Origin of the sequence: Phyllobacterium sp. SB3, from assembly GCF_040009165.1 — a bacterium.
In the GTDB taxonomy this organism is placed as follows: domain Bacteria; phylum Pseudomonadota; class Alphaproteobacteria; order Rhizobiales; family Rhizobiaceae; genus Phyllobacterium.
This window is the reverse complement of sequence record NZ_JBDYKI010000001.1, coordinates 922747-978485: the sequence shown is the minus strand read 5'-3', so window position 1 is coordinate 978485 and position 55739 is coordinate 922747. Positions and strand designations below refer to the sequence as shown.

Sequence of the window (55739 nt, the reverse complement as noted above, 5' to 3'; positions counted from 1 at the left end):
CATTTCAAACTCGGAAGCCGGGCGCAGAGCGGGTCTAAGTGAGCGTCGATATGGCAATTATATCAACAACAGGCGCGAACCTGATCTTGCGACTGTTGTTCGCATCGCCACAGTTTTGCAGACGACACCCGACAGATTGTTGTCATTTGGGGAGGATGCGGGCGAGCCGGAGCCGATATCGCGGCAGCGCATTCAGGCTGCAATCAGCGTTCTTTCTCCGGAAGATTTGGAGCGGGTCGCCATCATGGTCGAGGCTTTGGCGGACAAACGCCACACCAGCCCGGAGTGAATATCAAAGCTTATTGCAGTAACGAAGTGCGTGGTTCGACGGGGCTCACCATGAGGAAGGTTTGCTGTTTGCACGAGCCGCGCTGCGTTATGCTGACGGGAGGCTAACGTGCGGCTTACCACCTTCCTCATGGTGAGCCCCGTCGAACCACGCACAACATCACTGCCATCAAGAAAATCAGCGGCGGGTCATCTCACGGGCAATGCGGCTGAAATCCGCCTGCTTAATGCCGATATCGGCACGGTCTGCGGCGCTCATGCTGTTAAGCAAAGCCAGCGCATTGCGATAATCCGCATCATTACGGCGACGCCCGCGTGTGGCAAAATCAAAGATAAAACTCATGACCTGATCCTATGGCGATGTTTGGTTGGCCATAGGATATGCGCAGAGAGCCGGATATTGCAGTGCAATATTGGAATGGCAGGTATGTGCACCATTAGGGCTTTCTGAACTACAGTTCAAAAGGCCGAAGCCCACTCTTCCTGCTCGACTGTCAGAGGCTTGATCCCCGGCGTGGCAGGTTCGGGGCGTTGCGGGTCGACAATGACCGGCGCGGGTGCAGGGCGCGGCGTACTGGTGGTGCAGGCTGAGGCGCTGCACAGCACAAGCCCGCAGAGAAGAAATCCGGATAAAAAGCGCAGGGAATTATGCGCGAGCAAAGCGTCACGCAAGGGGCGCGGATAGCGGCGAGCCGCTATCCGGCTTTTTCTAATGCAGCGTGTTCCCGGCAAAGCGGTTCCACCATCAGCCACAGTATTAGTTGTCGCTCATCTTCAGCGCCTGAATGAAGGCTTCCTGCGGAATTTCGACTTTGCCGAACTGCCGCATACGCTTTTTGCCTTCCTTCTGCTTTTCCAGAAGCTTGCGCTTGCGCGAGACGTCGCCGCCATAGCACTTTGCCGTCACGTCCTTGCGCAGGGCCGAGATGGTTTCGCGCGCGATCACCGTGCCGCCAATGGCTGCCTGAATGGGAATCTTGAACATGTGCTTGGGGATGAGGTCCTTGAGCTTTTCGCAAAGGTCACGCCCGCGCTTTTCGGCGGCGGCGCGGTGAACCATCATCGACAACGCGTCCACAGGCTCGCCATTCACCAGCACCGACATCTTGACCAGATTGCCCTCGCGGTAATCCGACAGATGATAATCGAACGAGGCGTAGCCCTGGCTGATCGACTTCAGGCGGTCGTAGAAATCGAACACGACTTCATTGAGCGGCAGGTCGTAGGTGACCATGGCGCGCTTGCCGACATAGTTCAGATCGATCTGGATGCCGCGGCGGTCCTGACAAAGTTTGAGGATCGATCCGAGATAATCATCGGGGGTGAGGATGGTTGCCCTGATCCATGGCTCCTCGATGGTGGCGATCTTCATCACTTCCGGCATATCGGCAGGGTTGTGCAGCTCGATCTGGCGACCATCGGTCATGTTGAGCTTGTAGACAACGCTTGGCGCGGTGGCGATGAGATCAAGGTTGAACTCGCGCTCCAGCCGTTCCTGAATAATCTCCAGATGCAGCAGCCCGAGGAAGCCGCAACGGAAGCCGAAGCCCAGCGCGGCAGAGCTTTCCATCTCGAACGAGAACGACGCATCGTTGAGGCGCAGTCGGCCCATGGCAGCGCGCAAATCTTCGAAATCCGCCGCATCCACGGGGAAGAGGCCGCAGAACACCACAGGCTGCGCAGGCTTGAAGCCGGGCAGGATGCTATCGGTCGGACGCTTGTCCTCGGTGATGGTGTCGCCAACGCGCGTGTCAGCCACTTCCTTGATCGAAGCGGTGATGAAACCGAACTCGCCGGGTCCCAGCTCATCGACAGCCAGCATCTTCGGCGTGAACACACCAGTACGCTCGACCGGATATTTCGCGCCGGTGCCCATCATGCGGATGGTCTGGCCCTTTTTGAGCACGCCATCGATGATGCGCACGAGCACGATGACGCCGAGATAGGAATCATACCAGCTATCGACCAGCATGGCCTTCAGCGGCTTGGTGCGGTCACCCTCACGCGGGGGCGGCAGTTGCTTGACGATGGCTTCCAACACATCCGGAATGCCAAGGCCGGTCTTGGCCGAAATCAACACGGCCTCGCTGGCATCGATGCCGATGACATCTTCCACCTGCTCACGGATACGCTCCGGCTCGGCGGCAGGAAGATCGACCTTGTTCAGCACCACGACGATTTCGTGGTTGTTGTCGATGGCCTGATAGACATTGGCCAGCGTCTGCGCCTCGACGCCCTGCGAGGCATCGACCACCAGCAGCGAACCTTCACAGGCCGAAAGCGACCGCGACACTTCATAGGCAAAGTCGACATGGCCGGGCGTGTCGATCAGGTTGAGAACATAGGTCTCGCCATCATTGGCCTTGTAGTGCAGCCGGACAGTCTGCGCCTTGATGGTGATGCCGCGCTCGCGCTCGATATCCATCGAGTCGAGCACCTGCTCCTTCATGTCGCGAAGCTCCAGCCCACCCGTCGATTGGATCAGACGGTCGGCAAGAGTGGATTTGCCATGGTCGATATGCGCGACGATGGAGAAATTACGGATGTGATCTAGTGGAGTGCTCATGCGCGCCACATAGAGCATTTTCGGGCGATTTGGAAGGGCGACGGCAGAGCTGCGCAATATTCGTCGCGAATAATTTTACCCGGGTATATTGACGAGATAGTTTTATCCGGGTAAATCCACGCCCAAGTTTGAACGATGGATGGAAATTATGGACAAAGTAACCGCCTTTCAGGGCAACAGGAAAATCATCAGCGGAACGCAGGCCGAGGTGGCGCTGGCGGTCAAGCGGCTGGAGGATAATGGCGCGGCGATCCTCATATTCGACGATGTGACGGGCAGGCAGACCGAATTCGATCTGCGCGGCAGCGATGCGGAAATCTTGGCGCGGCTGGACAACAGTGAACCCCGCAAGCCGGGCCGCCCCAAGCTTGGCGTTACGGCACGCGAGGTGACATTGCTGCCGCGGCACTGGGACTGGCTGGCGGCACAGCCGGGTGGCGCTTCCGTTACGCTGCGCAAACTTGTGGATACCGCCCGCACAGCCAGCGGCGGACGCGAGCAGAAACGGCAGGCGCAGGAAAGCACCGACCGCTTCATGCTGGCAATGGCGGGTAACCAGCCGCATTACGAAGAAGCAACGCGCGCGCTCTATGCGGGAAACTACCAGCGCTTTGTCGAGCTTACACAAGACTGGCCGCAGGATATCCGCGACCATGCCCGGCATTTGAGTGAGCCGGCGTTCGATTGGCCGGATTAAACCCCGATCTTGCCACCACCTTTTTTGGTGATCGCGACAACGGCCGGACGAACAGGCATATCGTCCTTGAAATCCGGCCAGCGGGTCGACAGGTCTTCGTAGTAAGATGGACGGCCGAAGCCTTCCCAATCCTCACCGCCATCGCCCGGATGCTGAACCGCGACCATCATCGTTGCCATATCCGGTAACATTAGAGGGCCGCACATTTCAGCACCAACCGGCACACGATAGAAAAGTTTGGATGTCGCGCGGGCAGCGCCTTCCGTGTCCACGGCCCAAAGCCCGTCTGTGCGGCCCGTCTCCTTAGGCGAATTGCCATCAGTCGATACCCACAGGCGTCCGTCGGCATCCACCGCACAATTGTCCGGCATGCCGAACCAGCCATTCTTGGTCGTTTCGGTGGAGAAGGACGCGCCGACATCCGCAACGGAGGGATCACCGCATTTCAATAGTATTTCCCATTTGCCTTTGGTCGCAGCAAAATTGCCGTCTTCCTCAGCAATTTCGACAATATGCCCAAACGCATTTTTTGCGCGCGGATTTGCTGCATCAACCTGATCGTCGTTGCGCTTGGTGTTGTTGGTCAGCATGACATAGACCTTACCGTTTACCGGATTGGGACCAATATCCTCAGGACGGTCCATCTTGGTTGCACCAAGAAGATCACCCGCACGGCGAGTTTCGATCAGCACATCAGCCTGACTGTTGAAACCATTGGCTTCGGTCAAAGGGCCTTGTCCGAAGACAACCGGCAGCCATTCGATTGTTCCGTCAACATCGAATTTCGCAACATACAACGTGCCTTCATCAAGAAGATCGAGATTTGCAGCGCGATCATCCGGATTGAATGCACCGGCGGTTACAAACTTATAGACGTAATCGAAACGCTCATCATCGCCGAGGTAGAAGACGACGCGACCATCCTTGGCAACGATTGAATCCGCACCTTCATGCTTAAACCGGCCAAGTGCAGTGCGCTTCTTGGGAATGGAGTTGGGATCGTTCACATCAATTTCGACTACCCAGCCAAACCGGTTGGCCTCGTTCGGATCTTTGGAAAGATCGAAGCGGTCGTGGAAATTACCCCAGTCATACACGCCTTCCGGGATACCCATGCGCTTGTAATTTGCAGCTTCCTTGCTGTCTTCAGGGAGTTTGCCGAGGAAATAACCGTGAATGTTTTCTTCGCCGGAAACATAAGTACCCCAAGGGGTAACGCCGCCCGAGCAATTATTGATCATGCCGAAGACTTTGGTTCCTGAACTGTCGGCATTTGTCTTGACACGTTCATGACCGGCAACGGGGCCGGACAACTGCATTTCCGTATTGGCAGTGATGCGGCGATTGAGCTTGCCGTCCTTGATGACCTGCCACTTGCCTTCGACCTTCCTGATTTCCACAACGCTGCCGCCATGCGCAGCCATTTCGATGTCGACACGTTTCTTGTCGGCCGGTGCAACTTCGATCTTGCCGTCCGCAACTTTTACGATGTCGGGGAACATCAAATGTTCATTTGTGTATTCGTGGTTGACGACCAGAAGCCCATGTTCGGACGAGCCGTCTATCGGAATGTAACCGACATAATCATTATTATAGCCAAACTGCTTTGCCTGAGCCTCCGGTGTCTGGTTTCGCGGATCAAACTCTGGCGAATCTGCGAAAATCCCATCGCCCCAACGCAGAAGTACATCTGCATCATATCCTGCGGCCACATGATGCTTTTCATCAATGCCAACTTCTACTTCTTCAAAGCTGAAGGCGGATTTGGTGTCAGCGCGTGCATCGTCCGCCAGCATCAGTGCCATTGGGCTAACGGTGGCAGCGATAGCGGAGACCGCAAGTGAGCCTTTCAGAAAGCCACGGCGCGAGAAACGCGCTGCAATGAGTTCACCCATTGTAGGATTGTCAGTCGGGTTGTGGCCCGGACCTTCGTTCTCTTCAAGCTGGCTGGTTCTGAAAACGGGAGTTTGATCGTTCATGGCGTGACCTCTGGCTATCTGGCTGGGTTGCGGATTAGAACCGTTCCAGAATGGCTAGAAGTTCAGCGTAACAAACTGATGACAAAAATGCAGCTTTTACGCACCTGCGTCGAAGGTCTAAGTGGTCGCGATCAACTTGCAGTAAGAGTCCAGATCGACATTGCCACCTGATAGAACCACAGCGACCGTCTTACCCTCGATATCGACTTCGCCGGAATCCAGAGCAGCGAGGCCGACTGAGCCGCCGGGCTCGACTACCAATTTCAGATAGTTGGCCGCTGCACGCATGGCGCCGCGAACAGCACTGTCTGAGACAGCGATACCACCAGCAAGATTTTGCCTGTTGATCGGAAATGTCAGATCGCCGGGTTGAACGGTCAGGATTGCATCGCAGATAGAACGATATCCGGTCTCGTTGCTGAGGATGTGCCCTGCAACCAGGGAACGGCGCAGATCATCAAAGTTCTCCGGTTCCACACCCCAGATGCGCGTTTGCGGGGAACGGGACTTTACACCAATCGAGACACCACTGATGAGACCGCCGCCGCCGCTCGGAACGAAAACGTCGTCGAGCACTATGCCCCGCTCCTCGGCCTCGTCGGCAAGTTCGAGGCCAATCGTGCCCTGCCCCGCAATGATCGACGGGTCATCGTAAGGCGGCACCAGAACCATGCCACGCTCTTCGATAAAAGGCGCAGCTATCACGTCACGACTCTCCGTATAACGGTCGAAGAAGACCACTTCCGCACCATAGGCCCGCGTATTGTCGATTTTTATCTGCGGTGCATCCTTAGGCATGACGATAACTGCCTTGATACCGAAAATTCTGGCTGAACTTGCGACGCCCTGCGCATGATTGCCTGACGAAAACGCCACGATACCGCGCTTGCGCTCCTCCGCCGTAAACTGACTGATGCGATTATAGGCACCGCGAAATTTGAATGATCCGGTTCGCTGCAGGCATTCCGGCTTGAAAAGAATCCGCGCTTTGTAGCGGTCGTTGAGGACCTCTGATTCCACCAGCCGCGTCGGCACAAGTTGTCCCGACAGCCTGCTCGCAGCCGCCTCTATATCGGCGATGCCGACGGCAAAATCCTGATGATCCATAGGACCTCTCCTGTAAAACCAGATAGGCGATGGATAGCACTCTACAGTGCTGCAGGCACCCCAATCATTGTCATCATATCAATCGGACTTCGCCAAGGATTCAGCTCTCTTTTCCAAAAACTCCGGTAGCTCTGCAATTGAACCAAGGATGGCATCACTGAGATGTGCAAGATCATCCAATGTGCTATTGCCGGACAACACACCGATAGCGAGACCGGCACCTGCGGCATGTGCCATTTCCAGATCGTGCGAATTATCCCCGACCATGGCAATTGTCTCGACCAGCAGGCCCGTCTTTGACGCAAAGAGATGAAGTTGATCTGCGTGGGGTTTTGCACGGGCTACGGAGTCATAACCAATGATCACAGTGAACAGGGACGAAAGCCCCAGCGCCTCAGCCGTGGCGCGTGCACCAGCCTCTGAGTCATTGGTCGCAATGCCGAGGATGAATCCCTTTGCGACAAGCGCCTCAAGCGTTGCATGCAATCCATCTATTCCAATGGCACGGCGGGAACCTTCCTGCACGGTATAATCATCATAATCACGGATGCGCTGACGCTTTTCCTCCAGCGTCAGTTCAGGATGCCAAAGATCGACAACATCATGAATCGTTCCCGCGGCCACGACCGACCCGCCCCGGAATTTCTGCATCTCCCAATCATATCCCCCGGCTTCGACCAAAGCCTTTGCTTTGGTTTCATCGCCCTTGGCGGCCATGTTTGCCAGCTCAAGGGTAATGCCGAACCAGGTTTTGTTGAAGTCGACCAGCGTTCCGTCCTTGTCGAACAGAATGCCGCGTATCTCGCCAGACTGCGTTGTCCGCATCAGGATTCCAATGATCCCGGCTTGGCATTTTCGGAGCGCCGGCTGCCAAGCAATTTAAGGAGGTCATCACCACGGCGGGTATAACGATGCCCGCGGCGGGTTAGAATCCTGCCCGCTTGCGGAGCTGTCAGCGTTACATCACCCGAGGAATCGCCGGGTATCGTCACAACGGTAACGAGCTTATCGCCAGCTTTCACTTCTGCACCGATATCGACGTGGAAGAGGATCATGCCACCCTGCGGAGCGCGGATCATCTCGACATTTTCAAGTGGCGTAACAGGGCCATTGAAGTCTATCGCCAACGTTACATTTTCATCGACGATCACACCACGATGAACGAGGAACTTATAGAGGCCTTCCGCGTCCGCCTTCCCCGTGTCGATGTTGACATCACCAAGACCGCGGAATTCCACAGTAGTGACGGCCCGTGCCTTCTGCTCAGCTTTTGGCAGTTGCAGCACGGGGTGCGCACAGGCCTCCTCAAATGCTGCATCGGCTGTGCTGTCCCATGAAAGAATAGCCGTTGAGCCAAGAGCCGATGCCAGATCGTACATTTCCGGCAGGAACGCCTGATGAATGTAGAGATAGCTTTCGCTTTCATCATCGCAGTGCAGATCGAGAACGATCTCGTGCGGCAGTGCCAGACGCAGAAGCTGGGCTTTCAACCGTTCAGCGAGCGCTTTTGGTGCATCTGTCGCAGGCAATGACGAAGTGTCAAAATTTTCCAGCAACGGGAATGAGCGGTTGAAGTTCGTGCTGGAAAAAAACTCGAAACGACCAAGGTGCTGATGTGCGATCCATTGTGCGGAGCCTATTGGATTGGCCTGCGGAACGACCGTAATATTTCCTGCTATACGACCGTCATTCGCAGCTTTCTCCAGCATTGGAACAAGAAAATGCAATGCCGCCTGACCGGGCAATTCCGAACCGTGAAGGGAGGATTGCAGATAGGCACTCTTTGCCCGGCTATCTTTGCCCTCAAAGCGTAGCACGCGCAATTCGATGCTGTTGCCGGGCACATCCCCGGCAAACTGGATTATCTCGGTCTTCATCGTACTCTTCCCAGTTGTTTGCTGCTTTTTATGTCAGTCTATCGTTATTTTTCGCGACGCTTGCGCAGGTGCGCGACAAGTCCTTGTGTGGACGCGTCCTTGTCCTTCGCACTTGTCTCGCCGGAGACAACGGGAAGCAACTCGGTGGCCAGTTCCTTGCCAAGTTCGACACCCCATTGATCGAATGCATTGATCCCGTAGAGCTGCGCTTCAACGAAAACGCGATGTTCATAGAGCGCAATCAGACGGCCAAGCGCGTATGGATCAAGCTTGTCGTGGATGATCGTGATTGAGGGACGATTGCCGGTGAAAACACGATGCGGCGCAATGCGATTGACTTCCGATTTCGGCAGGTCCTTGGCACTCAACTGCTCCCTCGCTTCTTCCAGCGTCCGACCCCTCATAAGGGCTTCGGATTGCGCAAGGCAATTTGCAAGCAGCATCTGGTGCTGGTTATCAAGTTCAGGTTCGTGGCCATTGGCAGCAACGATAAATTCTACAGGGATGGTATCCGTACCCTGATGCAGCAGTTGGAAGAAGGCGTGCTGGCCATTGGTGCCGGGTTCGCCCCAGACAACCGGCCCTGTCGGACCTGAAACCGGCTTGCCATCAATGGTGACGCCCTTGCCGTTGGATTCCATATCCAACTGCTGAAGATAGGCCGGTAGACGCGCCAGACGCTGATCATAGGGGATGACAGCGCGGCTGGTATAACCCGAAATCGCACGGTGCCAGTAGCCAACAAGGCCAAGCATCATTGGCAGGTTTTTGGAAAGTGCCGCCTTGCGGAAATGCTCGTCCATCGCATGGGCACCGTCGAGGAAACGGCCAAAATCATCCGGGCCGATAGCGATCATGAGCGGCAGGCCGATGGCGGACCAGATTGAGTAGCGCCCGCCAACCCAATCCCAGAAGCCGAAAATACGGTCTGCGGGAATACCGAATGCATCGACCTTTTCCAGAGCGGTTGAGACTGCTGCGAAATGCTTGCCGACGGCTTTCTCGCCCAACGCGTCCGCTATCCATTTGCGGGCTGCCTTGGCGTTGGTAATTGTTTCGATCGTTGTGAACGTCTTGGAAGCAATGATGAATAGGGTTGTCGCCGGATCAAGCCGCGCTAAAGTATCGGCGATATCCGCGCCATCCACATTGGAAACGAAATGCGCTTTCGGCCCGTCTTGATATGGCGAGAGAGCCAATGTTGCCATGGCTGGCCCAAGGTCTGACCCACCAATACCTATGTTGACAATATCGGTAATCGGTTTGTTCTTTGCGCCTTTGATTTCACCGGAGCGAATCCCGTTTGCAAAAACCGCCATTCGGTCAAGCACATCCTTGATACCCGGCATGATGTCCTGTCCATCTACCTTGACCGGCTTGCCGGAGCGGTTTCGCAGGGCAACGTGAAGAACAGCGCGGCCTTCGGTATTATTGATAGGCTCTCCGGCAAACATGGCAGCACGGCGCCCCTCAACATTGGCGGCTTTGGCAAGATCGGCAAGCAGTGCAAGGGTTTCATCGTTGACAAGGCATTTGGACCAATCAAGCAACAGATCGTCCAGGCTCAAGGAGTAGCGTGAGTAACGCTTTTTATCCTCGGCAAAAGCTTCCCGCATATTCTTGGGTGCGCTGCTTTTCCAATGGGCTTTCAATGCCTGAATCGAACGCTTGATGCTGTTCGCTTGCTCTGACGCCATAGTCTGTCTCCTGAAATGATGGTCTCGTGAAAAATGTGGAGCGAACCTGCCACTAGAATGGCTTTAGTTCAATTGACCAAAGGTGGAATATCTTGGCTTTCCGCGATAAGTGATTGCTATGCGCAAAATGCGGCGATGTATCAGGAGATGCCAAATATGGATTTGACGGGTGAAGAACGGATTGCCGCACCGCGAGCGATTGTCTGGAACGCCCTCAATGATCCCGAAATATTGAAGACGTGCATTCCCGGTTGTGAACAACTGGATTGGGTGAGCGACACTGAGCTTGAAGCAACGCTTGCTGTTCGTCTTGGCGTTGTCAAACCGCGCTTCAGCGGCGCCATCTATCTGAGCAACCTCAATCCGCCCTTTTCCTACACCATAAGCTGCGAGGGCAAAGGTAGCATTGCCGGCATTGCCAAGGGCGGCGCCGATGTTTCACTCGTCGAAGATGGAAACGAGACGCGCCTGATCTACAAAGTGAACGCGGATGTCGGCGGCAAGGTCGCGAAGTTGGGCAGCCGCCTGATATCCTCAACCGCAAGCAAGATAGCTACCCGGTTTTTTGAAAAGCTCAACGAAGCGGTTTCACGCGCATAACTACCATGCTGTCGTAATTTCCACAGCTCATGGCGGAAAGCCGTTTGGGTTAGGATCGGCTAAGCCGGATATCCTGACGGCGCGTAATTTTGCGCCGGACAGCTTTGCATGCGTAGTTATGATTTCATCATCGTAGGGTCTGGATCGGCTGGCTCCGTTGTTGCGAACCACCTTTCCGAAAACGGGCGGTATTCAGTGCTCGTGCTTGAGGCCGGTGGGTCGGACCGGCGGTTTTTCATTACGATGCCGCTCGGCTATGGCAAAACATTCTACGACAAATCCGTAAACTGGATGTATCGCGCCGAACCGGATGCAGGCCTTGGCGGCAATGCTGATTACTGGCCGCGCGGTAAGGTGCTTGGTGGATCTAGTTCGATCAACGCCATGGTTTATATACGCGGTGCTGCCGAAGATTTTGATGACTGGCGCGACGCAGGTAACCCGGGTTGGGGTTATTCGGACCTTGTGCCTATTTTCCGCTCGCTGGAAGATCACGATGGTCCGGCAACCAGCCTTGGCAAGGGCGGCCCGCTTCGCATCACTGATTGTTCAAAACTTTTCCACCCACTGGCAAACAGGCTGATCGCTGCGGCACAGGAGGCAGGGCTCGCATACAACCCTGACTTTAACGGCGCAACGCAGGAAGGCGTGGGGCCGTTTCAACTGACCACAAACAACGGTCGGCGAATGTCGGCGGCAAAAGCCTTCCTGCGGCCTGCAATGAAGCGCTCGAATGTTACAGTACTGACTGGAGCAATGGTGCGCCGGATCATTTTTGAAGGCACGCGGGCTGTCGGCGTTGAATTCAACCGCAGGGGAAAGACGGAAACTGTCACTGCCGGACGCGAGATCATACTATGCGGCGGTTCAGTCAATACTCCGCAACTCCTTGAGCTTTCGGGCATTGGGGACAGGGATCGGCTCCGCAGCCTTGGAATTGATGTCGTGCATGGCAACTCCAACGTCGGCGAGAACCTCTCGGATCATCTCGGCATAAATTATACATATCGTGCAAACATTCCGTCGCTCAATCAGGTGTTGCGTCCATGGTGGGGAAAAGCCTTGGCGGGCATTGAATACCTGCTGCTGCGAACTGGCCCTCTATCAATCAGCATGAATCAGGGTGGTGGCTTTTTCCGCACTGACCCATCACGGACACGTGCCAATATGCAGCTCTATTTTCAGGCATTCTCAACGCTTGTACCCAAAAACGGCGAACGTCCCATCCTCACTCCGGACCCTTGGCCGGGATTTTCAATCGGTCTATCCAATTGCCGTCCGACCAGCAGGGGCTCGATCCACATTCGCTCCCGCAACGCACATGATGCACCGAGAATAATAGCCAATGCGTTTTCCACGGAACATGACGTTGCAGAAATGCTGGATGCGGTGAAATTCCTGCGGAAAATTGCGACCACTACAACCATGTCGAAGCTTATCGAGGAAGAACTTCTGCCGGGGCCAGACTGCGCAAGTGACGAAAACCTGATCCAAGATTTCCGCAAGCGAAGCGGCACGGTTTATCATCCTGTTTCAACGTGCCGAATGGGACCTGATGCGTCACGATCGGTCGTGGACCCACGGCTCAGGGTTCACGGCATAAAGGGTTTACGTGTTGTCGATTGCTCGATATTCCCGAACATTGTTTCCGGCAATACGAACGCCGCCGCAATGATGGTTGGGGCCAAAGGTGCGCAGATAATTCTGGAAGATCATAGTTAGATTATTTATTCGCATAATCATTGTACGTGGTTCGCCAACTTATTTATCCATAACGCGCTTCCATCATATCAATATCACGCACCATCTTGCTGGCGATTGTACTTTCAAGCCGCCGCGCGCGTACAAGGCGGTAAATCTCCTGCCGTTCTGCTTTGAGCGCGGTAATGCGCAATCGCTTCTCAATTTCCTCACTGAGAATCGTCAATTCGCGTTCCTCACCAAGATGCATGCGTCCATCAATACGCTTGCGGTAGAGTTCCATGATCCGCGTTGCAACGTCCGTGAAAATATCTGCATCCGCACGTCCTTCGGCCAGATCATGCTGGGCTTTCTCAATGGCCATGATCGCTGCCTCAGCCGCCGCAATACGCGCGTAATCTTCTTCCTTCTGATGCGAATCCTCTGCGGGAAGGTCTATGTTCTTCAGCAGTTTCGGCAGACAAATACTCGCCATCACCAATGAAAGGATGATTACGCCAGCCGCCAGAAAAATCACCAGATCACGAGCTGGAAAGAGAGTTCCATCATTCATGAACAGTGGCAATGTCAGAATACCGGCAAGGGTAATCGCACCGCGAACGCCAGCGAAAGACATTGTGGCCACCAATTGCCAGCTTGGCCTGACAACCGTCTGCTGACCGTCCGAACGGCGCGAGAGTGCAAAGCGCCATGAGGCCCACACCCACAGAAAGCGCAACCCAACCAGAGCGGCATATATGACGATAACGTAAACCGGCAACCACCAGTAACTGGAACCGCTTGCGTGAACATTTTTCACAGCACCCCAGAATATGCTTGGAAGCTGCTCGCCCAGCAGAACGAAGATCGCACCATTGGCAGCAAACTGCGCTGTGTCCCATACTGCGGTACGCCTTACCCGCGTTACCGCGAGTGACTGGCTGGAATTTTCCGCATAGCTCATGGTGATGCCTGCGGCGACCGCTGCGAGGATGCCCGATGCATGCACATGCTCAGCGAGGAGATACGCACCGAATGGTATGAGCAGGCTGATAAGTATCTGCGAACCGCTCTCTTCACCAAGCCGCCTTGTGAGAAACGCCTTACCTCGCGTGACTCCAATCGTAACGCCAATGCCTATGGCGATGCCCGCAAAGGCTAACCACAGGAAGGTGAAAAATGCGGCTGAAAAGGAAAAAGCGCCGGTCAACATGGCTGCTACAGCAAAGCGCATGCAAACCAGACCGGACGCATCATTGAGAAGAGATTCCCCTTCGAGAATGTGCATCATGCGGGACGGTATGGGTACACGAGCCGCAATCGCGGAAACCGCAATTGGATCTGTTGGCGACACGATGGCTGCCAATGCGAAGGCAACAGGCAATGGTATGGATGGTATCATCCAGTGAACGAAGAAGCCCACACCCAGAACAGTAAAGATAACCAATCCCAGCGCCATCTCGAGAATGATGCCTTTGTCCCGAAACAGGCCTTCTTTCGGAATACGCCAGCCATCGAGAAACAGCAGAGGCGGCAGGAACAATAGAAAGAAAATATCAGGATCAAGTTCAACGCGAATACTGGCAACAGAAGCAATGGCCGCACCGAGACCAATCTGCACCAGCGGCAGTGGCACAGGTAAAGGCAGCACACGCACGATACTATCACTGACGACAACCGCCAGAAGCATCAACAGGACAATGGTGATCGTTTCCACGGCGAATCCAGTTTCAATCTATTATTTAAGATGGAGGAAGTGCGGGTGCTTTGTCGAGGTGAACCTTGGCAACTTTGTGCCAAGATGTAGCCAAATGAATGAATTGAGGCGTTAAGTTAAAACTATCGTGAACAACGTTTTTACGTTTACGTTAATGTAACTACTTGCAAGACTTATCCTCTCGCCATAGGAGATATTGTTGAGTAGCATGGCGTAGGGGAAATGAGGCCAAGCTAATAGCTAACTGGGAGGTTAATGTGGCTAAACAGACAAGTCCGGCAACGAAATCAAAAAATGCAGCACAAAAGACTGTAACTGAAAAACCAGTAAAGGCTGCGAAGCCTACCGGAAATGTCAAAGAAGCTGCCGCCAGCAGCCAGACAGCATCATCAGCCAGGAAAGCCGCTATAGCACCCAAGGCGTCAGTTAAAACCAAGCAATCCGTAAAACCTGCGACGGCGGCTGTAAAAGCAGAGAAGCCAGCAGCCAGGAAACCGGTGGCGGTTGCAAAGGCCAGCACCGCCGCAAAAGCTGCGCCGTCCGAAAAGATTGCAGCAAAGACTCCTGCAACCAAAAAACTCCCAAACGCCAAGGCTGCACCGGCCGTTGCGGCAAAGCCAAGTACAGCTCCAAAGGCGACCGCCAAGCCTGCCGCTAAAACGGCACCCATCGCAAGCACCAAGCCGATAGCCAAATCGGTAAAGGCAGAGACACCAGTGTCGAAAAAGCCTGCTGCTTTGGCCAAGCCAAAAGCGGTAGCCAAAGCCGCCCCGGCCAGCAAAGTCTCGGCAAAGGCTCCGGCTCCCAAGAAGACCGCTGCAAGTGCGGCTGTTCCCGCCAAATCAGCAGCAAAGCCAAAGGCGCAAGCCAAGCCATCGGTAAAGACTGACGCTGCCGCAAACAAGACTACCGGAAAGCCGGTCATGCCGACTCCAAAAATGTGGGTAAAACATTATCCGAATAATATGCCGGCCGACATTCCTGATTTACCTAATGAATCGCTTGGCGCTTTTTTCGACGAAGCGTTCAAAAAGTTCAGCGCCAAACCTGCATTTGATTGCATGGGCAAAAGCATGAATTATGGGGAACTCGACAAGTATTCCCACTCTATAGCTGCCTGGCTGCAATCCCGCGGACTGGTCAAAGGTGACCGCGTCGCGATCATGATGCCCAATGTGCTGCAATATCCGATTGTGATTGCAGCGGTTTTGAGAGCCGGTCTGATCGTCGTCAACGTCAACCCCCTCTACACACCGCGCGAGCTTGAATATCAGCTCAAGGATAGTGGTGCGAAGGCAATTTTTGTTCTTGAGAACTTTGCAGCAACGCTGCAAAAAGTTGTTACAAAGACCTCGGTGCAGCACGTCGTCGTGACCGCCATGGGCGACATGATGGGGCTAAAGGGTCATCTGGTAAACCTAGTTGTAAGGCGGGTAAAGAAGATGGTCCCCGCCTGGTCATTGCCGGGCTACATACCCTTCAAGACGGCGCTGGCGAAGGGCGCTTCCCTGTCCTTCAAGCCTGTTGACGTCAAACGTTCCGACGTTGCATTCCTGCAATATACGGGAGGCACAACGGGCGTTTCCAAGGGTGCCACACTGACCCATAGCAACATTCTGTCCAACATTGAACAAATGAGCATGTGGTGTGATGTAGGCTTCCGGCTGAAAGGCCGACCGGACAGCATTGTCTATGTCTGTGCACTGCCGCTCTATCATATATTCGCGCTGACCGTGAACGCGATGATCGGCATCAAGCAGGGTGGCCTCAATATCCTCATTCCCAACCCGCGTGACATTCCGGCCTTCGTTAAAACTCTGCAGAAGCACAAGTTTCACTTCTTTCCCGGACTGAGCACATTGTTCAACGGTCTGATGAATAATGAAGAGTTCCGCAAACTGGATTTCAAGGAATTGCGGATGTCCTTCAGTGGGGGCATGGCCATGCAAAAGCCTGTCGCAGACCGCTGGAAAGAACTGACCGGCAGCCTGATGATTGAGGGTTATGGTCTGTCCGAGACGTCACCTGTCGCATCTGCAAACCCGCTTGATGCAACTGAATTTTCCGGCACAATTGGTATGCCTATGCCGTCAACGGATTTTTCCATCCGCGATGATGACGGCAAGGAATTGCCTTTGCTGGAAGTTGGCGAAATCTGCATTCGCGGACCGCAGATCATGGCTGGATACTGGAATCGTCCTGACGAGACTGCCAAGGTCATGACCTCGGATGGGTTTTTCCGTTCCGGTGACATGGGCTACATGGATGAACGCGGATATACGAAGATTGTTGACCGCAAGAAAGATATGATCCTCGTCTCCGGCTTCAATGTTTATCCGAACGAGATTGAAGAAGTGGCCATGGAGCATCCAGGTATTGCCGAAGCCGCTGCCGTGGCGATTGCCAATGAGCATTCCGGTGAAGCTGTTAAACTTTTCATCGTGCGCAAGGACAAAACTTTGACCGAAGAGGCTGTGAAGGCTTTTTGTGCAGAACGCCTGACCAACTACAAGCGTCCTCGTGTCGTTGAGTTCCGGGATGAATTGCCGAAAAGCAATGTTGGGAAAATCCTGCGGCGTGAATTACGCGATTTATAAAAGCAAAGGGAGGGTTCTAACCCTCCCTTTTCATTTCAGATAGGTTGCCCCACATCGATGCGATTACCGTCGTGGTCTTCAAAGACGAATGCCCTGAGGCCGTAGTCCTTGTCTTTCAATCCCTTGATAATGCGCAGGCCCTCGCTCTGGCAGATCGCATGAAGTGCATCGACATTGTCTACGATCATGTGCGCCACGTTGAACGGGGGTGGATCATAATCTTTTTGCAAGCTGAGATGCAGTTCAGCAGCCTCCCGCTTCAGGATCATGAATCCTACAGGATTGCCGTTTTCGAACGTTTTGGTGAAGCCAAATGCGCGCGTATAGAAATCATGCGCACGGACCATGTCTTTGACGGGAAGCATGGCGGCAATTCGTCCAAAGTGGATGACATTTTCATCGTTCATCTCATAACCTCAATTATTGGAAGCACATCCTGCCGCACCGCACGGTGGCGATACGATGGTTGTACTTACGTTAAAGATCATGAGACGGTGCCCACGCATTTTCTATAATAGTAACCGACGCAGCTGAAAAGGATGCTTAGGCCACCTTGTCGCGCACCTGATAATCCTTGATCGCAGCAAATCGGATTGCCTTCCAACGCTCTGCTTCATAGGAAAGTGAGAAGGTATTCTGCGCCAGAAACACCGGATCATTATCAAGGTCATGGGCGATATCGGCACGGTGACCATTGATAAACCGCTGCAGTTCCGCAGGATCATCGGCAGAAATCCAGCGCGCAACGGTGAACCGCGCAGGCTCGAACCCAACCGGCAAAGTGTACTCCACCTTAAGACGTTCAGTCAGAACATCGATCTGCAGCGCACCTACGACGCCAACGATTGCAGGCGAGCCATCATCCGGCAGGAAGAGCTGAACCACGCCCTCTTCTGCCATCTGCTGAAGCGCTTCGCGTAGCTTCTTGGCTTTCATGGCATCGTCCAGCCGCACGCGGCGGAGAATTTCCGGCGCGAAGTTCGGAACACCGCGGAAGAGCAGATCTTCACCTTCAGTAAGCGTATCTCCGATGCGCAGCGTGCCATGGTTGGGGATGCCCACCACATCACCAGCCCAGGCTTCATCGGCGATCTGCCGGCTACGAGCAAAGAAGAATTGCGGCGCAGAAAGACCCATTGGCTTGCCGGTGCGCACGAGCTTTGCCTTCATGCCACGCGATAGTTTCCCCGAGCAGACCCGCAGAAAGGCGATACGGTCACGATGGTTCGGGTCCATGTTCGCCTGAATCTTGAAGACGAACCCGGTCATCTTGTCTTCCGTTGCCTCGACCCTGCGGGTGTCCGCATCCTGTGCACGCGGGCTGGGGCCAAAATCACAGAAAGCTTCGATCAGGTCGCGCACGCCATAATTACGTAATGCCGAACCGAAATAGACGGGTGTCAGATGCCCTTCGCGAAATGCCTGCAAATCAAATGGATTGCATGCATCGCGTGCCAGCGTCACTTCATCAATCCATGCCTGACGTTCGTTTTCAGGCAAAAGTCCGGAAGCGCCTGACGCTTCAGGACCATTCACAGGACGCGGTGTTTCTTCAGAGTCGCGCTGACGCACCGTATTGTTCTGGAGATTATATGTTCCGGCAAAGCTTTTCCCCCTGCCGATTGGCCAGGTGATCGGTGCCGTGTCCAAGGCAAGCTTCTGCTCGATTTCATCAAGAATGTCGTAAGGGTCGCGGCTTTCGCGGTCCATCTTGTTGATGAAAGTCACAATCGGGATATCGCGCATGCGGCAGACTTCGAAAAGCTTCAGCGTACGCGCTTCAATACCCTTGGCGGCATCGATCACCATCACAGCGCTATCCACCGCGGTGAGTGTACGATAGGTATCATCCGCAAAGTCTTCGTGACCCGGCGTATCAAGCAGGTTGAATATGCAATCCTTGTACTCGAAAGTCATGACCGAGGTGACAACAGAAATACCGCGATCCCGCTCGATGTTCATCCAGTCAGAACGCGTCTGGATGCGATCTTTCTTCGCCTTGACTTCACCCGCAAGCTGGATTGCACCGCCGAACAGCAGCAGCTTTTCGGTCAAAGTAGTTTTACCGGCGTCAGGATGCGCAATAATCGCGAACGTACGGCGCTTGGAAACGGGATGATCGGCAGAGGACATAAAGGATAGCTCGACTAAGGGAAAGGTTGGGGCCTTCTATCAGCCCCAGCCTTTCCCGTCGACCATCAATTCCAAAGGGTCAGGCGCTTTCCAGTGTGGGTGCGGATTCTTCGGTGACCATGAATGGTTCGATAGTGATGCGCTTTGTGTCTTTCACGGTCACAAAGCTGTTTGGCGGAACCGGCATCCAGTTTCCTGCCTCACCGTCCAGCGGCTCCGACACAACACACAGTCCCGCATTTGGGGCAAGCGTTGCCGTATAAAGCGAGGGAGCAAAGCGATCCGTGGCGTAGCGGACCGCATAGAGCCGGTGGCCATCGGAGAAGGCCGCCGTCAGCCGAATAAACGCTGGAACACCTATACGTGCGGCTTCGCTTTTGATCGTGTTTACCGCTTCAACGAGCGCCCGGGCGGGATCGTGGTCAAGCCCATGTTGCAACATGAGCAGGAATATCAGTTCGGAATCCGTTGAACCAAGCTTTTGCGCGTAAATTGCATCGTCCAATCGGGATTCCAGACCCCGGCGCAACCTGTCAAAATGGCCGATCTGACCGTTGTGCATGAAGCTCCATTTGCCAGAGACGAATGGATGACAATTCATGCGGCTGGTGACGCCGCCCGTCGAGGCACGAACATGTGCCAAAAATAGATGCGACCTGATCTGGCGGGACAGGCTCCGCAAATTCTGATCGGACCATGCGGGAAGTATGTCGCGGTATAGTCCCGGCTCTTCGCGCGCGCCATACCACGCCACGCCAAAACCATCGCCGTTGGTGCGGGTTTTGGCTTCGTGCGCATCATGACTTTGCGCAATCAGCGAGTGGCAGGGTGAGGCTATGACATCTTCAAGAAAAAGTTCAGGTCCGATATAGGCAGCCCAACGGCACATGAATCACCCGATTTTGATCACATAATATGCAACTATAGCCTGTCATCGCATTCTTGCGAATCGCCAGTATGCGGCTGGGATAATAGCAGATTGTGTGCAAACAATGGATACAGCGTATCTTGTCAGTTGACGGTACCGGCCGTCTGGTGAAAAAGGTCTCTTCATGTCACAGAAAACCGATTCCACTCGCCCGAAAAATCCCGCACTCGGCTTGGTCCGTCTTGATCATGCAAAAGGGCTGGAACTGCCGTCCTACGAAACGCCCGGCTCAGCCGGTATGGATCTTCGTGCGGCTGTTCCTGAAGACAGACCATTGCTATTGCTCCCCAGCAAACGCGCATTGGTGCCCAGCGGATTGATCTTTGAAATTCCGGCCGGGTTCGAGGCGCAAATCCGCCCGCGCTCCGGACTGGCGCTTAAAAATGGGATTACCTGCCTCAACACGCCAGGAACAATTGATTCTGACTACCGCGGCGAGGTAAAAGTAATCCTCATCAATCTGAGTGAGGATGATTTCTATGTCGAACGTGGCATGCGTATTGCTCAGGTCGTTCTCGCACCCGTGGTTCAGCTGGACGTTGAAGAGCGGCAGCACGCAAGTGAAACGTCCCGCGGAGCCGGCGGATTTGGTTCAACGGGAACGGCTTAGGAAGTCAATAAACTGACTGGGAGGTTATCATGGACAATGGCAGAACATTTCGCCTGCTGCATCAGGGACCAGATGTACTGCTCATGCCTAATCCATGGGACCCCGGTACAACTAAGTTTCTAGCGTCTCTCGGCTTTAAAGCCATGGCAACGAGCAGTGCAGGCTTTGCCTTTTCCCGCGGGCTTGCGGATGGCGCCATTACATTTGACGTGATGATGCAGCATTGCCGCGACCTCGTTGCCGCTACTGATCTTCCGGTTTCGGGTGATCTGGAAAAAGGCAAAGGTGATAGTGCTGACAGTGCTGCCGAGACTATCTTCGCTGCTGAAGCAGCTGGGTTGGCGGGCTGCTCAATCGAAGATTTTTCCGGCGACCCAAGTCAACCGATCTATGAATTTTCCCATGCCGTGGAACGGGTTGCCGCAGCGGCAGAAGCAGCCCGCGCCCTGAAGCGGGACTTTGTCTTTACTGCGCGTGCTGAAAACTTCTTGCATGGCCGGAATGATCTGGACGATACCATCAAGCGATTGCAGGCTTTCGAGAAGGCTGGCGCAGACGTGCTTTTCGCCCTTGGCATCTCAGATCGCGAGAGCATCGCAACCATATGTCAATCCGTTTCAAAGCCTGTCAGTGTTCTGGCACCTGCCCCGCTAAGTGTAAGCGAATTGGCTGAAATTGGTGTGAGGCGAATTTCTCTTGGGCCAAGGCTAACCACAGTAGCATTCAGTGCCATTCACGATGCCGCCCGGCAGGTACTCGACAAAGGCACCTTCGATTTTGGCACGACGGGCGTGACTTTTGGCAATCTGCAACAGCTTTTTTCGCAGAATGCAACCAAGGAAGACTGACGCATGGCTCGTCCCGATCTGGTGATTTTCGACTGCGACGGGGTGCTCGTCGATACCGAAACTGTCGGCAATCACCATCTGGTGAAAATGCTTGGAGGGGCTGGTTTTCAAACCACCTTCGCCGAGTTGCGCAGTACGTACACCGGCATGCCCATGCGGGCAGTTCAGGAAAAGGTGGAGGCGCAGGGATATTCTCTTGGCGATGATTTTGTCGAACGGTGGTACAAGGCTATTCCCGTAATTTTCGAGAATGTCGAAGCCATTCCCCATATCGGAGAAGTGATTTCGGCTGTTCAGAATGCGAAGCTCGCCTATTGCGTTGCTTCCTCCGCCAATGTCGAAAAGATGCACATTACGCTCGGCAAAACTGGCCTTATCGATCATTTCGGCAAGGTCCTTTACAGTGCCTCGATGGTTGCCCGGGGCAAGCCGTTTCCCGATCTTTTTCTCTATGCAGCCAAAGAGATGGGTTACGCTCCCAGCCAAGCCGTTGTGGTCGAAGATAGCGTGGCGGGCACAAAGGCTGGCGTTGCGGCAGGCATGCGCGTCTTCTCCTATTGCGGCGATGAACATGCCGACCACGAAGGCTTGAGTGCCGCAGGTGGTATACTCTTTGATGACATGCGAAAACTGCCTGTTTTGCTGGAAATTGCCTGATGAGTAATCCATTGAAAGTGGTCGATATGCACACCGGGGGCGAGCCTCTGCGTATCATCACTGATGGATATCCAAAACTCCCCAAGGGTACGATACTCAGCAAACGCGCATATGTGCGCGACCGGCTCGATCACTTGCGAAAAATATTGATGTTCGAGCCACGCGGCCATTTTGATATGTACGGCGCGCTATTGGTAGATACTGATCTTCCTGACGCCGATCTCGCTGTGCTGTTCATGCATAATGAGGGCTATTCCACCATGTGCGGCCACGCAATCATTGCACTTGGCCGCTATGCTGTTGACTATGGGCTGGTGGCCAAGGTTGAACCGGTCACAACAGTTCGTATCGAGTGCCCCTGCGGCATGGTCGTCGCTTCCGTAGAAGTGCGGGACGGAAAATCCGGCAACGTTTCTTTCGAAAGTGTTCCTGCTTTCCTTTTTGCGAAAGACGAGACCGTTGATGTTCCGGGTTTCGGCAAAATCCGCTTTGATGTGGCCTATGGCGGTGCTTTCTACGCACTTGCCGATTGCCATCAGTTTGGTCTGGAATTCGGGCGTGACACAGCCACGGCTTTCAAGCACGCAGCGACAGCTCTGAGTGATGCCGTAAAGGAAACGATCCCGCTTGATCACCCCGATCACAAGGATTTGGCTTTTCTCTACGGCTCCATTCTCACTGATGGCTCCGACGACTGGAATGAAGCTCCCACGAAGAATGTCTGCATCTTCGCCGACGCCCAGCTCGACCGCTCTCCAACCGGCTCTGGCGTCACTGCCAGACTTGCGGCAATGCACGCCAAGGGCCAGATTGCAGAAGGCACCGCCCGGATTTTTGAGAGTATTGTCGGCTCGCGCTTTGCCGGGTTTGTCGAAACCACTACAAAGACTGGCAAATTTGACGCGATTACCGCCCGCGTCTCCGGCCACGCGTACTATAGCGGAAAGGCTGAATTCATCATTGAAGATGATGATCCGCTGGGCGCCGGATTTCTCCTGACTTAATCCTGTACTGTTCCAAAAAACTACTCAATAAAAAACACTAAACCATATGGTTGACCATTCTGATCTGTCATGATACTAAACCATATGGTTGAATTTCAGGCACCTCATCTCGATGCCGTATTCCATGCACTTTCCGACCCTACGCGGCGGGCGATGTTGCATCGGCTTATGGTTGGCGAACACTCCATCAGCGATCTGGCAACGCCCTTTCAGATGTCGCTGGCGGGCGCATCGAAACACATAAGGGTCCTTGAGACTGCGGGCCTCGTCCGACGGCGTATAGAGGGCAGAAGTCATATATGCCAGCTCCAAGCGGCCAGACTTGCCGAGGCACAGCGGTGGCTGAGTACCTATGAGAAATTCTGGAACACACGGCTTGATGATCTTGAAGCAATTCTTCGTGAGGAAGACACCACCCAAACACCATCAGGCCCCAAGAAAGTAGGAGGATGAAATGAATGAGTATGCTGGAAACAATAGTCTCGGTGTTGTTACGGCACCTCTGACGGTTCGCATCGAACGTCTCCTACCCGGTCCTGTCGAGCGTATCTGGGCCTATCTGACCGAGTCTGAAAAGCGTCGCAAATGGCTGGCAAAGGGCCCTATCGCCTCGTTCGTCGGTGGGGACGTCGAGCTTACCTTCCATCATTCGGAGCTGTCGGAAGATCCGACGCCCGCCGAGTATCGGAAGTATGAGGGGCATATAAATAAGGGGAAAGTCACACGCTACGAACCACCCCATATCTTGAGTTACACGTGGCCTGATGGGGAGAACGAACCATCGGAAGTGATGTTTGAGCTTACCGCTGTCGGGGCCGATACGCAGTTGGTCATTACCCATACGCGGCTTGCCAGCACGAACTCCATGGTCAGTGTGGCAACTGGCTGGCACACGCATCTGGCTGCCCTGATTGCACATCTGGAGGGGCGGCAGGTCAAGGATTTCTGGGCAGATCACAAGCGTCTTGAGCCGGAATACCGTCAGATTATGGGTAACTGAACGTACCAACGATTGGAGAGAACATCATGAGACCTTCTTACCAGGGAAGTCATAATATCGCGATGAAGGTTCCCCCGCATCAATACGAGGCAACCGTTGCATTCTACAGGGACATTATCGGCCTGAAGCCACTGACCAACCACCTGCCCTATGTCGGCTTCCATTTTGGCTCAAACCAGCTTTGGATCGATAAGGCACCCGGCCTGAGTCAATCCGAGCTTTGGCTGGAAATCGCCGCAGATAATGTGCAATCCGCAGCGCGGCATCTTGCGGATGAAGGAATTGCGCGTTGCGACGAGATTGAAGAACTACCGGAGGGTCATAAGGATTTCTGGATCACCAGCCCTAACCAGATCATCCATCACATATCGCAAAAAGGCGAAGGCTGGTAATCAGCGTTCAAACAACCGTTCATGGAGCCAGACAGGCTCTCCGGTATAAGTGGTTTCCGCAATCTTGCGGAAGCCATTTTTTTCGGCAATCCGGCGTGAGGCAATATTCTCCGGCGATATGATGCAGCGGGTGCTATCCGCCTTGAAGAACCCTGTGCCCCACTCAAGCATTCTGCCTAGCGCCTCATTGCCATAACCTCTGCCATGAACTGCTTCCGACAAGACCCAACCCATTTCCGGTGTATCGCCGAAGGGCGGTTCAATGTCTCGGTTGAAATTTGCAAAACCCACATCGCCGATATAGTGGCCGGTGGCTTTTTCTTCCAAAGCCCAGAAACCATAACCAATGGCGTGCCACATGCCGATATATTGAAGCAGGCGGCCCCATGATCTCTCCCGTGTAGATGGCTGTCCGGAAATATATTGATAGACTACCGGCTGGGTCCATACTTCATGCAACGCCTCGAAGTCATCCTCGCGATGTCCGCGCAGGATCAGGCGTTCGGTTTCAAGAACAGGAATAGATGTTTTTGATGCGCTCAAGATTCATCCCAATGCTTAGAGGCGTTTGACCAGAACATCGTTTGCATGACGTTCACTTTCAAGCTCAAAATCAACAGTGCCAATCCTTTGAAATAGCTTGCTCTCGTAAAATCGGTAAGCCGTCAAATTCTGCTGATTTACCAGAAGCCAGACTTGGTGCTGATCGCGTGACGTGCACGACTCCACTGCTTTATTAAGCAATGCGCTGCCAACCCCGCGACCGGCAAAGTGCTCTTGCACGTAAAGTGTTTCTATCTCTGGTTGCGCGATACTGCGAATGGGGCATATCGCTTCGAAATCCAACCGGATATAGCCCACAAGATGATCCGCAACTTCCGCCACAATGAGTTGCTTTTGTTCGTTTGCTATTTCCTGTGCAAAGCGATCGGCAGTGAACTCGGTTAGTACATAGCGCGAGAATACATCCCGGATACCGACCTTGGCGTAGGTATGCAGCCAGACTTGTATCGAAAGCGCGGCAATGTTTTGAGCATCCGATATCCGCGCTTCGCGAATGACAATATTCATGCTTCAAGCGCCTGCAAGGCTGCGGCAATCTTATTTGCCAACCGTTCTGCAACTTCGTCCTTGGTCATGTCAGGCCACTCTTCCACTCCGGCATGGGTAACGATGCGAACTGCGTTCCGGTCGCCGCCCATAACCCCTTTTGTATGGCTAACATCATTGGCAACGATCCAGTCGGCACCTTTCTTGTCGAGCTTTTTTCTGGCATTGGCCAGCAGGTCTTGAGTTTCCGCTGCAAAGCCAATCACCAACCGAGGACGCAATTTGCTGTGCCCTACCCCAGCCAGAATATCCGGATTCTCGACCATTTGCAGCGCAGGTGCTTTTTCACCAGGCTGCTTCTTGATTTTCTCACCTGCCTCATTTGCATATCGCCAATCCGCAACCGCTGCGACCATGACGGCGGCATCTGCCGGTAATAGCTGCTCAATCGCATCGCGCATCTCGCGTGCAGATTCGACACGAATGACATCAACACCCTCAGGGTCGGGAATTGTAACCGGACCCGAAACCAGCCGCACCGTCGCACCCAGTCTGGCAAGAGCTGCGGCAATCGCATGTCCCTGCTTGCCGGAAGAGCGATTGGCGATATAGCGAACCGGATCAATCTGCTCATGCGTTGGACCAGATGTCATAATAATGGTCCGGCCGACAAGCGGTTTGGGTCTGTGATCCAGTTGCTTTTCTACCGCAGCAACGATCTCCAACGGCTCCGCCATGCGCCCAGCACCGCTCTCACCGCTTTCCGCCATCTCGCCCTTATTGGGCCCAATGAAGTGGATGCCGTCCTTTTCCAGCGTGGCACGATTGCGTTTGGTGGCTGCGTGATTCCACATTTTCGGATTCATGGCCGGAGCGATTAGCACCGGTTTGTCGGTTGCCAAAAGAACAGCGCTGGCAAGATCATTGGCGAGACCATTTGCCATTTTTGCCATCAGGTCTGCGGTTGCTGGGGCAACAACGATCAAATCCGCCTCACGCGAAAGACGGATATGGCCGACATCATGTTCGTCTTCCCGCGAAAAAAGCTCGGTAAATACTTTATCAGCAGCAAGTGCGCCCACGGCCAGAGGCGTCACGAACTCTTCGGCTGCCTTGGTGAGGATCGGCCGGACATGCGCACCGCGCTCCCGAAGTCTCCTGATAAGATCAAGACATTTATAGGCTGCAATACCACCGCCAATAATCAGAAGAATATGCCGTCCCGCAAGCGATCCCGAAGTAGTCATAACTGCGGCTGCCGCAGTCACTGGGTTTGGTGACTCACTGTTGAGTTCTCCGAGGACAAGACGAACTTCCTCTTCCATTGAGCGACCGTTTAAAGCCGCGCGAAGGCGAAGCTTTTCCTTGATCGCATCATCCAGATTGCGGATAGTAATACTGGCCATTTGATTGCACTCCAGCGAAAAATGACCGCAGTTATGCAATCATTGCAATCAATATACGGCATACTCTGCTAGGATAAAAGCTGATACGTTATAATAACAAAGCAAATTGCAATCACCCAGAGCGCTATTCGACCGGATCGCGTGTGCCGTGCCTCAGCCTTGCCAATCGCATAGGCCGTCTGATCGTCAAACCGAAGACCCTTTTCTGCCATGCGATCCAACTCAAGTGAAAGCCTGTCAGCGCGCGCTACGAGATCAGGAGCCTGCCGTGCCAGATGCAACAACGACATTGCACCTTCGCGGGCATCCACCAGAATACCTTGAGGTCCGAGATTGCGTCTTATCCAGTCACCAACAACGGGTTCGGACGCTTTCCACATATTGAAATGCGGATCAAGCGTACGCGAGACTCCTTCGACGACGACCATCGTCTTCTGAAGCATCACCAGTTCCGGACGCGTCTCCATATCGAAAAGTTCGGTGACCTCGAACAGCAGCGTTAGCAGCTTGGCCATGGAAATGGTTTCAGCAGGCTGGCCGTGAATCGGTTCGCCTATCGCGCGGATCGCTTGGGCAAAACTCGCCACATCATGATGGTGCGGCACATAGCCCGCCTCGAAATGAACCTCGGCAACCCGCACATAGTCGCGGGTGATGAACCCATAGAGAATCTCGGCAAGGAAACGGCGTTCTTTCTTGCCAAGACGCCCGGTGATGCCGAAATCTACCGCAACGATATTCCCATCGGCGTCAACGAACAGATTACCGGGATGCATATCCGCGTGAAAGAAGCCATCGCGCAGGGTATGGCGCAGGAAGGACTGGATCAAAGTCTCGGCAAGCTTGATGAGATTATGGCCGGCAGCACGCAGCCCCTCAATGTCCGACATTTTGACGCCATCAATCCATTCAAGCGTCAGCACATCGCGGCCAGTACGCTCCCAATCGACCGTGGGAACCCGGAAACCCGGATCGTCTTTGGTGTTTTCGCCAATTTCAGACAGAGCGGCCGCTTCGAGACGCAAATCCATCTCAATGCGCGTTGTCTGTGCCAGAGTGCGTGTAACTTCAACAGGGCGCAGACGACGGCTTGCAGGGACATAGCGCTCCTGCCAACGCGCGACCAGAAAGAAACTCTCAAGATCGTTATTGAAACGCTGGCGCACGCCCGGCCGAACAACTTTGACAGCGACTTTCTTCGGTCCATCCTCGCTTTTGATGAAGGCCGGATGCACCTGAGCAATGGATGCAGCAGCTATCGGCGCATCGACACTTAAATAGAGATCATCAACAGTCCGCCCCAGCGAACCCTCAATCGCACGAAGCGATGCTTCCATTGGAAAATAATCGAGCTGGTCCTGCAACAAGGCGAGATCGTCAGCCACTTCCGTTCCAACAACATCCGGGCGCGTCGCCAGGAATTGACCGAGCTTGACGTAAGACGGACCAAGCTTGTTGATCGCGCGCGACATGCGCTCCGAACGGCGGGCTGTCATGGCACGGCGACGGGCCAGAAGACCGGCAATTTTGTGCCCGAAAGCGGGGAGGCCGCGCAAACCTTCGGCTGGAAGTGCGGCTATCACGCCCTCACGCGTCAATATCCACCCTGCCCGCATCAGGCGAAATGTTGCTGCAAAGCTACTCATTCACAAATCACAACTTCCAGCCGGAATGCAGCGCCGCAATACCGCCCGTGAAGTTCCGCCAGCTGACCCGCTCAAACCCTGCCTTGCGGATCATGTCGGCAAAATCGGACTGACGCGGGAATTTCCGGATGGATTCAACCAGATATTGATAGCTGTCAGCGTCTCCCGTCACTGCTTTGCCAATCTTTGGAATCGCATTAAACGACCAGGCATCATACAGCTTATCCAGAACAGGCAACTCAACCTCGGAAAACTCAAGGCAAAGGAAACGCCCGCCCGGCTTCAGAACGCGATATGCCTCGGACAGTGCGCGATCAATATGGGGCACATTGCGAATACCGAATGCGATTGTGTAGGCATCGAACCGATTGTCTTCAAATGGCAGCTCTTCGGCATTAGCCTCGACAAATTCCGTATTTTCCGAAAGCCCCTTTTTGGCTGCGCGATCCCGGCCAACACCAAGCATCGAGCCATTAATATCCAGAACAGTCGCATGGGCATTGCGATTGGACGCCTCGACGATCTTGAATGCAACATCGCCGGTCCCCCCGGCAACGTCCAGCACCTTCCAGTTGGCCGTTCTGGATGGTGAGAGCCATGCGATCATCGAGTCCTTCCAGACCCTATGGAGGCCGCCCGACATCAGATCGTTCATGACGTCATAGCGTTTGGCTACCCGATGAAATACGTCATTAACGCGGGTCTGTTTTTCGCCATCACCCACATCCTGAAAGCCAAAGGATGTCTCCATGCCGCCCTGTGCACCGGTGCGTTGCTGGTTCATTTTATTACCTGCCTGTCTAATTCGCCGGAACCATAGAATATTGAAACGCAGAAGGCTATCACCTGTTGCGCGACAAAACTGTGCGTGCACGTCACGCACTCTTTGCGATCACGCCCTTCAGCAGATAAGGTTGGGCAAATTAAGTTTAAAGGAATTCCCATGGGCGTGACGATCGTTTCCCACCCGCTTGTCCAGCACAAGCTTACCATCATGCGCGACAAGGACACTTCGACGGCAGGCTTTCGCCGGCTACTGAAGGAAATATCCCTGTTGCTATGCTACGAGGTGACCCGCGATCTGCAACTGACAAACATCACAATACAGACGCCATTGGTCGAAATGGAGTCTCCTGTCATTGAGGGCAAGAAGCTGGTATTTGCTTCGATCCTTCGTGCAGGCAATGGTTTGCTGGAAGGCATGCTGGATCTGGTGCCGGCAGCACGCGTCGCGCATATCGGGCTTTATCGCGATCACGACACGCTGCAGCCGGTGGAATATTACTTCAAGGCACCCGAAGATATCGTCAACCGCCTGATCATCGTCGTCGATCCGATGCTTGCCACGGCCAATTCGGCTATCGCCGCAATCCAGAAACTCAAGGATAGGGGCGCGAGCAACATTCGCTTTCTCTGCCTTTTGGCGGCACCTGAAGGCATCAAGCGTTTTACCGAAGCCCATCCGGATGTGCCCGTTTTCACGGCGTCTATCGACAGCCATTTGAACGAAAAAGGCTATATTGTTCCAGGTCTAGGAGATGCGGGCGACCGTATGTACGGCACGAAGTAATCAGGTTCCGATCCGGCGCAGAATCGGATTTGCCGTTCGTGGTTTATTGTCGGCAAATTCATAGGCCTTTTCGATGGCGATAGCGGCCCCGACCGCATCGCTCTTTGTGCGTGCATGGACAAGCGCTATCGGTTCGCCTTTTTCCATTCTTGCGCCTATGGGCTGCAAAGCGGTGATACCAACAGCATGATCGACGGTATCTTGCGGTCTTGTGCGGCCACCGCCCAGCGCCACCACTGCTATACCTATGGCGCGGGTGTCTATCGTCGACACGTAACCTGTCTGTGGCGCCCTTACTTCCAGCTTGACGGGAGCCTCAGGTAAATACTGGTCAGCCTTTTCAACGAAATTAGTTGGGCCGCCCAAAGCGGCAACCATACGGCCGAAAACTTCGGCAGCCTTACCGCTGTTCAAAGCCTCACGGGTCTTTTCCAGTGCTGCTTTCTGGTTTGGTACAATTTTTGCGGACAATAACATCTCCGCGACAAGTGCCAGCGTAACACTCTCAAGCCGGACATCACGACGATCACCCGTCAGGAAATCAACAGCATTTTTAACTTCAACCGCGTTGCCAGCAGCCTGAGCAAGTGGCTCGTTCATATCCGTCAGGAGTGCTGTGGTCGGCAGGCCAGCACCATTTGCCACTTCTACAATGCTGGTTGCCAAGGCAACTGCATCGCGGCTTTTGGCCATGAATGCACCATTTCCCGACTTCACATCGAGAACCAGCGCATTTAATCCGGCCGAGAGTTTCTTTGACAGGATTGATGCGGTTATGAGGGGTATGGATTCTACTGTCGCCGTAACATCGCGAATGGAATAAAACCTCTTGTCGGCAGGGGCAAGATTAGCCGTCTGACCGATAATGGCGCATCCAACATCGCGTACAACTTTACGAAACAGAGCATTATCCGGCTGGCTGATATAGCCCGGGATTGAATCCATTTTGTCCAGCGTACCGCCGGTATGACCAAGCCCCCGACCCGATATCATTGGAACATAGGCTCCGCAGGCAACAGCAAGCGGTGCCAGCATCAGGGAAACATTATCACCAACACCACCCGTCGAGTGCTTGTCGACTACAGGGCCAGGCAAATCCGACCAATCCAGAACGTCGCCCGAGTCGCGCATCGCGAGTGTCAATGCCACTGCTTCGTCGCGCTTCATGCCATTGAAAAATACAGCCATGGCAAATGCCGCAACCTGACCGTCCGTAATGGCGCCTGAGCTTATGGCATTTACAAAGTCAGTAATGCTGGCTGCGCTCAGCGTCTCGCCATCACGCTTACGCCGGATGATTTCTTGCGGCAGCAGCATTGGCTATCCTATGTCCTGAATCAGCGAACGGATAATTTTCTGTAGCCGCGTCCCACCTTGCGGAGCCACATCCTTGGTTTCCTCGTGTGACAGCTCAGCACCGGTCATTCCCGCTCCGAAATTCGTGATTACGGAGCAGGCCGCCACGCGCAACCCATAAAACCTTGCGAGAATGACTTCCGGAACCGTCGACATTCCCACTGCATCGGCACCCAATGTCCGGGCCATGCGAATTTCAGCCGGTGTCTCAAAGGATGGGCCTGAAAACCACATGTAAACACCTTGTGCCAATTTCTCGCCTGCCTCCCCTGCAGCTACGATCAGGGCATCTTTTAATTGCTGATCGTAAGCGGTTGTCATACCGACAAAGCGTTTGTCCGATGGCTCGCCTATTAGCGGGTTCAAGCCTGAGTAGTTGATATGATCATCAATCAGCATAACACTACCGGGAGCCAGATCGTGACGAACGGAGCCCGCCGCATTGGTCAGGATAAGCGTCTCGACGCCTATCTCGGCAAGCGCCGCGATGACGGGACGCATAACCGAAGCATCGCCCTTTTCGTAGTAATGGGCCCGCCCCGCCAGTATTAAAACCGGCTTGCCTGAAAGGTACCCCGCAACGATTTCCCCAGCATGACCCGACACGCCGCTATGTGGAAATCCGGGCAATTCGGAATAAGGTATATGGATTGGATTCTCGACCGCATCAACGAGCGAGCCAAGACCGGACCCAAGCACCAAAGCCACGCGCGGAGCTAGCCCATTAAGTTTCTTGATAAGAGTACTGGTGGCTGGCGCGATCATGCAGCACCCTTACCGAGCACTTCCGCCTCGAATCCAAAGGGAAATAGCTCTTTCATTGTGAGTGTCTGGACAATGCCGTCATTGTCACAAAGATGCAGCAACGCATCCGGACCGGCAAACTCCGCCAATCGTTGCCGACAGCCTCCACAGGGTGTGCATTTTGCCTTCTTTTCCGCTACCACGGCAATCTCGGCAATCGTGCCACCGCCACCCATGACGAAGTGCGAAAGTGCCGTCGTTTCAGCGCACCAGCCTTCCGGGTAGGAAACAACTTCGATATTGCACCCGGAATAGATGCGCCCGTCACTCGTTCGAATTGCCGCTCCAACAGGAAACTGTGAGTAGGGCGAATGAGTCTTCTGCATAGCCGCGAAGGCTGCATCAAACAGATCTGTACTCATAACTTATCTTTCCTTGACGTAGGCTACGCCACCGGCCTTTGGCGGTATCGCTTTACCAATGAAACCGGCAAGCAGAATGATCGTGAGGATATAGGGTAGCGCCTGCATAAGCTGCACAGGGACTTCGCCAATCAGCGGTAGAGTTTGGCCCTGAAGACGAATGCCTAGAGCATCAAGGAATCCGAACAGCAGGCAAGCATACATTGCCTGTACCGGCCGCCACTTTGCGAAGATCAGGGCGGCGAGCGCGATGTAGCCCTTGCCTGCTGTCATGTCTTTAACGAATCCAGCGCCTTGGGCAGTGGCAAGATAGGCACCGGCAACGCCACACAGAATGCCGCAGCATATGACAGCACGATATCGCAACCACGGCACCGAAATACCTGCTGTATCGACAGCAGCCGGATTTTCACCAACCGCCCGCAAACGCAGCCCGAAACGCGTGCGGTAGAGCACCCACCATGTGAACGGCACCAGCAGGAAGGCCAGATAGACAAGAATTGAATGGCCGGAAATCAGCTCGAAGTAGATCGGTCCGATAATGGGAATCTCACGCAGAGTTTCCGCACCCGGTAGGTTGATCGCATTGAACCGCGCGGTGTTGGGAAGCGATGGCGTTCGCCCGCCCTGATGAAACCACGCTTGTCCGAGAATGACTGTTGTTCCCGCTGCAATAAAGTTAATCGCAACGCCGGAGACGATCTGATTGCCCCTGTGTGTAATGGACGCAAAGCCATGTACAAGACCCAGTGCCACCGACACGGCGATTGCTGCGAGCAGACCAAGACTGGCAGAGCCGTACCATGTGGCCACAGCGCCTGCCGCAAAAGCTCCGGCCAGCATTTTGCCTTCAAGGCCAATATCAAATATACCGGCGCGCTCTGAGTAAAGACCGGCCAGACATGCCAGCAATAAGGGTGCCGACAGGCGGATCGTTGAATCGAACAGTTGGAGAATTGTGATGAAGCTGTCCATTACTGGCTTCCTCCAGCAAGAGCGTGCGCTGTACCATCCTTTTTTCGGGTAAGGCTGTGGAATAAGCGCTGCAGTGTCGGTCGGAACATATGCTCAAGCGCCCCCGCAAACAGGATCACCAAACCCTGAATAATCACGATCATATCGCGCGAGATGTTCGGCATATCGAAAGCGATTTCAGCACCGCCCTGATAGAGCATGCCAAAAAGAATCGCTGCGAGCACAATGCCAACCGGATGTGATCTCCCCATAAGCGCGACAGCAATGCCGACGAAACCCGCGCCAGCAACAAAATCGAGCTGTAAACGATGCTGCGCGCCCATAATCGGATTTAGTGCCATCATGCCTGCTAGTGCACCTGAAATCATCATGGTGATTATGATAATGCGCAACTCGCTAATGCCCGCATATCGTGCTGCCTTGGGGCTGAATCCCATTGTGCGGATTTCATAACCGAGCTTTGTTCGCCAGATCAGCACCCAGACCAAAAACGCTGCTACCAGAGCAATAAGAAAGCTCAGATTAAGCGGGGCAGACCGCATGTTCAGCCCCACCGAATTCAACAACCATCCAAGGCTAGGCAATTGTCCGCCGGCACCAAAGACGCGAGTTTCCGGCGACTGGATATTCATCGGCTTGAGAATTTGCACCACGATATAAACCATGATGCTTGCTGCGATGAAATTGAACATAATCGTAGTAATAACGACATGCGATCCGCGCCGCGCCTGCAACCAGGCAGGAATGAGCGCCCACAAGGCACCAGCTATGCCCGATGCGATAATCGCCAGCGGAAAGACTACCCACCAAGGCAAAGTATCGCCAAGCCCAAGGCCGATAAACGCGACACCGAGGCCCCCAATATAAGCCTGCCCTTCGCCGCCAATGTTGAAAAGACCGCAATGGAAAGCCACAGCGACGCATAGACCGGTGAAAATGAAATTGGTTGCATAGTAGAGCGTGTAGCCGACACCATCGCCAGAACCAAAAGCGCCTTTGACCATTAGAACAGCTGCTTCAATCGGACTTTCGCCAACGAGAAGCACGACTAGCCCTGCCACAAAGAAAGCCACTATGAGATTAATCAGTGGAAGAAGGCCGTAATCCGCCCAAGCGGGTAGTTTTGCAAAAGGTTGGCTCATGGCAAATTTCCGATAATATCTGCGGATGTCGTGATGCGGGCATATTCGCCTTCAAGTACGGAGAGTGCCAAAGCATGCACATCCTCGGCAGCCCATCGTTTTCCGCGATAATCCTCGCGATCAATGCTTGCGACGGCATCTTCCGGAATAATAACTTCAAATCCCAGCCCTGCTGCCATTCGAACCGTTGCATCAACGGAGTTTTCAAGAAGTACTCCTGTCACAACAAGACTGCGAACCTGCAGTTCGTCGAGGACATCCATGAGATCGGTCCCGATGAAAGCACTGTTCGTGCGCTTGTCTACGACCGGCTCCCCAATTTGGGGCGCAACTTCTTGCTTGAAATCATTTCCATCAGTGCCGGGGCGGTAAGGCGATACCGGATCAGTTGAATCATGGCGGATGTGAACAACTGGCAAACGGCGTTCACGCCACGCCGATAACAATTCGGCTATCCGCGCCTCTGCTTCGGGTTGGCCTCTGCGACCCCATTTTGGATCATCAATAGCATTCTGCACGTCTATAATAATGAGCGCCTGCGTGGTCATTGAGCCGCCTCTAACTGCTCGACACCAGCCATGAGACAACCGAGTTCGCCTTCATCCGCTTCAGCGTCCCGCTCACCGACGATGCGGCCAGCGAACATGACGAGGATGCGATCAGAAAGGGAGCGGATTTCATCAAGTTCCACGGATACGAGCAAGACGGCCTTACCTGCATCACGCATTTCAATAATACGTTTGTGAATAAACTCGATTGCACCAACATCGACGCCGCGCGTTGGCTGTCCGATGATCAGGACGCCCGGATCACGTTCGATTTCACGCGCGAGCACAATCTTCTGCTGATTGCCGCCTGAGAAGTTGGCGGTTTTCAGATCGGGGTCACTCGGACGGATATCGTATTTCTCAATCTTCTTGCGCGCATCGGCCTTGATAGCATCGATATCAAGGAACGGCCCTTTGAGATAAAGGGGATCGTCATGATACCCCAGGATGGAGTTTTCATACTCTTCAAATGCCAGAACCAGACCCATATGGTGGCGATCTTCCGGCACATGGGCTAATCCGCGATCACGCAACTCCCCCGGGTCAGCGGCGCCAGTGATGTCGATGAGTTGCCCATCAAGCAGGACGCGTCCAGACACGGCCGCGCGAATTCCGGCGATTGTTTCGATCAGCTGCGATTGCCCATTGCCTGCAACCCCGGCAATACCAACGATTTCACCTGCGCGCACGCTGAACGAGGCATTGTCCACCATGACCACACCGCGACTGTCGCGCACAGTCAGATTTTCTACAGAAAGCTTGACTTCGCCGGGCTGGGCCTCGCCTTTTTGTACGCGTAGCAACACACGCCTGCCAACCATGAGTTCCGCCAGTTCTTCTACAGAGGTTTCACTGGTCTTGCGTGTTGCGACAACTGAACCTTGGCGCATAACCGATACATTGTCGGTTGCAGCCATGATCTCTCGCAACTTGTGTGTGATGAGAATGATCGTTTTGCCTTGGTCGCGCAATTGTTCCAGAATCCGGAACAGATGATCCGCTTCTGGCGGCGTCAAAACGCCGGTAGGCTCATCAAGAACCAAAATTTCGGCACCCCGATAAAGCGCCTTGAGAATCTCCACCCGCTGTTGCAACCCAACCGGTAATTCTTCAATCAGCGCGTCGGGATCGACATCGAGTTCATATTCCTGCTCAAGGCGCTTCAATTCAGCGCGAGCTTTGGCAATGCCATTTTTCAGAAGAGGTGCACCTTCGACGCCAAGCATGACATTTTCGAGCACTGTGAAGTTTTCAACGAGCATGAAGTGCTGATGCACCATTCCGATACCCAACCCTATTGCGGCATTGGGATCGCTGATCTTCGTCGTCTTGCCGTTGATGCGTATTTCACCGCTGTCAGCCTGATAGAATCCGTAAAGGATCGACATCAGAGTCGATTTTCCAGCACCGTTTTCACCAATAATTCCGTGGATCGTGCCTTTTTCTATCGAAAGATGGATGTCGCGATTTGCGTGTACAGTGCCAAAACGCTTGTCAACGCCAATAAGTTCGATTGCAGCTGCGCTCATATCCCCATCCGCTGTTGATCAGCTTTTGTTGTTTTTCGAAGCTTAGGACCCTAACACGGGAATTTTTTCTTTCCAGTCAAGAAAAGCAACATTCAACAGCCGCTATCATCTCTTCATGCCTTGACGCAATGGGTATCAACTTGTTCAAATATCAAAGCTCGGGATAGAAAAGAGCAAACGGAGACTGGTATGACAGCTCAAAGCAGTGACCGCCTTACAGGGCTCGAAATTCTTGTGACCGAGCAAGAGAAAACCATTGATGAGCTTTCCGGCCAACTTGCGGAACAATGGAAGGTTCTGGAGACCATGCGGCGCAAGCTCGACGCTTTGACCGACCGTTTTCTTGTACTGGAAGAGCAGACCGCCGCCGATATCCCCGTAACCAAACCACCCCATTATTAGATGATTACAAAAGTAGAGCTCCTCGAGCATCACCCTGAACTCGTGCCCTTATGCGCGCGATGGAATTATGAGGCTTGGGGACGCGATGGCGGTCGAAGCAGGGAGGAAATAATCGAAGGATTTCTTGGCTTCCTTGATCCCAATAGCCACCAGAAAGCCCTCGTAGGGTTTGTTTCGGGCCTACCAGTCGGCCTGTCATTGTTGATCGACAATGAACTTGAGAGCCACCCTCATCTGAAGCCTTGGCTTGCAAGCCTCTACGTCACGCCTGAAATGCGGTTGATCGGCGTCGGTAAAGCGATGGTCGAGGCAACCGAACAGGCTGCAATGCAGCAAGGCCATAAGCAGCTTTATCTCTATACGGGAGAGACAGGATATTATGAGCGCATGGGCTGGCAAAAATTCGAAGAGCTGCGTGACGAAAATGCTGGAATGTGGATTTTGCAGAAATCATTAAAAAAGCCGCCGGTCATGTAACCGACGGCTTTTACCTATGTATGCAGATTATTTATAGGGGCAGGCATTGTCCGAAAAATAGCTGTGGACCTTGACCTTACCCGAGATGATATCGGCCTTGGCAGCCTCGACGGCTTTCTTGACATCATCTGTTATCAGCGTGGCATTGTTGTCGTCGACAGCGTAATCAACACCGCCATCCTTGACACCAAGATAGCTGACGCCTGCGGTGAACTTGCCGTCGGCACCATCCTTGAATGCGTTGTACGTTGCAACATCAACCCGCTTGAGCATTGACGTCAACACCTTGCCCGGATGCAATCCGTTCTGATTGGAGTCAACGCCGATGCTGAGCTTATCCGCATCTGCTGCGGCCTGAAGAACGCCAATACCAGTGCCGCCTGCTGCTGCGAAAATGACGTCAGAGCCCTGGTCCATCTGGGACTTTGCAATTTCGCCGCCCTTGGACGGGTCATTCCAGGCAGCAGGTGTATCACCAGTCATGTTCTGGATGACTTTGGCATCCGCATTTGTAGCTTTCACACCGCCAACATATCCGCAAGCAAAATTGCGGATCAGGGGAACGTCCATCCCACCAATGAAGCTGACCGTGCCTGTCTTGGAAGACTTGGCTGCGATAACGCCAACCAGATAAGAACCTTCATTGTCATTGAATATGACCGAGCGAACATTCGGCTGTTTAACTTCGGCGTCGATAATGACGAATTTGGTGTCGGGGAATTCCCCGGAGACCTTTTCGATTGCGGCAGCAGCGGAAAAGCCTGCGATAACGATCGGCGAATTGCCATCCGATGCAAACTTACGCAACGCCTGTTCACGCTGCGCTTCGTTCTGAATTTCAAACTCACGATACTTCACACCGGAATCGGCTGTATATTTTTCAGCACCGTTGAATGCAGCTTCGTTGAATGATTTATCGAACTTGCCGCCAAGATCATAAATCAGCGCAGGCTTGTCGTCTGCAGCGTTAGCTGCGCCAAGCGATATCAGGGGCAATGCCGTAGCAGCCAGAAAACCAAAAACAATACGCTTCATTTGATAGCAACCCTCTGGATTTTGTTTGAAGACACAGCTTTCTGCCGTGACTTGGACCATTGCAGCAAGGCATTCAACCCGCCGCACCGATCTCAATCTTGCACGCTATCAAGCAAAATTCACGCGGAATTTTGCCAGCTGATCAAAAAACGGCTGGAAAATCCCTAAACCGATCAACCGGCGACCTTTAGACCTGTTATGGGACAGGAAACACCTGTTCCACGTAGCCCGCAATAACCATCCGGATTTTTGGCAAGATATTGCTGATGGTAATCTTCCGCATAATAGAATGTAGGTGCTTCTATAATCTCGGTGGTTATTGTTCCACGGTTTGCTGCGGCAAGCGCTTTCTGATAGGCGTCGCGACTTGTTTCAGCGGCAGCCTGCTGCTCTGGCGTAAAAGTATATATACCTGAGCGATATGTTGTTCCGACATCATTTCCCTGCCGCATACCTTGCGTTGGATCGTGCTCTTCCCAAAACAACGTCAACAGCTCTTCGTAAGAGACAACAGCAGGATCGAAAACGACCAATACCACCTCATTGTGTCCTGTACGACCGGTGCAAGTTTCCTGATAGGTCGGGTTCGGGGTAATTCCGCCAGCATAGCCTACTGCAGTAAGATAAACACCTGGAACCTGCCAGAACAGCCGTTCCACACCCCAAAAGCATCCCATTCCGAACATCGCGGTCTGCATATTATCGGGCCATGGCCCCTTTAACGGTAGACCGCTGACAAAGTGGGTTTCCGCAGTTGGAAGCGGCGAACTACGCCCGGGAAGCGCCTGTTCTGCCGTTGGCATTTCGGATTTCCTGCTCAGCATACTGAATATCGACATTGCGTTCCCTCCGGATAAATGGGCATTGGCGATGCTTTAACGGGCCGCGAACCTGCCTGCCCGGTCCGAACGTCTGTAACCTATCGCATATAACAACAGGGCAAGCAGCGCGAAGACGATGACCGTAGGCGCTTCCAGTACCCAAAGCATCAGCGGGTCCCAGAATATGCCATATAGATGGGTTCTGATGCTGGTTTCCACAAGTGCAAGTGAATTGGCCGCGACCGATTGCCAGCTGTCTTTGAGCGAAGTTATGACCAGATTGGATTCGCCCACGGATCTGGCTGCATCCAGCACAGCGGCAATGATAGCGAAGCTAAGACAGATATAGGCCAAGAGCCTGCAAGTGAACCGTAACAACATTCTTCTCCAAGATCTGCGCAGTTCATTCGACTCTAAAGAATTTGAACCGCTTATTATCTATCCTCTAATGCAAAACCCGGGAAACCGGAATCGCTTTCTGGAGACGGGTACGACCTTGTTTAATTGGAGATGGAAGCGCGAGTGATGGGGCGCAAGGAGCTTCCGACACAATATGGAGTAGCTAAGCTACTGTAAATAAATGTTAAAATGGATATACGGGCATGAAATGAAAATATGTTGAATTAGGAGTTGAAGAAGTGCTTGTTCTGGCTATAGTGCGCGCCGCACGGGTAGCTGCCGACTAACCATCGCAGAGCACTGTGCCTATTACCGAAGATTGAGTGGCCGACGGTTGACGGTGCTCTTGCAGCCGGGCTCCCCGATTGCAAATAATTGACCCGATCGGCCACATGCCGACGTATTGCGGAGAGGTGGCCGAGTGGTTGAAGGCGCACGCCTGGAAAGTGTGTTTACGTTAATAGCGTAACGCGGGTTCGAATCCCGCTCTCTCCGCCAGACGCTTACATGACATCCGCCCGGTCCGTGTTGCAAGACTTCCCGCAGATTAGCCATGCGATTTTATCGCCTTAAGGAAGAGGGAACTCACAACTCCCCGGTTGGGAGGATATTTCCTACCTCAGAACCAACGACAACTTACATTTGCTGAGTTCATCAGGGAAAATACCTATTCCAAGCCCTTTCCAACGTACGCATCCAAATGCTCGATGCCATGGTATGATATGTCATTAATCTTGCCTGTGTGGGATGACCTACTCCTCATATGAAACGAATATTTTCTCCAAACCAGAAGGACCGTTTGCAAACAAAAATTTATACTTTGCTGGCGGAAATTATCGAGTTGGGGCAGTTGTTTGTTTTTAAAATACCAGATTAGATTTGCAGCAATAGTTTGATTTTGAATTTAACCTTCAATTTAACAGTAATAATGGAAATGTGCGAGAGCAGTTTTCATTACTGTTACGAATATTGGCAGTGGTTCGACGGCGCAACAGGGGTGTAATATGTCTGTAACGGCTATACCATCTAACATCGTGAATACATCTAAGGAACCGGTCTCCTCAAATTTTGAATCAAATCTGAATGCTGCAAAGGCCAGTCAAATTCTCGTGGATTACTTGAAGCAGAATGGGCAGTCAGCGATCAATAAAGACGGGCTAGGCCAGTTGGCAAAAAATACCCAAAATACACCGCCCACTGTTTCAGCCGCTGCAGACTACATGTTGAAGCACAACGATGTTTATACGGCAATCGAGACTCACGATGTCGCTGGAGCTGATGGGCTTTCTGGCGTTTGGAACTTTGAGTGGGCAGCTAAAGGCGGTCTTTCTGGCAGCTCCGCTGACGCCATTGCCGCTATGACCGATGCATTTGATTTAGCGATAACCAAGTCCGCGGAAATCACCAAGGTGACCACCGAAAAGAAAATCGGATTGGATGCGAGTAAGCAGCGGGCAAATGCCTAACCTTGAATAGAGTTGAGCGTCTTCGGCAGAAGGCGCGACAGCTATTCTTGATTATCTTTGAATTTGCCCATTCCGGTGGGGGCGATAATAGCTAAAGATTTGGGACGACGATCGCTCGCCTGAGCGCTTGTCGTCTTCGGTCGCTATTTCAAGCCATTTGCTACCCGCTGCGAATGTTCCTCCGGGATAAAAATATCTGCTTCGATTGCAGCTTCCACGAAAATTAACCGGGCGGTTTCGACCGACACAAGCCCCGATTGAGCTTCGTAGCAAGCAACGCGCGCCTCCAAGTGTAGAGGTGACTTTTTTCTGGGCCATCCCGAAAGCAGGAAGGCCTCTGCCTCGCCTATTGAAGATATGGTTTCCATTCTCCCGATCTGGCTGTTTTTCAAAGTGATGGACTGAAATACATGATTTACCATTCGGGCCTCGATCACCTTGGCAAGGGGGATTTATCTTGGCACGGGTGCCAAAACTGATCTGTTTCTCTGATTATCTACTTGCCTGTCGTTGCCCTTACGCCCGTGAGCGTGACGCGATAGTGACGCGATAAATTGCCAAGGCACGCGAGCAGGAGGGTGCGTTTTGGACTATACGTGTTTTGTGAGTGCCGATTGTTATCGTGAATAACGATTATAGCTCGGACGCAATATGACTTTTTACGATGTCTTTCCAAGTGCACACAAATGCACCGCATTCAGGGCAGTGAATTGGTGCAAGATCTTCCGCTTCCTTGGCAAGGAACAACTGCAAAGTATCGCACTCTGTACATTTCAATGGAGGAGTGAGTGCCAATAAGGAGCTGACTTCCTCATGGGCGGATGGCAGATGTCCATGCTGCTCAACAAGCGTCGGAGCAAAGTATTCGTTCAGGCTATGCAGACTTTTATGAGTTGCCATGATCACCCCTTCACCGCACCAGCTGTCAGACCGGACACGATTTTTCGTTGGAACATCAAAACCAGAATGAGAAGCGGAAGCGTTACCGTGACTGATGCAGCCATTACCTGACCGAATGGATACTCGTAACGGCTGCTTCCCGTGAGCAATCCCATGGCGACAGGAACGGTACGGTTCTCATCGGTGAGAATGAACGTCAGGGCAAACAGAAATTCATTCCATGAAAGAATGAAGGCAAGCAGGCCAGTGCTTGCAATGGCTGGGCCCATAAGAGGAAGGAGTACATGCGTGAGTATTCTCAGCCGGGAACAGCCATCAATCAGCGCAGCTTCTTCCAATTCCTGCGGCAGGTCGCGAATGAAGCTTGTCAGAACCCACGTCGTAAAGGGCAACACCAACAGGAGATAGGAGAAGACGAGCGCGGTAGGCCGGTTATAGAAACCGAGCCAACCAATTACCTCGAACATACCTGACAAAACCACGACCTGAGGGAACACTGAAATCATCAGAACACAGATCAGAACTGTGCGGGAAAACCGAAAATGCATCCGGCCTAGCGCGTAGGCAGCAAGGATGCTGATTACGAGGGAGATCAGGCTGCTGGTCAACGCGACAAACGCTGAATTGACGATTGCACCGATGAAGATCGGGTTATGATACAGGGTGACGTAATTACTGAAATCCAGTGACGGCAGCAGGCTGAAAGAATAAAGGTCTTCACGTGTCTTGGTCGAGGAAATAATTGCCCAATAATAGGGGAATAACATATAGGCGAGCACCAGCAACACACCCGCATAAAGTGAGGCGCGTTTGGCCAAACGCAGCTTGCGGTAAGTGCTGTTGGAATAATGTTTTGATCCTTGCGCCATCGGCTAACCCGTATTCCGGTCAAGCCGAAGGATGCTCACCAAAGTGATCGTAATCAGGCCTATTATAAGAAATACCCAAGTTGACGCAGCAGAACCTACGCCCAGATCCTGAAAACTGATCAATTGATCCCGCGCGTAGATCGACATGGTCATTGCCTTCTCATTGTTCGCGGCAAGGACATAGCTCAGATCGAACATGCGCAGCGCATCGAGCGTCCGGAAAAGAACCGCCACCCCAATGGCGGGTGTAGCAAGCGGCAAGGTGATCGACCAAAGACGTTTCCACGCAGGCACTCCTGAAACCTCTGCAGCCTCATAGATTTCTTCCGGTATCAACTGCAGACCGGCGAGAATAAGCAAAACCATAAAAGGCGTTGTGACCCACACGTCTATGAAGATGACCGTGCCAAGGATAAGCGACGGATCGGCTGTCCACGCGATGCCTTTATCAAGGAAGCCCAACCAGATCAGCGCTTTATTGATAAGGCCGAATTGGTCATTGAACATCCACTCCCAAATCTTCGCGGATACGACCATCGGCATGGCCCACGGAACCAGTATAGCCGCCCGTACCAAGCCGCGTCCGGCGAAGGCACGATGCAGCAGCAAGGCAATCGCGAAACCAAGCAGCGTCTCCAAAGCGACAGAGACAAGGGTGAAAACAAGCGTATTGCGTACAGCGCCCCAGAAAATGGAATCTTCCAAAACGGTCACAAAATTCTGAAAGCCGACAAAACTATAATCTGAAGGATTGTCGAGAAAGGCATCCGTGAAAGAGAAATAGATGTTCCGTGCCAGCGGCCATGCGGCAACAGCCGTAAGTGCCAGCAGGAGCGGCAAGAGAAAAACCCACGCTATGGTTGTTTCCCTGTTCTTCACCGGCTTATTCCAACAATTGCTGGTTCCAGAGTTGATCTTGTTTCGATGCGCTGATCTTTATCATTGAAAAGATAGATATCCTCTGGCTTCCATCTCAATCCAATTCTGGAGCCAGAAGCATATGCTGGAATGACCCCTCCGGAGCGCACCGTCCAGATCGTATCTTCGCTCAAACGGATATACGCGATCTGTTCGTAACCAAGGTCTTCGACGCGTTCGAATATCCCTTTTATGCAGCCACTTTTATCCGGAGATACAATTTCCAGTGCCTCTGGGCGGAGACCCAACGTAGTGGGCTTCTGCGCGCGCAACTGATCAATGCTCAACTCAAACCCATCCGGGCCTGTTATCACGCGCCCGCGTTCATCGCTTCTGGCGGGCGCAAAGTTCATGCGCGGACTACCGAGGAAGCCTGCAACGAACTTGTTTGCCGGGTGATCATAAAGTTCGCGTGGCGTGCCAACCTGTTCGATGCGTCCGTGATTGAGAATAACTATCCGATCCGCAAGCGTCATTGCCTCGGTCTGATCATGGGTAACATAGATCATCGTCGCGCCGACTTCAGTATGCAGTTTGGCGATTTCGAAACGCATCTCCATCCGCAAGTCAGCATCAAGATTGGAAAGCGGCTCATCAAAGAGGAATAGTTTGGGCTGGCTTACCAAAGCCCGTCCAATAGCGACACGCTGACGCTGGCCACCTGAAAGTTGCTTTGGCTTACGGTCAAGAAGATGGCCGATTTTCAGCATATCGGCCACCTTCGCCAGACGCCGCCCAATCTCAGCCTTTGTCATTCGCGCTGTTTCAAGCGCGAAGCTGATGTTTCTGGCCACGTTCATATGAGGATAAAGTGCATAAGATTGAAAAACGAACGCAACCCCCCGCTTGGACGCCGGTACGTCTGTCACTTCTTCCCCATCGATTGATACAATTCCCTGCGAGACCGGAACCAATCCTGCGATAACGCGCAGCAGGGTTGATTTTCCGCAACCAGATGGCCCCACGAAAACCACGAATTCTCCGTCCTCAACATCGAGGTCAATCGAGCGGAGCACATCAAATGCTCCAAAGCTTTTGCTGACTTCTTTCAATGTGACGGAGGCCATTATGTTGCCCTTGGCTAATCTGTAATTCGCAATGCATGAACTTTGGCTATCGAAGGAATTGCCTGCGGTATTATCCGCAGGCAATTAATTTCAGTTGGCTTTCACGTCGCGTTTCAGTCTCTTTTCCAGCTGTGCAACTTCTTCTGCGACGTCGCTGGTGCCGGAAATTATGTCATGGACCGCGCGATAGAAGGTACGGGAAATCCTGTTATAGTTTTTCCCGGTCGCAGCTGACGGGCGGGCAACAGATTCTTCGAAAGCTGCTTTAGCCATAGGCAGGAATGGTATCTTGGCGAGTACGTCAGCGTCAGTATAGAGCGCCTCGACCGTTGGGTTATATCCACCCTTTATCGCCCGCATCTTCTGGTCCTCAAGACCCACCATATACCTCAATAGTTCGGCGGCCTTTTCCTGCTTTGTCGAGTATTTCGAAACGGCGAGATATGCTGTACCAAGCGTACCACTCGATTTCTGCCCCTCCGCACCGATCGGCAATGCAGAAACACCTACCTTATCGACCAGCTTGCCACCCTGTGCCTGGGATGTTCCCCAGACGTAAGGCCAATTGCGGTGGAACACGGCATTGCCGCTTTCAAAGAGTGCGCGAGAGCTCTCTTCGTCATAGTTGAGAACACCCTTTGGAGAGATCGTATCTATCCAGCCCCGCGCCCGCGTGAGTGCCGCGACAGTTGCCGGATTGTTTATTGTCACCTCTCCTTTGTCGGAAAGAATTGTACCGCCACCGCCTGCCGCGATCCATTCCACAGCATCGCATGTCAGTCCTTCGTAGCTACGGCCTTGCCAGGCGTAACCCCACATATCAGCATTGCCAGCCTTGCGCTCACCATCCTGAATTTCCTTGGCGGTCGCGGTGAGTTCATCCCAGGTCTTCGGTGCCTGCTTGCCATATTTTTCCAGCAGATCCTTTCGATAGAACATCAGCCCGGTATCAATGTAGAAGGGCATGGCAACAAGCTTGTTGTCTATATGTGCGGCGTCTGTTGCCGATGCAAAATGAGCCTTTACCTCAGTCTCAGGAACAAACGACGCAAGGTCAGAGAAGTGGTCCTTCATCATGCCCAGCCAAATCACATCCACATAGAGCAGGTCGACGTCCGAAGACTTGGAAGCAAACAATTGCTGATAGATCGGAATGGCATCATCAAGATTTTGCGGAGTACGATTGATCTTGACTTCGTTGCCGGAAGATTTGGCCCATTTCTGAGCCCCCTCTTCACATAGCTCATAATCCGTGGCCGAGCAGAACATCGAAATCGTTTCTGCCTTGGCTGGCAGAGCCGCAGCAACTGTCAAAAGAGCGAGGCCTGCGAGCAGTTTAAGTTTGTATCCCATGTTCGTTCCCTATTTTTCTTGATTGATTGGAGTCATCACCCGGCAGCGCTTCGCCGCCGGTATCGGTCAAGATCGGAAAGATATGGCAGGTTCCTGCCACCATATCCCGTCACTGCAAGCGAGCCGCAAATCACGGCTACTTCCAAAGCCGACACAAAGTCCGGCTCGTGCAGCAGGCCATGAACAAAACCTGCATTGAAAGAATCTCCAGCCCCCGTTGTGTCAAAAACATCGACTGCCAAGGCTGGCAACCGGTAGACACGGCCATTGTCGCTGGCGATAACACCTTCTGCGCCGCGCTTGATCACAACGGTTTTGCAATACTGTGCAAGCACCCCAAGCGCGGCTTCGATATCAGCTTCGCCGGTCAGCGCCTTGGCTTCTGTTTCGTTGGGTAGGAAGACATCGATCCGCTGCAAAGCGTCAATCAGGCCAGGTGCCGACAAATCCATTTCAATATGCTGGCAATCGGAACAGATCTTAATGCCGAGGTTGCGTGCCGCGCCGATAAGCGCGGTGCGTTCATCATCAAGAGAGAAGCCCTGCAGCAGAAGCACACCCGGTCGTATCCGTTCCAGATCAGCCGGCGTCGGACTCGGATCACGATCTTCGCTGTAACTGATAAATCCGCGATCATCGGTAAACGAAAAAGCCGAACTCAGTCGCCGCCATGGCTTATCCAAATGGATAAACAGTCCATCGTCGATGTTCTCTTTCCGGGCTTCGTCAATGATCATGCGACTGAAGATGTCGTTACCGAAAGCACACCACCAACCCGCATTTGTGCCAAGACGTGTCAGTGCCAAGGCCGTCGAAAATGCAGCCCCCGGCACCCAGTCAAACTCCTGAGCCCAAAGATCTGCACCCATTTTGGGGATATCCGGCAAACCACGAAAAACGAGATCGAAATAATATTCGCCGACGACCATCACTTCATAGCCTGATCGCGTGGATAGGGTCATTTCCATACTCCGGCATATTGCGCATGAGCGGCAAGATACTCGTCGACCAATGGAACTGCACGGGAATACGACAGCACGAGCGGATGGGCCATCAGGGCTTCAACGGCAATATCACGGCTTCGCTCGCGGATCGCCCTTACCGCCAACCTTTCATACTGCTTCACGCTTTGGATAAGTTGAAGTTGCGGCTCCGGCATCTTTCCGATGCTCAACGGGCGAATGCCTTCCTTGTCAACGACACAGCTTACTTCCACAACATCGTCAAAACGCAGACCCTCGATTGATCCCTCATTGCGAACGTTGAGGCCACTGTAGCAGGGCTTTCCGGTTTGCAGCGCATCAACCAGATTAAGCGCAACGCCGGCATAGCCCTCACCTTCTTCCGAGTTAGCCTCGTGGCTTCCCGTGTCTGTCAGACTGTCCGCTTCTTCCATGCTTGGAGCATCTTCAAGCGCATAGTGCATATAGGTTGAGCTACGCCGGCGCTCGTAAGCGTAATAACGATTGAGCGCCTCTTCTGCATTCTTATCAAGGTCGATTGCCCCAAGCGTCTCTATCAATGTCCGATTAAGGTCCTTGACTTCTTCGCCGCGAGTGCGGGCATCGGAATTCAATGCGGCCACAGCCTTTTCAGCGTAGTAGTAGTAATAGAGATATTCATTGATCCAGTTCCGCTGCCTGCGGATAATCTCTGGATCAAACATTCGCTGGGATGTCGCCTTCAAAAACCGATCGTCATCCAGCAGGGGTTGCAAAACTTCTTTGCCGTTTATCGTTGCACTTCTTGTGAATGACAGATGATTAAGTCCAGCCACTTCTGCACGAACATCATTTTGAGGAACCTTGAACCACTTTGCCAAAGCCTCCTGTGCTCCGTTAGCACCATCACAAATGCCAATCGTGCGATGAAATCCTTCATCCTGCAGAGCTTGGGCAACAAGACCAGCCGGATTGGTGAAGTTAAAAAGCCATGCATCTGGACTGACTTTCTTCAAAAGCTTCGCATATTCCAGAATTGCCGGAATACTGCGCAGCGCCATGGCAAATCCGCCAGGTCCGGTTGTTTCCTGTCCCAGCACACCATGCGAGAGAGCAATCCGCTCGTCCTTGATCCGGCCATCCTCATCACCAGGACGTACAGTCGTAACAACGTAATCTGCACCCTCCAACGCTTTTTCCGCATTGGTAGTCATAGAGATTTTAACGGGTGATTGCGTGCGGCGACCCAATTCCTGACTGATCCGCCCGAATAATTCGAGCTTGTTCTCATTAATATCCTGCAGGCAAATTTCCTTCAGCCCGCTCTGCTCTGCCCGGCGAAGTGCCGACCCTACAAACAACGGCGCTCTTACCCCACCGCCGCCAACCAAAGTCAACTTCATGAATTGCTCCAATGCTCTCGCTATGCTATAGCTACTGGTCATAACCAGTTATGTCAACATGATTGAAGCAACTTGTATGCAATAGCCTCGACAAGCGACGTAACAATCTGCCAGATAGCTCCGGCACAAAAACGGGTGAAGATTCAAGATGAACGAAACACACTGGACAGGCCAGATGAATCCGGTTGATCGAAACCATCCCGACCCGCTCTATGTCCAGCTACGAACTGTTCTGAAAAATATGATCGAAAGCGGGAAACTCTCGGTCAATGACAAACTGCCATCCGAACGCGAGTTGGTAGCGTTGTATGGCGTGAGCCGGATTACAGTCCGGCAAGCAGTCAAGGATCTCGAGAATCTCGGCTTTCTACAAACCCGCGCTGGCAAGGGTATTTACGTTACCGAACCTCAACCGACCTATGAGATCGAGATTGTACGAAGCTTTACCGAGACGGCCGAGGCCAATAACCGTAAGCCGGGAATGAAGTTACTCGCCGCAGACATTATTCGAGGCGACGCGGACATTACACGCCCTCTTGGGCTTCCTTCAGGCTCAAACGTTGTATTTATCGAGCGGCTGCGCTTTCTGGATAATTTGCCGGTAGTCGTTCAGCGTGACTGGTTTGATGAAGCCCTGACACCCGGCATTCTGGATATTGATTGGAGCACTGGAAACAGGTCGCTCTATGCCGAGTTCAAGGAACGCTATGGCGTCATTCCAGCGCGTGGCCAGTCAACGCTGAGTGCAAGACTTGCGACAGAGCCAGAAGCCGGGTTCCTGCAACTTGATCTCCCCGCGGCTGTACTTACCCTTGATCAGATCGCTTACGACAGTGAGTATCGCCCGGTGAATGTCAGTTCGATGGCATATCACCCTGTTCGCTATCCATTGTCATTGACGCAATCCCGCAGGCGTAGCTGATTTCCGGACTTATGACTGACCACTTTCATTAAGGTATCTCCCATGACCGTTGCTCATTCTCCCTGGCTGATCGTTGGTCAAGAATTGGCAGAAGTCCTATCGCGAATAGATCCGAAATCCTTTGACCGGCTGGCACAGGTTTTTGAGGACACGGAACGCCGCTGGTTCTTTGGCGGGCAAGGCCGCTCCGGCCTGTCTGCGCAAATGGCTGCAATGCGCTTCATGCATATTGGGCGCAAAGTTCATTTCGTGGGTGAAGCCTCTGCCCCGTCGATACGCAAAAACGACGGGCTACTAATTCTCTCGGCTTCCGGCCAAACACCGGTGAGTTTGAATTTTGCCCGGATAGCCAAGTCCGAAGGGGCGATCGTTCTTGCGCTCACCGGGCAAGCAAAAAGTCCCCTGGCTGCGATTGCAGACGTCACACTGCACATACCCGTAGAAGCAACTGTCCAGTTTGGAGGAAGCCTTTTCGAACAGTGCAGCCTGATTGTTCTCGATAGTCTGATATTGAGGCTTACAGTTGGAATGCCGGACGCACACAAAACCATGCAGCACCGGCACACCAACCTCCAATGAAATCCTCGTTCAGAAGGTGCGAATTATTCGCGTAACATCCTTGTCGAATTTGCCTATGACCTCCTGCGCAGCGTCACGCTCCTTACGCAGTTCCCCGAGACGATCTTCCTCCTGACCCATCTGTGCAAGATACCTGCTCTGAAGGTCGCCATTCGGTACAGCGCGCAGATTTTCGCGGGTACGATCCTGAGACTCGGCAACCTGATCATATTGCCTTTGAATATTTTCCAGCGCTTCTTGCGCCTCGACCTGTTTCATCCGGGCTTCAGAGAGTTCTTTAAGCTTTCCTTTTACTTCTGGATCTTCGGCGGCATCAGCCCAGCTTGTAATCATTTGGGGGGCGGCATCCGATAACGCGAATTCTTCAGCTTGGGTCTGCTCACTGATTGTTTCGACAGTTCGTGTCTCACCTGCTTTCAAGGCCACGCGAACACGATCATGCGTGAGTGTTGAATCGCCGGTATTCTCAGCCTTGAATGTCCAACCCGGGCGTTTCTGCTGTTCAATCAGCACGGTTCGATCACCATCCGCAGCGCCATTTACCGTGAATATCGTCACGTCCCGCAGCAGTGTTTTTGCGTGGATGATTCCATCGGTTACTTTAATCGAGGTAATCATCCTCTGGGGTTTTGCCTCAGTACCCACGGAAACTTTCTGATCAAGCGCGAAACTGGCAGCCCGTTTTTCACCGGACGGCATTCCTGCTATCTGGGCGTCTCCGACATATCCGGACTTGCCATCATATACGGTCAATATGCCCTGCGGGAAACTCGAACCACTGTCATTTTCGAGCATAACCGAAGCGGTAGGATGCTCACCGCTGCGACCTACCTGATAAACGGAAACCATCTCAGCTTTCACGTCTTTGTCTATCAAAGGAACAGAGATCGTCTCCCCGTTCTTCAAATCAAACTGGCCCGGAAGGGTAAAGTTTGACGTAACCTCCTGCTCGTCAACGGACGTTTCCTGCGAGGCAGGCGCCATCTCTATCGGTCTTTGTGCCTGCTGCATCTCCATTGCCGGAGCCGGAGCGGCATAACCCGCTGCCGCATCCTGTTCCGATACAAGCTTTTGCCTGCGTGATGCACTTAGACTTGCAATTGCGGGATTCTTCGCAGATGTATCGACGACAAGCTCGGTCCGATCTTTCCAGTAACGCCTGTGCAGCGCCTGTTTCAGCGTTACGGGTTTTCCCGAAGAAAGCACGATAGAAACATCGTTCCAGTCTTCACCGGAAGCATTCTCGAATATAGCCCAAGCCTGCAGCCGCGCAGTACCATTTTCACCTGTCACCATCCGGTAACTGGTTTTCCAGATTGGCGCCGAAACAACGTATGAAATATCGACTGTTCGGGTGCCCTGCCCATCCAACTCGATCTTGATCGTACGCGAGCCATCTACCGTGGCCTTGCCGGCAACCAGCGTGGCGTCTGCGATCTTGTCGTTCAGAACCTTGTCTAAAATTTCAATTGATATGGAGTTATCGAGAGGGATCGTTGCAATTTCCCGCTTGGCTGTCAGCAACAAAAGTACGGCATTTTGTGCGCCATTGGCACCGTTTTGATACTCAACACCAAGGATGCTGCCTTCTACCTCGCGCGCGCCAGAAACGCGAATACCAGTGCCTTTCACCGCATTCAGCAGCCGGGGAAGCGAGTTCAGATCATCGACAGTAAAGGGCAGTGTGCGAAAAGTCTCTTCAAGCGGGCTGGGTCCTGCCAGAGACAGGTTCTTAACCTTGCCATTGGCATCCCTGATAATGAGGCTCTTCAGGATATCATCGACCTGATCCAAGGGAACGTTGATCGTGATCTCGCTATTGTCACCGACATTGGCAGAGCGAACAATTTCAGACAGGCCACCTGAAGACAGTGTGACGGATTTCACAGTTCCGTTCACGGCCGCCAAGGCAGTAGAGCAAATCAATGGAAAAAGCAGAACCGGCAGAAGGTGACGTTTGAATGCCATAGACAATTCTCCCCAATGTTGTCGAAGTGACAATCACGCCTATTCGGGAAAGATGAAGAATTTAAGATTTGGCTGGACTAGTAACAGTCTCCCCCATTCTCTCGGCAGCACGGGCTGCAAAAGATTCCGACCCTGCATCCTCTACAGGAAGGAAAATACTGCAGATGAAGCTTATGCCAGCGATGAAGATGAACAGGCCTGCAAGCGGTGCCCACTGAACACCATAGGCATGAACAAGCCATACGCCGATAACAGGAGTAAGGCCGCTGAAGATCGCACCACTGAGCGACGAGCACAGCGAAATGCCCGTATAACGCAAATGAACCGGAAACGCTCGTGTGAGGAACGGCGCCATGACCGCATAATGGGCAGCGAGGAATACTGTCGCAACCAGAATTGCGATATAGATGTTTGTCAGATTGCCGGTGATTATAAGCATCATCATCGGTACAGCGAAGAGCAATGCTGCTCCGGACATCGCGACCAGAAGGAAGCGCTCACCAAACCGGGTGGCAATGTATGAACCAGCAGGAAATGCGAAGAGTTCGACTACGCCAACCCAGGAAACCAGCTCAAGCATATCCGAGCGATTGATTCCGAGCGATGTTGTCGTGAATGTCATCATCAGCGTTGTGATGAAATAGAAGCCAGCAACACCCAGCAGACAAAGCCCCATGCCAAGTAAAAGGGGTTTCTTTTTTGTCAGGAAAATTTCCTTGGCCGGGATGACGTTTTGAACAGACTTCTCCTTCAGCCGCTCTTCGAGCTCAGGGCTCTCGTTGATACCTGCGCGAATGATGAAAGCAAAGATGATCAGTATGCCGCTAAGCAGGAACGGGATTCGCCAGCCCCAGCTCAGGAAGTCCTCTTGTGGCAGGTCCGAAACCGTGCGGAAGGCGAGTGTTGCGAGAATTAATCCGATTGGGCTGCCGTACTGCGGTGCGGAGGCGAGAAATGTGCGCCAGCGTGGCGGAGCATGTTCGGCTGCAATCAATACTGCCCCGCCCCATTCGCCCCCAACAGCAACGCCCTGTACCAAGCGCAACAGAACCAGCATGACAGCTGCCGAAACGCCTATGGAATGATAGCTCGGCAGAACACCGATCAGAACTGTTGCGGCACCCATCAGGAGAAGTGTGATAATCAACGATTTCTTACGACCCACCTTGTCACCAAAATGGCCAAACAGAAGCGCACCAAACGGCCGGGCAACAAACCCGATGGCGAATGTGCCAAGAGAGGCAAGAACGCCCATCACAGGGTCTTCAGAGGCAAAGAAAACATCACCGAAAACCAGAGCTGCAGCCGTTCCATAAATATAGAAATCGTACCACTCGATCATGGTGCCTACGAAGGCTCCTACTGCGGCCCGGATTGGCTGACGCTTTGCTGCGATCTGATTCATCTGTTTTTCCCCGATGAGGCGGTACAGCGACCGCTACAACTAAATTGCCCGATTAGCCTGATAGGCGGCCATAAAACGTGGTGCCGCTTCCGACACAGCGCTCAGCGAATAGCCACCTTCTTGCACAATTACAGTAGGCAGGCTGACAGCCCCCCAGATCGCCCCTATCTCAGCATAGGCGTCCGTTGTTACTGCGAGTTTTGAAAGTGGATCTTCGTGGTGAGCATCCCACCCGGCAGAAATGACAAGTGCCGTCGCACCGTGCTCTGCTACGGCTGCCGCAAGCTTTCGATTGGCTTCAATGAAAGCGTCATCACCGCTACCTTCGGCCAATGGCAGATTAAGGTTTGCACCGAGACCGGCACCAGCACCCGTTTCATCGGCATAGCCGCTATAATGCGGATAATAATTCGACGGATCAGTATGAGTTGAACCGAAAAAAACATCGTTCCGCGTGTAGAATATCGCCTGCGTTCCATCACCATGATGCGTATCGAAATCGATAATTGCGACGCGCTCATGTTGCTTACGTAAGTGCTGCGCGATGATCGCAGCATTGTTGAAATAGCAGAATCCAGCCGCACGGTCTGCATAAGCATGATGACCCGGAGGACGGCAGAGCGCAAAGGCCGCCTTCTCCCCGCTCAATAAAGTATTTGCGGCGGAAATCGCGGTTTGGACAGACGCATAAGCCGATGCATAGGTACTTTCCATCATCGCGCAGGAAAGCCCGTTAATGTACCAGCCAGCTTGCCCGAGTACGCCGATCGGCCTTGGCCTCGGACGGGCGGTATAATCCTGTCCGGCGCCCTGATATGCATTTACATTGGGTAGAACCTCAGGACCATGGTTTGGCAACTGCATGAAACGGTCATATGCCGTTCGCAAAAATTCGACATAGTGATCGGCATGAACAGCGAGGATGGGATCAAGGCCTGCGTCGCCAGTTGCTTCTTCTGACAATCCTAATTCCGTCAGCACCCTTATCAAAGCCTGAGCGCGTGCAGGATTTTCCAGAGGATCGGTAATACGGCCATTGATCATATATTGCTTGGGTTGATGAGCCATTTGCTGGCTGGAAAAGAACAGTTTCATGAAGCTCATTCTCGATGCTGTTGCCGTGAGTCGGCATAGAGCCTATTCGCTGGCTCCAGCAATGCAAGGTTACGCTTCCAATTTTGGCTCAGCGCGTTGTTAAATTGCTGGCCCAACTGTTGTTTGCAGTATTTGCACTCCATTGATTTTGTAAGAACCATCCGGCTGTTTCTGCATCAGATAGATTGCCGTTGAGTCTTTGCCATCGGGGCCTGTGATGAGCACTTCCTGAATAATCTGATCGCCCGCTGCCTTGCTGCGGCCAAAAGCAAAATTGCCCGGTCTGTAGACCGGTTGGTAAGCCTTTTTGACCATCTCAAAGAACAGGTTCTGGTTCGGAAATTTGCCCTGAATGGAGGGAGAGGCGAACGAGTAGGCCGTTTTGGCGTCATCGTTCAGGAAGGCCGCAATCTGATTCTTGATAATGGATTGAAAGACCTCGGGAGACTCCTGCGCGTAAATCGACCCGACTAGGCCCAAGCTCAACAATACAGCTGCAATGAAACATCCAAATGCTTTGACCATGGTTGCTCTCCCGAACCATAACTGCAATGTCTAAGCTACGTAAATTTCGCCATGCCGGATCATATCGGGATATGGCTGTCCGCGGTGAATATAACATAGTTGGATGAATTGACCGACACAGATAGCTCCTCCAGTTCAGGGGAATCAATTTACTGGCGGCAGAACCTATGGGTTTGCCTGCTCGGGTCATTCACTACCATCGTAGCAATGACTTTGATCCTGCCATTCCTGCCGCTGTACATTGAGCAACTGGGTGAAACTGATCATGCCGCTATCGTCCAATGGTCCGGTATCGCTTATGGAGCAACATTCTTTACCGCTGCTCTGGTCGCACCGCTATGGGGGCGTCTCGCAGATCTCTATGGGCGCAAGCTGATGTTGATCCGGGCAAGTCTCGGCATGGCAATTGCAATGTCGCTAATGGGGATG

General features: G+C 53.1%; 59 protein-coding genes and 1 tRNA gene (2 of these 60 only partly in view). 20 read left to right on the top strand and 40 right to left on the bottom strand.

From position 1 onward, the window contains the following. A protein-coding gene (locus tag ABKW30_RS04795; protein WP_348597015.1) for a helix-turn-helix transcriptional regulator crosses the window boundary here: on the top strand, positions 1–289 show its 3' portion. 47 nt of this gene lie to the left of the window's left edge; only the last 289 of its 336 coding nucleotides appear in the window; the start codon falls outside the window, past its left edge; it ends in the stop codon at positions 287–289. Positions 290–466: 177 nt separating this feature from the next. On the opposite strand, the gene ABKW30_RS04790 is transcribed toward ABKW30_RS04795, so the two are convergent. The 3 genes from ABKW30_RS04790 to lepA form a co-directional block, all read right to left on the bottom strand. After that, positions 467–631 carry a hypothetical protein gene (locus ABKW30_RS04790; RefSeq protein WP_008127704.1) on the bottom strand — a complete coding sequence of 55 codons (165 nt, stop codon included), beginning with the start codon at positions 629–631 and terminating at the stop codon, positions 467–469. 116 nt (positions 632–747) lie between these two features. Further along, a complete protein-coding gene (locus ABKW30_RS04785; protein WP_348597013.1) occupies positions 748–1020 on the bottom strand; it encodes a hypothetical protein in 273 nt (90 codons plus the stop codon). Positions 1021–1045: 25 nt separating this feature from the next. After that, entirely contained in the window at positions 1046–2854 is a 1809-nt protein-coding gene (gene lepA / locus ABKW30_RS04780) for a translation elongation factor 4 (RefSeq protein ID WP_348597011.1), read from the bottom strand. Positions 2855–3002: 148 nt separating this feature from the next. Between lepA and ABKW30_RS04775 the strand changes: the two genes are divergently transcribed. Beyond that, positions 3003–3551 (top strand): DUF2239 family protein, encoded by a 549-nt coding sequence (locus ABKW30_RS04775; RefSeq protein ID WP_348597009.1) that lies wholly within the window; start codon positions 3003–3005, stop codon positions 3549–3551. Here ABKW30_RS04775 and ABKW30_RS04770 read toward each other — a convergent pair. The 5 genes from ABKW30_RS04770 to pgi all read right to left on the bottom strand — a co-directional run bounded on the left by ABKW30_RS04770 (position 3548) and on the right by pgi (position 10211). Continuing rightward, positions 3548–5530, bottom strand: a complete 1983-nt coding sequence (locus tag ABKW30_RS04770) for a PhoX family phosphatase (RefSeq protein WP_348597007.1) — start codon at positions 5528–5530, stop codon at positions 3548–3550. The genes ABKW30_RS04775 and ABKW30_RS04770 overlap by 4 nt on opposite strands. 117 nt (positions 5531–5647) lie before the next feature. Next, complete coding sequence (locus tag ABKW30_RS04765) at positions 5648–6637, bottom strand: threonine/serine dehydratase (RefSeq protein WP_348597005.1); 990 nt, start codon at positions 6635–6637, stop codon at positions 5648–5650. Between the two features lie 78 nt (positions 6638–6715). Further along, positions 6716–7462: an HAD family hydrolase gene (locus tag ABKW30_RS04760; protein WP_348597003.1), complete on the bottom strand. Its 747-nt coding sequence runs from the start codon at positions 7460–7462 to the stop codon at positions 6716–6718. Further along, positions 7462–8514 (bottom strand): succinylglutamate desuccinylase/aspartoacylase family protein, encoded by a 1053-nt coding sequence (locus ABKW30_RS04755; protein ID WP_348597001.1) that lies wholly within the window; start codon positions 8512–8514, stop codon positions 7462–7464. Before ABKW30_RS04755 ends, ABKW30_RS04760 begins: the two co-directional genes overlap by 1 nt. Before the next feature lie 44 nt (positions 8515–8558). After that, positions 8559–10211, bottom strand: coding sequence for a glucose-6-phosphate isomerase (gene pgi, locus ABKW30_RS04750; protein ID WP_348597000.1), 1653 nt, complete (start codon positions 10209–10211; stop codon positions 8559–8561). 156 nt (positions 10212–10367) lie between these two features. Here pgi and ABKW30_RS04745 point away from each other — a divergent pair, with 156 nt between their 5' ends. Both ABKW30_RS04745 and ABKW30_RS04740 read left to right on the top strand, forming a co-directional pair. Further along, the gene (locus ABKW30_RS04745) at positions 10368–10811 is read left to right on the top strand and encodes a carbon monoxide dehydrogenase subunit G (protein WP_348596998.1); all 444 of its coding nucleotides are present in this window, start codon (positions 10368–10370) and stop codon (positions 10809–10811) included. A gap of 108 nt (positions 10812–10919) precedes the next feature. Then, the gene (locus tag ABKW30_RS04740) at positions 10920–12533 is read left to right on the top strand and encodes a GMC family oxidoreductase N-terminal domain-containing protein (protein ID WP_348596997.1); all 1614 of its coding nucleotides are present in this window, start codon (positions 10920–10922) and stop codon (positions 12531–12533) included. Positions 12534–12576: 43 nt separating this feature from the next. Here the strand turns inward: ABKW30_RS04740 and ABKW30_RS04735 are convergent, their stop codons facing one another. Both ABKW30_RS04735 and ABKW30_RS04730 read right to left on the bottom strand, forming a co-directional pair. Then, the gene (locus ABKW30_RS04735; protein WP_348596995.1) at positions 12577–14208 is read right to left on the bottom strand and encodes a Na+/H+ antiporter; all 1632 of its coding nucleotides are present in this window, start codon (positions 14206–14208) and stop codon (positions 12577–12579) included. Positions 14209–14368: 160 nt separating this feature from the next. Next, positions 14369–14953, bottom strand: coding sequence for a hypothetical protein (locus ABKW30_RS04730; RefSeq protein ID WP_348597643.1), 585 nt, complete (start codon positions 14951–14953; stop codon positions 14369–14371). Between ABKW30_RS04730 and ABKW30_RS04725 the strand changes: the two genes are divergently transcribed. Beyond that, positions 14877–16805, top strand: coding sequence for a long-chain-fatty-acid--CoA ligase (locus ABKW30_RS04725; protein ID WP_348597622.1), 1929 nt, complete (start codon positions 14877–14879; stop codon positions 16803–16805). The two genes, ABKW30_RS04730 and ABKW30_RS04725, sit on opposite strands and share 77 nt — an antisense overlap. Before the next feature lie 35 nt (positions 16806–16840). Here ABKW30_RS04725 and ABKW30_RS04720 read toward each other — a convergent pair whose 3' ends face one another. From ABKW30_RS04720 to ABKW30_RS04710, 3 genes are all read right to left on the bottom strand, one after another. Then, positions 16841–17212, bottom strand: coding sequence for a VOC family protein (locus ABKW30_RS04720; protein ID WP_348596993.1), 372 nt, complete (start codon positions 17210–17212; stop codon positions 16841–16843). Positions 17213–17348: 136 nt separating this feature from the next. Next, positions 17349–18938 carry a peptide chain release factor 3 gene (locus tag ABKW30_RS04715; RefSeq protein ID WP_348596991.1) on the bottom strand — a complete coding sequence of 530 codons (1590 nt, stop codon included), beginning with the start codon at positions 18936–18938 and terminating at the stop codon, positions 17349–17351. 79 nt (positions 18939–19017) lie between these two features. After that, positions 19018–19827 (bottom strand): class II glutamine amidotransferase, encoded by an 810-nt coding sequence (locus ABKW30_RS04710; protein WP_348596989.1) that lies wholly within the window; start codon positions 19825–19827, stop codon positions 19018–19020. 163 nt (positions 19828–19990) lie between these two features. Between ABKW30_RS04710 and dut the strand changes: the two genes are divergently transcribed. The 7 genes from dut to ABKW30_RS04675 all read left to right on the top strand — a co-directional run bounded on the left by dut (position 19991) and on the right by ABKW30_RS04675 (position 24377). Further along, complete coding sequence (dut, locus tag ABKW30_RS04705) at positions 19991–20476, top strand: dUTP diphosphatase (RefSeq protein WP_348596987.1); 486 nt, start codon at positions 19991–19993, stop codon at positions 20474–20476. A 29-nt stretch (positions 20477–20505) separates the two neighbouring features. Further along, a complete protein-coding gene (locus ABKW30_RS04700) occupies positions 20506–21324 on the top strand; it encodes an isocitrate lyase/phosphoenolpyruvate mutase family protein (protein WP_348596985.1) in 819 nt (272 codons plus the stop codon). A 3-nt stretch (positions 21325–21327) separates the two neighbouring features. Beyond that, positions 21328–21981: an HAD family hydrolase gene (locus ABKW30_RS04695; protein WP_348596983.1), complete on the top strand. Its 654-nt coding sequence runs from the start codon at positions 21328–21330 to the stop codon at positions 21979–21981. After that, positions 21981–22985, top strand: a complete 1005-nt coding sequence (locus tag ABKW30_RS04690) for a proline racemase family protein (RefSeq protein WP_348596981.1) — start codon at positions 21981–21983, stop codon at positions 22983–22985. The genes ABKW30_RS04695 and ABKW30_RS04690 overlap by 1 nt, the downstream gene beginning before the upstream one ends. Before the next feature lie 84 nt (positions 22986–23069). Continuing rightward, complete coding sequence (locus tag ABKW30_RS04685; RefSeq protein ID WP_348596979.1) at positions 23070–23438, top strand: metalloregulator ArsR/SmtB family transcription factor; 369 nt, start codon at positions 23070–23072, stop codon at positions 23436–23438. A gap of 1 nt (position 23439) precedes the next feature. Next, positions 23440–23985 carry an SRPBCC family protein gene (locus ABKW30_RS04680; protein WP_348596978.1) on the top strand — a complete coding sequence of 182 codons (546 nt, stop codon included), beginning with the start codon at positions 23440–23442 and terminating at the stop codon, positions 23983–23985. Between the two features lie 26 nt (positions 23986–24011). Continuing rightward, entirely contained in the window at positions 24012–24377 is a 366-nt protein-coding gene (locus ABKW30_RS04675; protein WP_348596976.1) for a hypothetical protein, read from the top strand. Here the strand turns inward: ABKW30_RS04675 and ABKW30_RS04670 are convergent, their stop codons facing one another. From ABKW30_RS04670 to ubiE, 5 genes are all read right to left on the bottom strand, one after another. Beyond that, positions 24378–24920 carry a GNAT family N-acetyltransferase gene (locus tag ABKW30_RS04670; RefSeq protein WP_348596974.1) on the bottom strand — a complete coding sequence of 181 codons (543 nt, stop codon included), beginning with the start codon at positions 24918–24920 and terminating at the stop codon, positions 24378–24380. A 15-nt stretch (positions 24921–24935) separates the two neighbouring features. Next, positions 24936–25448 (bottom strand): GNAT family N-acetyltransferase, encoded by a 513-nt coding sequence (locus ABKW30_RS04665; protein ID WP_348596972.1) that lies wholly within the window; start codon positions 25446–25448, stop codon positions 24936–24938. Next, positions 25445–26674, bottom strand: a complete 1230-nt coding sequence (gene coaBC, locus ABKW30_RS04660; RefSeq protein WP_348597620.1) for a bifunctional phosphopantothenoylcysteine decarboxylase/phosphopantothenate--cysteine ligase CoaBC — start codon at positions 26672–26674, stop codon at positions 25445–25447. Before coaBC ends, ABKW30_RS04665 begins: the two co-directional genes overlap by 4 nt. 227 nt (positions 26675–26901) lie before the next feature. Then, on the bottom strand, positions 26902–28479 hold the full coding sequence (gene ubiB / locus ABKW30_RS04655) for a 2-polyprenylphenol 6-hydroxylase (RefSeq protein ID WP_348596970.1): 1578 nt from the start codon (positions 28477–28479) through the stop codon (positions 26902–26904). A 7-nt stretch (positions 28480–28486) separates the two neighbouring features. After that, complete coding sequence (gene ubiE, locus ABKW30_RS04650) at positions 28487–29263, bottom strand: bifunctional demethylmenaquinone methyltransferase/2-methoxy-6-polyprenyl-1,4-benzoquinol methylase UbiE (protein WP_348596969.1); 777 nt, start codon at positions 29261–29263, stop codon at positions 28487–28489. Between the two features lie 159 nt (positions 29264–29422). Here ubiE and upp point away from each other — a divergent pair, with 159 nt between their 5' ends. Beyond that, positions 29423–30049 (top strand): uracil phosphoribosyltransferase, encoded by a 627-nt coding sequence (gene upp, locus ABKW30_RS04645; RefSeq protein ID WP_348596967.1) that lies wholly within the window; start codon positions 29423–29425, stop codon positions 30047–30049. Here the strand turns inward: upp and deoA are convergent, their stop codons facing one another. The 7 genes from deoA to ABKW30_RS04610 are packed head-to-tail and all read right to left on the bottom strand — an operon-like array spanning position 30050 to position 36765. Then, the gene (gene deoA / locus ABKW30_RS04640; protein ID WP_348597618.1) at positions 30050–31363 is read right to left on the bottom strand and encodes a thymidine phosphorylase; all 1314 of its coding nucleotides are present in this window, start codon (positions 31361–31363) and stop codon (positions 30050–30052) included. It abuts the gene before it with no gap. Between the two features lie 6 nt (positions 31364–31369). Further along, positions 31370–32170 (bottom strand): purine-nucleoside phosphorylase, encoded by an 801-nt coding sequence (locus tag ABKW30_RS04635; protein WP_348596965.1) that lies wholly within the window; start codon positions 32168–32170, stop codon positions 31370–31372. Then, the gene (locus tag ABKW30_RS04630; RefSeq protein ID WP_348596963.1) at positions 32167–32571 is read right to left on the bottom strand and encodes a cytidine deaminase; all 405 of its coding nucleotides are present in this window, start codon (positions 32569–32571) and stop codon (positions 32167–32169) included. The genes ABKW30_RS04635 and ABKW30_RS04630 overlap by 4 nt, the downstream gene beginning before the upstream one ends. 3 nt (positions 32572–32574) lie before the next feature. Further along, positions 32575–33546 (bottom strand): ABC transporter permease, encoded by a 972-nt coding sequence (locus ABKW30_RS04625; protein WP_348596961.1) that lies wholly within the window; start codon positions 33544–33546, stop codon positions 32575–32577. Further along, positions 33546–34688: an ABC transporter permease gene (locus ABKW30_RS04620; RefSeq protein WP_348596960.1), complete on the bottom strand. Its 1143-nt coding sequence runs from the start codon at positions 34686–34688 to the stop codon at positions 33546–33548. The genes ABKW30_RS04625 and ABKW30_RS04620 overlap by 1 nt, the downstream gene beginning before the upstream one ends. Next, positions 34685–35236 (bottom strand): cysteine hydrolase family protein, encoded by a 552-nt coding sequence (locus ABKW30_RS04615; RefSeq protein ID WP_348596958.1) that lies wholly within the window; start codon positions 35234–35236, stop codon positions 34685–34687. Before ABKW30_RS04615 ends, ABKW30_RS04620 begins: the two co-directional genes overlap by 4 nt. Next, positions 35233–36765 carry an ABC transporter ATP-binding protein gene (locus ABKW30_RS04610; RefSeq protein ID WP_348596956.1) on the bottom strand — a complete coding sequence of 511 codons (1533 nt, stop codon included), beginning with the start codon at positions 36763–36765 and terminating at the stop codon, positions 35233–35235. The genes ABKW30_RS04615 and ABKW30_RS04610 overlap by 4 nt, the downstream gene beginning before the upstream one ends. 189 nt (positions 36766–36954) lie before the next feature. Between ABKW30_RS04610 and ABKW30_RS04605 the strand changes: the two genes are divergently transcribed. Then, a complete protein-coding gene (locus ABKW30_RS04605) occupies positions 36955–37167 on the top strand; it encodes a SlyX family protein (protein ID WP_348596955.1) in 213 nt (70 codons plus the stop codon). Further along, complete coding sequence (locus ABKW30_RS04600; RefSeq protein ID WP_348596953.1) at positions 37168–37644, top strand: GNAT family N-acetyltransferase; 477 nt, start codon at positions 37168–37170, stop codon at positions 37642–37644. It begins immediately after the preceding gene. A gap of 27 nt (positions 37645–37671) precedes the next feature. Here ABKW30_RS04600 and ABKW30_RS04595 read toward each other — a convergent pair whose 3' ends face one another. From ABKW30_RS04595 to ABKW30_RS04585, 3 genes are all read right to left on the bottom strand, one after another. Further along, complete coding sequence (locus ABKW30_RS04595) at positions 37672–38679, bottom strand: BMP family ABC transporter substrate-binding protein (protein WP_348596951.1); 1008 nt, start codon at positions 38677–38679, stop codon at positions 37672–37674. 173 nt (positions 38680–38852) lie between these two features. Continuing rightward, entirely contained in the window at positions 38853–39518 is a 666-nt protein-coding gene (gene msrA / locus ABKW30_RS04590) for a peptide-methionine (S)-S-oxide reductase MsrA (RefSeq protein ID WP_348596949.1), read from the bottom strand. 36 nt (positions 39519–39554) lie between these two features. Next, a complete protein-coding gene (locus ABKW30_RS04585; RefSeq protein WP_348596947.1) occupies positions 39555–39881 on the bottom strand; it encodes a hypothetical protein in 327 nt (108 codons plus the stop codon). A gap of 425 nt (positions 39882–40306) precedes the next feature. Here ABKW30_RS04585 and ABKW30_RS04580 point away from each other — a divergent pair. Next, positions 40307–40397: transfer RNA gene (locus ABKW30_RS04580), tRNA-Ser, on the top strand. 506 nt (positions 40398–40903) lie between these two features. Continuing rightward, positions 40904–41365 carry a hypothetical protein gene (locus ABKW30_RS04575; RefSeq protein ID WP_348596945.1) on the top strand — a complete coding sequence of 154 codons (462 nt, stop codon included), beginning with the start codon at positions 40904–40906 and terminating at the stop codon, positions 41363–41365. A gap of 143 nt (positions 41366–41508) precedes the next feature. On the opposite strand, the gene ABKW30_RS04570 is transcribed toward ABKW30_RS04575, so the two are convergent. From ABKW30_RS04570 to ABKW30_RS04535, 8 genes are all read right to left on the bottom strand, one after another. Next, positions 41509–41787 (bottom strand): DUF982 domain-containing protein, encoded by a 279-nt coding sequence (locus ABKW30_RS04570; protein WP_348596943.1) that lies wholly within the window; start codon positions 41785–41787, stop codon positions 41509–41511. 211 nt (positions 41788–41998) lie between these two features. Further along, on the bottom strand, positions 41999–42265 hold the full coding sequence (locus tag ABKW30_RS04565; RefSeq protein WP_348596942.1) for a hypothetical protein: 267 nt from the start codon (positions 42263–42265) through the stop codon (positions 41999–42001). A gap of 2 nt (positions 42266–42267) precedes the next feature. Further along, complete coding sequence (locus tag ABKW30_RS04560; protein ID WP_348596941.1) at positions 42268–43134, bottom strand: carbohydrate ABC transporter permease; 867 nt, start codon at positions 43132–43134, stop codon at positions 42268–42270. Between the two features lie 3 nt (positions 43135–43137). Next, entirely contained in the window at positions 43138–44013 is an 876-nt protein-coding gene (locus tag ABKW30_RS04555) for a sugar ABC transporter permease (protein ID WP_348596939.1), read from the bottom strand. After that, complete coding sequence (locus ABKW30_RS04550; RefSeq protein ID WP_348596937.1) at positions 44010–45119, bottom strand: ABC transporter ATP-binding protein; 1110 nt, start codon at positions 45117–45119, stop codon at positions 44010–44012. The genes ABKW30_RS04555 and ABKW30_RS04550 overlap by 4 nt, the downstream gene beginning before the upstream one ends. 90 nt (positions 45120–45209) lie before the next feature. Further along, positions 45210–46472, bottom strand: coding sequence for an ABC transporter substrate-binding protein (locus tag ABKW30_RS04545; protein WP_348596935.1), 1263 nt, complete (start codon positions 46470–46472; stop codon positions 45210–45212). 35 nt (positions 46473–46507) lie between these two features. Continuing rightward, positions 46508–47434: a PfkB family carbohydrate kinase gene (locus ABKW30_RS04540; RefSeq protein ID WP_348596933.1), complete on the bottom strand. Its 927-nt coding sequence runs from the start codon at positions 47432–47434 to the stop codon at positions 46508–46510. Continuing rightward, complete coding sequence (locus tag ABKW30_RS04535) at positions 47431–48816, bottom strand: 6-phospho-beta-glucosidase (RefSeq protein ID WP_348596931.1); 1386 nt, start codon at positions 48814–48816, stop codon at positions 47431–47433. The genes ABKW30_RS04540 and ABKW30_RS04535 overlap by 4 nt, the downstream gene beginning before the upstream one ends. Before the next feature lie 148 nt (positions 48817–48964). Here ABKW30_RS04535 and ABKW30_RS04530 point away from each other — a divergent pair, with 148 nt between their 5' ends. Together ABKW30_RS04530 and ABKW30_RS04525 are read left to right on the top strand one after the other, a co-directional pair. Then, positions 48965–49738 carry a GntR family transcriptional regulator gene (locus tag ABKW30_RS04530; protein WP_348596929.1) on the top strand — a complete coding sequence of 258 codons (774 nt, stop codon included), beginning with the start codon at positions 48965–48967 and terminating at the stop codon, positions 49736–49738. Positions 49739–49780: 42 nt separating this feature from the next. Next, positions 49781–50317: an SIS domain-containing protein gene (locus tag ABKW30_RS04525; protein ID WP_348596927.1), complete on the top strand. Its 537-nt coding sequence runs from the start codon at positions 49781–49783 to the stop codon at positions 50315–50317. Between the two features lie 9 nt (positions 50318–50326). On the opposite strand, the gene ABKW30_RS04520 is transcribed toward ABKW30_RS04525, so the two are convergent. From ABKW30_RS04520 to ABKW30_RS04505, 4 genes are all read right to left on the bottom strand, one after another. Continuing rightward, on the bottom strand, positions 50327–52285 hold the full coding sequence (locus ABKW30_RS04520; RefSeq protein ID WP_348596925.1) for a DUF4139 domain-containing protein: 1959 nt from the start codon (positions 52283–52285) through the stop codon (positions 50327–50329). Between the two features lie 61 nt (positions 52286–52346). Next, positions 52347–53690, bottom strand: a complete 1344-nt coding sequence (locus ABKW30_RS04515) for an MFS transporter (protein WP_348596924.1) — start codon at positions 53688–53690, stop codon at positions 52347–52349. Positions 53691–53729: 39 nt separating this feature from the next. Then, on the bottom strand, positions 53730–54785 hold the full coding sequence (locus ABKW30_RS04510) for a histone deacetylase family protein (protein ID WP_348596923.1): 1056 nt from the start codon (positions 54783–54785) through the stop codon (positions 53730–53732). A gap of 99 nt (positions 54786–54884) precedes the next feature. Further along, on the bottom strand, positions 54885–55310 hold the full coding sequence (locus ABKW30_RS04505) for a DUF4864 domain-containing protein (RefSeq protein ID WP_348596921.1): 426 nt from the start codon (positions 55308–55310) through the stop codon (positions 54885–54887). 108 nt (positions 55311–55418) lie between these two features. Here ABKW30_RS04505 and ABKW30_RS04500 point away from each other — a divergent pair, with 108 nt between their 5' ends. After that, positions 55419–55739, top strand: the 5' portion of a protein-coding gene (locus tag ABKW30_RS04500) for a multidrug efflux MFS transporter (protein ID WP_348596919.1). It continues 897 nt past the right edge of the window; 321 of the gene's 1218 nt are visible here — the first part of the coding sequence; its start codon is at positions 55419–55421; its stop codon lies off the right edge, out of view.

What these genes read in the sequence shown, in the direction of transcription:
- ABKW30_RS04535 (WP_348596931.1), bottom strand. Translation starts at nt 48,816, where the DNA reads ATGAAGTTGACTTTGGTTGGCGGCGGTGGGGTAAGAGCGCCGTTGTTT.
- ABKW30_RS04610 (WP_348596956.1), bottom strand. Translation starts at nt 36,765, where the DNA reads ATGAGCGCAGCTGCAATCGAACTTATTGGCGTTGACAAGCGTTTTGGC.
- ABKW30_RS04685 (WP_348596979.1), top strand. Translation starts at nt 23,070, where the DNA reads ATGGTTGAATTTCAGGCACCTCATCTCGATGCCGTATTCCATGCACTT.
- dut (WP_348596987.1), top strand. Translation starts at nt 19,991, where the DNA reads ATGTCACAGAAAACCGATTCCACTCGCCCGAAAAATCCCGCACTCGGC.
- ABKW30_RS04565 (WP_348596942.1), bottom strand. Translation starts at nt 42,265, where the DNA reads ATGGCAACTCATAAAAGTCTGCATAGCCTGAACGAATACTTTGCTCCG.
- ABKW30_RS04550 (WP_348596937.1), bottom strand. Translation starts at nt 45,119, where the DNA reads ATGGCCTCCGTCACATTGAAAGAAGTCAGCAAAAGCTTTGGAGCATTT.
- ABKW30_RS04540 (WP_348596933.1), bottom strand. Translation starts at nt 47,434, where the DNA reads ATGACCCTATCCACGCGATCAGGCTATGAAGTGATGGTCGTCGGCGAA.
- ubiE (WP_348596969.1), bottom strand. Translation starts at nt 29,263, where the DNA reads ATGAACCAGCAACGCACCGGTGCACAGGGCGGCATGGAGACATCCTTT.
- ABKW30_RS04505 (WP_348596921.1), bottom strand. Translation starts at nt 55,310, where the DNA reads ATGGTCAAAGCATTTGGATGTTTCATTGCAGCTGTATTGTTGAGCTTG.
- ABKW30_RS04745 (WP_348596998.1), top strand. Translation starts at nt 10,368, where the DNA reads ATGGATTTGACGGGTGAAGAACGGATTGCCGCACCGCGAGCGATTGTC.
- ABKW30_RS04585 (WP_348596947.1), bottom strand. Translation starts at nt 39,881, where the DNA reads ATGTTGTTACGGTTCACTTGCAGGCTCTTGGCCTATATCTGTCTTAGC.
- ABKW30_RS04675 (WP_348596976.1), top strand. Translation starts at nt 24,012, where the DNA reads ATGAGACCTTCTTACCAGGGAAGTCATAATATCGCGATGAAGGTTCCC.
- msrA (WP_348596949.1), bottom strand. Translation starts at nt 39,518, where the DNA reads ATGTCGATATTCAGTATGCTGAGCAGGAAATCCGAAATGCCAACGGCA.
- ABKW30_RS04695 (WP_348596983.1), top strand. Translation starts at nt 21,328, where the DNA reads ATGGCTCGTCCCGATCTGGTGATTTTCGACTGCGACGGGGTGCTCGTC.
- ABKW30_RS04605 (WP_348596955.1), top strand. Translation starts at nt 36,955, where the DNA reads ATGACAGCTCAAAGCAGTGACCGCCTTACAGGGCTCGAAATTCTTGTG.
- ABKW30_RS04760 (WP_348597003.1), bottom strand. Translation starts at nt 7,462, where the DNA reads ATGCGGACAACGCAGTCTGGCGAGATACGCGGCATTCTGTTCGACAAG.
- ABKW30_RS04690 (WP_348596981.1), top strand. Translation starts at nt 21,981, where the DNA reads ATGAGTAATCCATTGAAAGTGGTCGATATGCACACCGGGGGCGAGCCT.
- ABKW30_RS04765 (WP_348597005.1), bottom strand. Translation starts at nt 6,637, where the DNA reads ATGGATCATCAGGATTTTGCCGTCGGCATCGCCGATATAGAGGCGGCT.
- ABKW30_RS04600 (WP_348596953.1), top strand. Translation starts at nt 37,168, where the DNA reads ATGATTACAAAAGTAGAGCTCCTCGAGCATCACCCTGAACTCGTGCCC.
- ABKW30_RS04520 (WP_348596925.1), bottom strand. Translation starts at nt 52,285, where the DNA reads ATGGCATTCAAACGTCACCTTCTGCCGGTTCTGCTTTTTCCATTGATT.
- ABKW30_RS04770 (WP_348597007.1), bottom strand. Translation starts at nt 5,530, where the DNA reads ATGAACGATCAAACTCCCGTTTTCAGAACCAGCCAGCTTGAAGAGAAC.
- ABKW30_RS04720 (WP_348596993.1), bottom strand. Translation starts at nt 17,212, where the DNA reads ATGAACGATGAAAATGTCATCCACTTTGGACGAATTGCCGCCATGCTT.
- coaBC (WP_348597620.1), bottom strand. Translation starts at nt 26,674, where the DNA reads ATGACTACTTCGGGATCGCTTGCGGGACGGCATATTCTTCTGATTATT.
- ABKW30_RS04525 (WP_348596927.1), top strand. Translation starts at nt 49,781, where the DNA reads ATGACCGTTGCTCATTCTCCCTGGCTGATCGTTGGTCAAGAATTGGCA.
- ABKW30_RS04530 (WP_348596929.1), top strand. Translation starts at nt 48,965, where the DNA reads ATGAACGAAACACACTGGACAGGCCAGATGAATCCGGTTGATCGAAAC.
- ABKW30_RS04560 (WP_348596941.1), bottom strand. Translation starts at nt 43,134, where the DNA reads ATGGCGCAAGGATCAAAACATTATTCCAACAGCACTTACCGCAAGCTG.
- ABKW30_RS04740 (WP_348596997.1), top strand. Translation starts at nt 10,920, where the DNA reads ATGCGTAGTTATGATTTCATCATCGTAGGGTCTGGATCGGCTGGCTCC.
- ABKW30_RS04680 (WP_348596978.1), top strand. Translation starts at nt 23,440, where the DNA reads ATGAATGAGTATGCTGGAAACAATAGTCTCGGTGTTGTTACGGCACCT.
- ABKW30_RS04615 (WP_348596958.1), bottom strand. Translation starts at nt 35,236, where the DNA reads ATGACCACGCAGGCGCTCATTATTATAGACGTGCAGAATGCTATTGAT.
- ABKW30_RS04630 (WP_348596963.1), bottom strand. Translation starts at nt 32,571, where the DNA reads ATGAGTACAGATCTGTTTGATGCAGCCTTCGCGGCTATGCAGAAGACT.
- ABKW30_RS04665 (WP_348596972.1), bottom strand. Translation starts at nt 25,448, where the DNA reads ATGAATATTGTCATTCGCGAAGCGCGGATATCGGATGCTCAAAACATT.
- ABKW30_RS04575 (WP_348596945.1), top strand. Translation starts at nt 40,904, where the DNA reads ATGTCTGTAACGGCTATACCATCTAACATCGTGAATACATCTAAGGAA.
- ABKW30_RS04510 (WP_348596923.1), bottom strand. Translation starts at nt 54,785, where the DNA reads ATGAAACTGTTCTTTTCCAGCCAGCAAATGGCTCATCAACCCAAGCAA.
- ABKW30_RS04635 (WP_348596965.1), bottom strand. Translation starts at nt 32,170, where the DNA reads ATGATCGCGCCAGCCACCAGTACTCTTATCAAGAAACTTAATGGGCTA.
- ABKW30_RS04790 (WP_008127704.1), bottom strand. Translation starts at nt 631, where the DNA reads ATGAGTTTTATCTTTGATTTTGCCACACGCGGGCGTCGCCGTAATGAT.
- ABKW30_RS04570 (WP_348596943.1), bottom strand. Translation starts at nt 41,787, where the DNA reads ATGGTAAATCATGTATTTCAGTCCATCACTTTGAAAAACAGCCAGATC.
- ABKW30_RS04715 (WP_348596991.1), bottom strand. Translation starts at nt 18,938, where the DNA reads ATGTCCTCTGCCGATCATCCCGTTTCCAAGCGCCGTACGTTCGCGATT.
- ubiB (WP_348596970.1), bottom strand. Translation starts at nt 28,479, where the DNA reads ATGAGTAGCTTTGCAGCAACATTTCGCCTGATGCGGGCAGGGTGGATA.
- pgi (WP_348597000.1), bottom strand. Translation starts at nt 10,211, where the DNA reads ATGGCGTCAGAGCAAGCGAACAGCATCAAGCGTTCGATTCAGGCATTG.
- ABKW30_RS04775 (WP_348597009.1), top strand. Translation starts at nt 3,003, where the DNA reads ATGGACAAAGTAACCGCCTTTCAGGGCAACAGGAAAATCATCAGCGGA.
- ABKW30_RS04710 (WP_348596989.1), bottom strand. Translation starts at nt 19,827, where the DNA reads ATGTGCCGTTGGGCTGCCTATATCGGACCTGAACTTTTTCTTGAAGAT.
- ABKW30_RS04700 (WP_348596985.1), top strand. Translation starts at nt 20,506, where the DNA reads ATGGACAATGGCAGAACATTTCGCCTGCTGCATCAGGGACCAGATGTA.
- ABKW30_RS04625 (WP_348596961.1), bottom strand. Translation starts at nt 33,546, where the DNA reads ATGGACAGCTTCATCACAATTCTCCAACTGTTCGATTCAACGATCCGC.
- ABKW30_RS04595 (WP_348596951.1), bottom strand. Translation starts at nt 38,679, where the DNA reads ATGAAGCGTATTGTTTTTGGTTTTCTGGCTGCTACGGCATTGCCCCTG.
- ABKW30_RS04545 (WP_348596935.1), bottom strand. Translation starts at nt 46,472, where the DNA reads ATGGGATACAAACTTAAACTGCTCGCAGGCCTCGCTCTTTTGACAGTT.
- ABKW30_RS04620 (WP_348596960.1), bottom strand. Translation starts at nt 34,688, where the DNA reads ATGAGCCAACCTTTTGCAAAACTACCCGCTTGGGCGGATTACGGCCTT.
- lepA (WP_348597011.1), bottom strand. Translation starts at nt 2,854, where the DNA reads ATGAGCACTCCACTAGATCACATCCGTAATTTCTCCATCGTCGCGCAT.
- ABKW30_RS04515 (WP_348596924.1), bottom strand. Translation starts at nt 53,690, where the DNA reads ATGAATCAGATCGCAGCAAAGCGTCAGCCAATCCGGGCCGCAGTAGGA.
- ABKW30_RS04755 (WP_348597001.1), bottom strand. Translation starts at nt 8,514, where the DNA reads ATGAAGACCGAGATAATCCAGTTTGCCGGGGATGTGCCCGGCAACAGC.
- upp (WP_348596967.1), top strand. Translation starts at nt 29,423, where the DNA reads ATGGGCGTGACGATCGTTTCCCACCCGCTTGTCCAGCACAAGCTTACC.